At 68.5% G+C, this 54,992-nt stretch carries 56 protein-coding genes (2 of these 56 only partly in view); 26 read left to right on the plus strand and 30 right to left on the minus strand.

Annotation, left to right across the window (positions count from 1 at the left end):
- The 7 genes in view from G582_RS0106395 to G582_RS0106425 are tightly spaced (at most 44 nt apart) and all read left to right on the plus strand, a layout consistent with a single transcriptional unit that may run on beyond the window.
- On the plus strand, window positions 1-258 hold the 3' portion of the coding sequence (locus tag G582_RS0106395) for a sulfotransferase family protein (protein ID WP_156880321.1). The gene continues 1,095 nt to the left of window position 1, outside the view; only the last 258 of its 1,353 coding nucleotides appear in the window; the start codon falls outside the window, past its left edge; the stop codon is at window positions 256-258.
- Window positions 255-1,406 carry a glycosyltransferase family protein gene (locus G582_RS15740; RefSeq protein WP_051246858.1) on the plus strand — a complete coding sequence of 384 codons (1,152 nt, stop codon included), beginning with the start codon at window positions 255-257 and terminating at the stop codon, window positions 1,404-1,406. The genes G582_RS0106395 and G582_RS15740 overlap by 4 nt, the downstream gene beginning before the upstream one ends.
- Window position 1,407: 1 nt before the next feature.
- Window positions 1,408-2,280: a glycosyltransferase gene (locus tag G582_RS15745; protein ID WP_051246861.1), complete on the plus strand. Its 873-nt coding sequence runs from the start codon at window positions 1,408-1,410 to the stop codon at window positions 2,278-2,280.
- 5 nt (window positions 2,281-2,285) lie between these two features.
- The gene (locus G582_RS0106410) at window positions 2,286-2,849 is read left to right on the plus strand and encodes a hypothetical protein (protein WP_156880323.1); all 564 of its coding nucleotides are present in this window, start codon (window positions 2,286-2,288) and stop codon (window positions 2,847-2,849) included.
- Window positions 2,850-2,893: 44 nt separating this feature from the next.
- Window positions 2,894-4,288, plus strand: a complete 1,395-nt coding sequence (locus tag G582_RS0106415; protein ID WP_028839133.1) for a hypothetical protein — start codon at window positions 2,894-2,896, stop codon at window positions 4,286-4,288.
- A gap of 15 nt (window positions 4,289-4,303) precedes the next feature.
- Window positions 4,304-5,278, plus strand: a complete 975-nt coding sequence (locus tag G582_RS0106420; protein ID WP_028839134.1) for a glycosyltransferase family 2 protein — start codon at window positions 4,304-4,306, stop codon at window positions 5,276-5,278.
- A 30-nt stretch (window positions 5,279-5,308) separates the two neighbouring features.
- On the plus strand, window positions 5,309-5,686 hold the full coding sequence (locus G582_RS0106425; RefSeq protein WP_038053169.1) for a GtrA family protein: 378 nt from the start codon (window positions 5,309-5,311) through the stop codon (window positions 5,684-5,686).
- A 55-nt stretch (window positions 5,687-5,741) separates the two neighbouring features.
- Here the strand turns inward: G582_RS0106425 and G582_RS0106430 are convergent, their stop codons facing one another.
- Both G582_RS0106430 and G582_RS0106435 read right to left on the minus strand, forming a co-directional pair.
- Entirely contained in the window at window positions 5,742-6,683 is a 942-nt protein-coding gene (locus G582_RS0106430) for an electron transfer flavoprotein subunit alpha/FixB family protein (RefSeq protein WP_028839136.1), read from the minus strand.
- On the minus strand, window positions 6,683-7,429 hold the full coding sequence (locus G582_RS0106435) for an electron transfer flavoprotein subunit beta/FixA family protein (RefSeq protein ID WP_028839137.1): 747 nt from the start codon (window positions 7,427-7,429) through the stop codon (window positions 6,683-6,685). The genes G582_RS0106430 and G582_RS0106435 overlap by 1 nt, the downstream gene beginning before the upstream one ends.
- Before the next feature lie 168 nt (window positions 7,430-7,597).
- On the opposite strand from G582_RS0106435, the gene G582_RS0106440 reads away from it, so the two are divergent.
- Both G582_RS0106440 and G582_RS0106445 read left to right on the plus strand, forming a co-directional pair.
- Window positions 7,598-8,317, plus strand: coding sequence for a CoA transferase subunit A (locus G582_RS0106440; protein WP_211219309.1), 720 nt, complete (start codon window positions 7,598-7,600; stop codon window positions 8,315-8,317).
- Between the two features lies 1 nt (window position 8,318).
- Window positions 8,319-8,945 carry a CoA transferase subunit B gene (locus G582_RS0106445; RefSeq protein WP_028839139.1) on the plus strand — a complete coding sequence of 209 codons (627 nt, stop codon included), beginning with the start codon at window positions 8,319-8,321 and terminating at the stop codon, window positions 8,943-8,945.
- 298 nt (window positions 8,946-9,243) lie between these two features.
- Here the strand turns inward: G582_RS0106445 and G582_RS0106450 are convergent, their stop codons facing one another.
- The 5 genes from G582_RS0106450 to G582_RS0106470 all read right to left on the minus strand — a co-directional run bounded on the left by G582_RS0106450 (window position 9,244) and on the right by G582_RS0106470 (window position 14,549).
- Window positions 9,244-10,920, minus strand: coding sequence for an electron transfer flavoprotein-ubiquinone oxidoreductase (locus tag G582_RS0106450; RefSeq protein WP_028839140.1), 1,677 nt, complete (start codon window positions 10,918-10,920; stop codon window positions 9,244-9,246).
- Between the two features lie 84 nt (window positions 10,921-11,004).
- Entirely contained in the window at window positions 11,005-11,661 is a 657-nt protein-coding gene (locus tag G582_RS0106455) for an ABC-type transport auxiliary lipoprotein family protein (RefSeq protein ID WP_028839141.1), read from the minus strand.
- A complete protein-coding gene (locus tag G582_RS0106460; RefSeq protein WP_028839142.1) occupies window positions 11,658-12,584 on the minus strand; it encodes an MlaD family protein in 927 nt (308 codons plus the stop codon). Before G582_RS0106460 ends, G582_RS0106455 begins: the two co-directional genes overlap by 4 nt.
- Before the next feature lie 13 nt (window positions 12,585-12,597).
- Window positions 12,598-13,422, minus strand: a complete 825-nt coding sequence (locus G582_RS15750) for an ABC transporter ATP-binding protein (RefSeq protein ID WP_051246864.1) — start codon at window positions 13,420-13,422, stop codon at window positions 12,598-12,600.
- Window positions 13,423-13,424: 2 nt separating this feature from the next.
- A complete protein-coding gene (locus tag G582_RS0106470) occupies window positions 13,425-14,549 on the minus strand; it encodes an MlaE family ABC transporter permease (protein ID WP_051246867.1) in 1,125 nt (374 codons plus the stop codon).
- A 56-nt stretch (window positions 14,550-14,605) separates the two neighbouring features.
- Between G582_RS0106470 and G582_RS0106475 the strand changes: the two genes are divergently transcribed.
- Window positions 14,606-15,868 carry a threonine/serine exporter family protein gene (locus G582_RS0106475; protein ID WP_051246870.1) on the plus strand — a complete coding sequence of 421 codons (1,263 nt, stop codon included), beginning with the start codon at window positions 14,606-14,608 and terminating at the stop codon, window positions 15,866-15,868.
- A gap of 77 nt (window positions 15,869-15,945) precedes the next feature.
- On the opposite strand, the gene G582_RS0106480 is transcribed toward G582_RS0106475, so the two are convergent.
- The 4 genes from G582_RS0106480 to G582_RS0106495 all read right to left on the minus strand — a co-directional run bounded on the left by G582_RS0106480 (window position 15,946) and on the right by G582_RS0106495 (window position 18,888).
- Window positions 15,946-16,317: an H-NS histone family protein gene (locus G582_RS0106480; protein ID WP_028839145.1), complete on the minus strand. Its 372-nt coding sequence runs from the start codon at window positions 16,315-16,317 to the stop codon at window positions 15,946-15,948.
- 130 nt (window positions 16,318-16,447) lie between these two features.
- Window positions 16,448-18,175, minus strand: a complete 1,728-nt coding sequence (locus G582_RS0106485) for a proline--tRNA ligase (protein WP_028839146.1) — start codon at window positions 18,173-18,175, stop codon at window positions 16,448-16,450.
- A 66-nt stretch (window positions 18,176-18,241) separates the two neighbouring features.
- Window positions 18,242-18,508: a DUF4124 domain-containing protein gene (locus tag G582_RS0106490; protein ID WP_156880327.1), complete on the minus strand. Its 267-nt coding sequence runs from the start codon at window positions 18,506-18,508 to the stop codon at window positions 18,242-18,244.
- Window positions 18,505-18,888 carry a DUF4124 domain-containing protein gene (locus tag G582_RS0106495; RefSeq protein ID WP_051246873.1) on the minus strand — a complete coding sequence of 128 codons (384 nt, stop codon included), beginning with the start codon at window positions 18,886-18,888 and terminating at the stop codon, window positions 18,505-18,507. The genes G582_RS0106490 and G582_RS0106495 overlap by 4 nt, the downstream gene beginning before the upstream one ends.
- A 74-nt stretch (window positions 18,889-18,962) precedes the next feature.
- On the opposite strand from G582_RS0106495, the gene pssA reads away from it, so the two are divergent.
- From pssA to bfr, 6 genes are all read left to right on the plus strand, one after another.
- Complete coding sequence (gene pssA, locus G582_RS0106500; RefSeq protein WP_028839149.1) at window positions 18,963-19,736, plus strand: CDP-diacylglycerol--serine O-phosphatidyltransferase; 774 nt, start codon at window positions 18,963-18,965, stop codon at window positions 19,734-19,736.
- Between the two features lie 2 nt (window positions 19,737-19,738).
- Window positions 19,739-20,014, plus strand: coding sequence for a hypothetical protein (locus tag G582_RS15755; protein ID WP_038053173.1), 276 nt, complete (start codon window positions 19,739-19,741; stop codon window positions 20,012-20,014).
- The gene (rimI, locus tag G582_RS0106510) at window positions 20,011-20,493 is read left to right on the plus strand and encodes a ribosomal protein S18-alanine N-acetyltransferase (protein ID WP_038053175.1); all 483 of its coding nucleotides are present in this window, start codon (window positions 20,011-20,013) and stop codon (window positions 20,491-20,493) included. Before G582_RS15755 ends, rimI begins: the two co-directional genes overlap by 4 nt.
- 54 nt (window positions 20,494-20,547) lie before the next feature.
- Window positions 20,548-20,901: a 6-carboxytetrahydropterin synthase QueD gene (gene queD / locus G582_RS0106515; protein WP_028839151.1), complete on the plus strand. Its 354-nt coding sequence runs from the start codon at window positions 20,548-20,550 to the stop codon at window positions 20,899-20,901.
- Between the two features lie 87 nt (window positions 20,902-20,988).
- A complete protein-coding gene (locus G582_RS0106520) occupies window positions 20,989-21,198 on the plus strand; it encodes a (2Fe-2S)-binding protein (protein WP_028839152.1) in 210 nt (69 codons plus the stop codon).
- A gap of 105 nt (window positions 21,199-21,303) precedes the next feature.
- Complete coding sequence (gene bfr / locus G582_RS0106525) at window positions 21,304-21,777, plus strand: bacterioferritin (RefSeq protein WP_028839153.1); 474 nt, start codon at window positions 21,304-21,306, stop codon at window positions 21,775-21,777.
- A 47-nt stretch (window positions 21,778-21,824) separates the two neighbouring features.
- On the opposite strand, the gene G582_RS0106530 is transcribed toward bfr, so the two are convergent.
- From G582_RS0106530 to G582_RS0106545, 3 genes are all read right to left on the minus strand, one after another.
- Window positions 21,825-24,041, minus strand: coding sequence for an ATP-binding protein (locus tag G582_RS0106530; RefSeq protein ID WP_028839154.1), 2,217 nt, complete (start codon window positions 24,039-24,041; stop codon window positions 21,825-21,827).
- A gap of 44 nt (window positions 24,042-24,085) precedes the next feature.
- Window positions 24,086-25,780: an EAL domain-containing protein gene (locus tag G582_RS0106535; RefSeq protein ID WP_051246876.1), complete on the minus strand. Its 1,695-nt coding sequence runs from the start codon at window positions 25,778-25,780 to the stop codon at window positions 24,086-24,088.
- A 158-nt stretch (window positions 25,781-25,938) separates the two neighbouring features.
- Window positions 25,939-26,547 carry a DUF4126 domain-containing protein gene (locus tag G582_RS0106545; RefSeq protein WP_028839156.1) on the minus strand — a complete coding sequence of 203 codons (609 nt, stop codon included), beginning with the start codon at window positions 26,545-26,547 and terminating at the stop codon, window positions 25,939-25,941.
- Window positions 26,548-26,639: 92 nt separating this feature from the next.
- Here G582_RS0106545 and G582_RS0106550 point away from each other — a divergent pair, with 92 nt between their 5' ends.
- Genes G582_RS0106550 through G582_RS0106565 form a run of 4 tightly spaced genes read left to right on the plus strand, consistent with a single transcriptional unit; the run spans window position 26,640 to window position 29,621 of the window.
- Complete coding sequence (locus tag G582_RS0106550; RefSeq protein ID WP_028839157.1) at window positions 26,640-27,338, plus strand: DUF6776 family protein; 699 nt, start codon at window positions 26,640-26,642, stop codon at window positions 27,336-27,338.
- Between the two features lie 31 nt (window positions 27,339-27,369).
- Window positions 27,370-27,738, plus strand: a complete 369-nt coding sequence (gene erpA / locus G582_RS0106555) for an iron-sulfur cluster insertion protein ErpA (protein WP_028839158.1) — start codon at window positions 27,370-27,372, stop codon at window positions 27,736-27,738.
- 11 nt (window positions 27,739-27,749) lie between these two features.
- Complete coding sequence (gene nudC / locus G582_RS0106560; RefSeq protein ID WP_038053178.1) at window positions 27,750-28,673, plus strand: NAD(+) diphosphatase; 924 nt, start codon at window positions 27,750-27,752, stop codon at window positions 28,671-28,673.
- Window positions 28,674-28,718: 45 nt separating this feature from the next.
- On the plus strand, window positions 28,719-29,621 hold the full coding sequence (locus G582_RS0106565; RefSeq protein WP_028839160.1) for a hypothetical protein: 903 nt from the start codon (window positions 28,719-28,721) through the stop codon (window positions 29,619-29,621).
- Window positions 29,622-29,625: 4 nt separating this feature from the next.
- Here the strand turns inward: G582_RS0106565 and G582_RS0106570 are convergent, their stop codons facing one another.
- Both G582_RS0106570 and G582_RS0106575 read right to left on the minus strand, forming a co-directional pair.
- Entirely contained in the window at window positions 29,626-31,527 is a 1,902-nt protein-coding gene (locus G582_RS0106570; protein ID WP_038053180.1) for an MFS transporter, read from the minus strand.
- Between the two features lie 43 nt (window positions 31,528-31,570).
- Window positions 31,571-32,953 carry a M20/M25/M40 family metallo-hydrolase gene (locus G582_RS0106575; RefSeq protein WP_028839162.1) on the minus strand — a complete coding sequence of 461 codons (1,383 nt, stop codon included), beginning with the start codon at window positions 32,951-32,953 and terminating at the stop codon, window positions 31,571-31,573.
- Between the two features lie 139 nt (window positions 32,954-33,092).
- Here G582_RS0106575 and G582_RS0106580 point away from each other — a divergent pair, with 139 nt between their 5' ends.
- A complete protein-coding gene (locus G582_RS0106580; RefSeq protein WP_028839163.1) occupies window positions 33,093-35,972 on the plus strand; it encodes a DNA methyltransferase in 2,880 nt (959 codons plus the stop codon).
- On the plus strand, window positions 35,969-36,691 hold the full coding sequence (locus tag G582_RS0106585) for a hypothetical protein (RefSeq protein WP_028839164.1): 723 nt from the start codon (window positions 35,969-35,971) through the stop codon (window positions 36,689-36,691). The genes G582_RS0106580 and G582_RS0106585 overlap by 4 nt, the downstream gene beginning before the upstream one ends.
- 99 nt (window positions 36,692-36,790) lie before the next feature.
- Here the strand turns inward: G582_RS0106585 and G582_RS0106590 are convergent, their stop codons facing one another.
- The gene (locus G582_RS0106590) at window positions 36,791-38,122 is read right to left on the minus strand and encodes a Fic family protein (protein ID WP_028839165.1); all 1,332 of its coding nucleotides are present in this window, start codon (window positions 38,120-38,122) and stop codon (window positions 36,791-36,793) included.
- Window positions 38,123-38,244: 122 nt separating this feature from the next.
- Between G582_RS0106590 and G582_RS0106595 the strand changes: the two genes are divergently transcribed.
- Entirely contained in the window at window positions 38,245-39,105 is an 861-nt protein-coding gene (locus G582_RS0106595) for an NYN domain-containing protein (protein WP_028839166.1), read from the plus strand.
- Between the two features lie 124 nt (window positions 39,106-39,229).
- Here the strand turns inward: G582_RS0106595 and G582_RS0106600 are convergent, their stop codons facing one another.
- Window positions 39,230-40,000, minus strand: a complete 771-nt coding sequence (locus G582_RS0106600; RefSeq protein WP_156880329.1) for a hypothetical protein — start codon at window positions 39,998-40,000, stop codon at window positions 39,230-39,232.
- Window positions 40,001-40,188: 188 nt separating this feature from the next.
- Between G582_RS0106600 and G582_RS15760 the strand changes: the two genes are divergently transcribed.
- Window positions 40,189-41,307, plus strand: a complete 1,119-nt coding sequence (locus G582_RS15760; protein WP_051246881.1) for an NADH:flavin oxidoreductase/NADH oxidase — start codon at window positions 40,189-40,191, stop codon at window positions 41,305-41,307.
- A gap of 24 nt (window positions 41,308-41,331) precedes the next feature.
- Window positions 41,332-42,198, plus strand: a complete 867-nt coding sequence (gene ygiD, locus G582_RS0106610) for a 4,5-DOPA-extradiol-dioxygenase (RefSeq protein ID WP_028839168.1) — start codon at window positions 41,332-41,334, stop codon at window positions 42,196-42,198.
- A 9-nt stretch (window positions 42,199-42,207) separates the two neighbouring features.
- Here ygiD and G582_RS0106615 read toward each other — a convergent pair whose 3' ends face one another.
- Together G582_RS0106615 and G582_RS0106620 are read right to left on the minus strand one after the other, a co-directional pair.
- Window positions 42,208-44,694: an ABC transporter permease gene (locus G582_RS0106615; RefSeq protein WP_028839169.1), complete on the minus strand. Its 2,487-nt coding sequence runs from the start codon at window positions 44,692-44,694 to the stop codon at window positions 42,208-42,210.
- Window positions 44,691-45,443 (minus strand): ABC transporter ATP-binding protein, encoded by a 753-nt coding sequence (locus G582_RS0106620; protein ID WP_156880331.1) that lies wholly within the window; start codon window positions 45,441-45,443, stop codon window positions 44,691-44,693. Before G582_RS0106620 ends, G582_RS0106615 begins: the two co-directional genes overlap by 4 nt.
- A 7-nt stretch (window positions 45,444-45,450) precedes the next feature.
- On the opposite strand from G582_RS0106620, the gene G582_RS0106625 reads away from it, so the two are divergent.
- Window positions 45,451-46,017, plus strand: coding sequence for an arylesterase (locus tag G582_RS0106625; protein ID WP_248642705.1), 567 nt, complete (start codon window positions 45,451-45,453; stop codon window positions 46,015-46,017).
- 3 nt (window positions 46,018-46,020) lie between these two features.
- Here the strand turns inward: G582_RS0106625 and purD are convergent, their stop codons facing one another.
- From purD to G582_RS15775, 10 genes are all read right to left on the minus strand, one after another.
- Window positions 46,021-47,307 (minus strand): phosphoribosylamine--glycine ligase, encoded by a 1,287-nt coding sequence (purD, locus tag G582_RS0106630; protein WP_028839171.1) that lies wholly within the window; start codon window positions 47,305-47,307, stop codon window positions 46,021-46,023.
- 128 nt (window positions 47,308-47,435) lie between these two features.
- Entirely contained in the window at window positions 47,436-49,025 is a 1,590-nt protein-coding gene (gene purH / locus G582_RS0106635) for a bifunctional phosphoribosylaminoimidazolecarboxamide formyltransferase/IMP cyclohydrolase (RefSeq protein WP_028839172.1), read from the minus strand.
- 70 nt (window positions 49,026-49,095) lie between these two features.
- Window positions 49,096-49,359, minus strand: a complete 264-nt coding sequence (gene fis / locus G582_RS0106640; RefSeq protein WP_028839173.1) for a DNA-binding transcriptional regulator Fis — start codon at window positions 49,357-49,359, stop codon at window positions 49,096-49,098.
- Window positions 49,360-49,495: 136 nt separating this feature from the next.
- Complete coding sequence (locus G582_RS15765; RefSeq protein WP_083961036.1) at window positions 49,496-50,008, minus strand: DUF3426 domain-containing protein; 513 nt, start codon at window positions 50,006-50,008, stop codon at window positions 49,496-49,498.
- Window positions 50,005-50,934, minus strand: coding sequence for a 50S ribosomal protein L11 methyltransferase (prmA, locus tag G582_RS0106650; RefSeq protein ID WP_028839174.1), 930 nt, complete (start codon window positions 50,932-50,934; stop codon window positions 50,005-50,007). Before prmA ends, G582_RS15765 begins: the two co-directional genes overlap by 4 nt.
- A 63-nt stretch (window positions 50,935-50,997) precedes the next feature.
- Entirely contained in the window at window positions 50,998-52,308 is a 1,311-nt protein-coding gene (locus G582_RS15770) for a hypothetical protein (protein ID WP_051246886.1), read from the minus strand.
- 94 nt (window positions 52,309-52,402) lie between these two features.
- Entirely contained in the window at window positions 52,403-53,770 is a 1,368-nt protein-coding gene (gene accC, locus G582_RS0106660; protein WP_028839175.1) for an acetyl-CoA carboxylase biotin carboxylase subunit, read from the minus strand.
- 6 nt (window positions 53,771-53,776) lie between these two features.
- Window positions 53,777-54,259, minus strand: coding sequence for an acetyl-CoA carboxylase biotin carboxyl carrier protein (gene accB / locus G582_RS0106665; RefSeq protein WP_028839176.1), 483 nt, complete (start codon window positions 54,257-54,259; stop codon window positions 53,777-53,779).
- A gap of 78 nt (window positions 54,260-54,337) precedes the next feature.
- Entirely contained in the window at window positions 54,338-54,778 is a 441-nt protein-coding gene (aroQ, locus tag G582_RS0106670; RefSeq protein ID WP_028839177.1) for a type II 3-dehydroquinate dehydratase, read from the minus strand.
- 208 nt (window positions 54,779-54,986) lie between these two features.
- Window positions 54,987-54,992, minus strand: the 3' end of a protein-coding gene (locus G582_RS15775) for a TlpA family protein disulfide reductase (RefSeq protein ID WP_051246889.1). 648 nt of this gene lie beyond the right edge of the window; the window shows 6 of its 654 coding nt (coding positions 649-654); its start codon lies off the right edge, out of view; it ends in the stop codon at window positions 54,987-54,989.

Below are 54,992 nucleotides of genomic sequence, written 5' to 3' on the forward strand. Positions count from 1 at the left end.
ATCGAATGGTCGCAAGCAGCAGTGGTGGAGCGTGAGGCACTGCAGGCGGAGCTGGCCGGGACGCGCTCGGCGCTTACGGCGCAGATCGCCTGGTCTGAAGGAGCGGTGGTGGAGCGCACGGCGCTGAATCAAAGAATCCATGACCTACAATTGGCGCTTTTGCGCTACGAGGCGACCCTGATCGGCCGCCTGCAGCGTCGGTGGATGGCGTGGCGCGATGGACGCGCGCAACTGCGGAAGGACACAACAACCCCATGATTTACTTCACCTCGATCTGCGCGAACTACCTGCCGAAGGCGATGGCCCTGGCCGAATCGGTCAAGACGCACTGCCGCGACGCGACCTTCGTGTTGTGCCTGGTGGAACGCGAGATCCCCCAGGCCGCCAGCGGATTTCCGCATTTCGATCAGATCATCCTGGCGAAGGACGCCGGCTGGGAGGACTTCGACCAGTTCATCTTCCGCCATTCGATCGTGGAGGCGTCCACCGCGGTCAAGCCGCAGTTCCTTCGCCATCTGATCGAACGGTTTCCCGAGCGCGACAAGTTCGCCTATCTGGATCCAGACGTGCTGGTGTACAGCGCCTTCAATGAACTGGAGGATGTGCTGGACCGCGCGTCGGTGGTGGTCTGCCCGCACCTGTTGCGGCCGGGCAACATCGACATGGAGATCAGTTCGCTGGCCCATGGCACTTACAACCTCGGCTTCGTCGCGGTTGCCCGCAGCGACAACTCGAGACGCTTCCTCGATTGGTGGGCGGAACGCCTGTTCCTGTTCTGCTACGACGACAAGAGCCGTGGCATCTTCACGGACCAGAAGTGGATCGACCTGGCGCCAAGCTTCTTTGATGTCCACATCCTGAAGCACCACGGCTATGACTTCGCTACCTGGTCGCTGCTGGGAAGCGATCTGCGCAAGGCCGAAGCGGGTGGGTATGTGGTCAATGGCGATCCGCTCCGTTTCATCCACTTCTCGGGGCTGGATTCCGGGATGATCGAGCGAGCCATGGGCTGGTGGTTGACCGAGGAAAATCGCCCGGAGTTCGAGGCACTGTACCGCGACTATCTGCGCAAGCTGGATGCACATGGGCAGGCGACGCTGGGCAAGACGCCCTGGTCCTACTCGAACTATTCGAGCGGCACGTCTGTTTCCCGCGAGGCACGAGTCCGGTACCGCGACCCGGCGCTGTGGCAGGCGGTACCGCAGCCTTTCGCCAGCTGCGATGACGAGATCCTGCAGCAGGGGGGCGGGGCCGTGACCACCGCCGGCACCGCGGGCGAAGTTCCCACGCTGCGGATGTCGCCAAACCCGGGACTGCTGGACAAGTTCGCCTGGTCGACCCTGGAGATCGGGTTCGGGCCGACCCTGGCCAAGGCGCTCAGGAAGCTGGCTGGCGCGAGGCGCTGAAGTGGCGGTATCCGGGCATCTGGTCTCGATCGTCATCCCCTGCTTCAACGCGGGGGCGACGCTCGACGAAACCATGCGGTCTGCGCTGGCGCAGACCCATCCCGACATCGAGGTGGTGATCGTCGACGACGGATCGACCGATGCGGACACGCTGGAACTGCTGCGCCGTTGCCCGTGGCCCCGCACCCGCGTCCTGTACCAGGAGAATGCCGGGCCGGCGGCCGCGCGTAATCATGGCATCACTGCATCGAGCGGCCGCTACATCCTGCCGCTCGATGCCGATGACCTGATTGATCCCAGCTACGTCGCCAAGGCGGCCGCGGTGCTGGATAGCGCCGGGGAGGTCGGCATCGTCTACTGCAAAGCCAACAGGTTCGGCGCGGAAAACGGGCCCTGGCAGCTGCCGCCCTACACGCTGCGGGAGCTTGTGATCGACAACGTGATTTTCGTCACCAGCCTGTTCCGTCGCGAGGATTGGGAGCGTGTCGGCGGGTTCAGCGAGTCGTTGAGGCGGGGCGTCGAGGACTACGATTTCTGGGTGAAGATCGTCGCCTTGGGCCGGGAAGTCCGCCAGCTGGACGAATATCTGTTCCACTACCGCGTCGGCCATGTTTCCCGTACCACCGGGTTCAACGCCGACCGGGCCGCGGTCGTCGGCACGTATGCAGAGATTTTCCGGAACAACCTGGAATTCTTCGGTCGCAACGCCGAGATACTGTTCGAGCACCGGTTCGGCCTGCATGACGAGTTGGCCCGCTATCGCGCGCGCTATGGATGGCTGGAGCAGGTACTGGCCCGCAGGCCGTGGTTGTTGAGGTTGGCGAAGCGGTTGCATCGGCTGCTGCCGGGCGCTTCCGGTGGTCGTCGAGGCTGAGAAGGATGTCGATGCGCCATGCCCCGGTCTTGATCCGCAGACTACTCGCCATCGCCACGGTGGCAGGGCTGCTGTTGTCCACGAGTTGCCGCGAGCGTGCCGTTCCCGGCGGAAGTGGGCATTACTGGAATGGATCGGCTGCTGGTCGAGAGGTGGTTCGCGCGGAGAAGGTCGACGCGGCAGCGGCGCAGCGACTGGCATCGGCGCACTGGACCAGGCAGGCCTGCAGTCTGGACATGGTGGACCAGGGCCCGCCGGGTGTGGAAATCAGCCGGAAAGACGTGCACCGGTTGGACGGTTTCCTGCTCGGGCAGGATGGACTTGCCGCAGGCGGGTTCCATGTAGTGCTCAAGGGAGCGGACCAGTTCCGGGCGCCCGCCCGGACTGGCAAGGCCCGGCCGGATGTCGCTGCTTATTTCAGGCGCCCCGAACTGGCGGCCGCCGGATTCGAGATCGGCCTTTCGCTGGCGGCGGTGCCGCCAGGCGCCTATGAAGTCGTCTTCCTGATCGACCGCCCGCAGGGCGATTACTTCTGTGAGAGTGGCAAGCGCATTCGCGTGGTTGAATGAGGCGTGCCAGGAGGATGAAGGCCGATGATCCACAACCGCTAGCCATGGGCACCTACCGAACCTCCCTGTTGATCGTCGCTCCGATCGTGGCGACGATTCTGGTGGCAATCCATGCGCCTGGGCAGATGTCCGTGGACAGCGTGACGGCGCTCTACGAGAGCCTGGCTGGCCAAGCCGTCGGCTGGGGGCCGCCGTTCTTTGCTGCAGTGCTGGCCTGGCTTGGTGGCGGCAGCTTGGGGGCTGCGATATTCGTCGCGCTGAATACCCTGGCAACCTATGGCGCGTTCGTGGCGCTCCTGCTGGCTGGGGTGGAGCCCGGACGGTTCATGCGCTGGCGGGTGCTGGCTGCGCTGGTGCTGGCCGTCAATCCGCTCTTCATGTTCTATGTCGGGATTCTCTGGAAAGACGTCTTACTGGCCACCTGTGCGGCTTCGGCAATCGTCCTCCTGCTGCTGCTGCCGCGCTGGCGGGGCGTTCCATTCTGGCTGTCGGTGCTGTGCGCCACGATCTGCATCGCCGCGCTGCCGCTGATCCGGCAGCAGGGCGTCCTGTTGTCGGTTCCGTTGGCGCTGGCGAGCGCCTGGAGCGTGGCGAGCCGCTTTGCCCTCACTCGTCCCTTCCGTATGGCCATTGCGGCGGGCGTGCTTGTGCTCACGGGCATGGCCAGTGGCTTGTTGGCGAAGGCGGCGGCAAGCCGTGTGGCGCCCCTACCTGCCAGTCCGGTATCGGTAGGGATCGCTACGATCCAGGTCTACGACATCATCGGCATGGTCGCCTACGCCCGGCCGGACGATGCTGCTGCATGGACGGAGGCGGACAAGGTGGCCATTCGCCGCATGCAGGTGGGCTACAGTCCGGAGCGCATCGATACGCTCTGGCGCGACGAAGCCGTGCGTGGATACTCCGACAGCTTGACTGGCGGACGCCTGCAGGCCGTCTGGTGGGCGGGGATCAAGCATGATCCGATGGCGTACCTGACCCATAGGGGCCAGGCATTCGCTGCATTGATGGGCGTGGGTGGCGTGATCGGATGCGTTCCGGCCTACTGGGGGGTCGCCGGTGACAGCCGGCAACTCGCGGCCGTGGGCTTGACCGAGGAAATGGATCCGCGGGACCGCATGCTGGGCAGGCTGGCAGGATGGTTGGCGCCCTCGCCGGTATTCCGCCACTGGTGGTATGCGGGACTGTTGCTGGTCGCGGGCGTCTTCCTGTTCTGCAAGAACGAGGGGGGCGAGGCTTTCGCGGCCAGGGCCTCGGCGGTGGGTGCGGGCTCCTATCTGCTTTCATTCCTGCCGACGACGATTGCCTGCGACGTCCGCTACCTGTATCCGGTTGCGCTGATCGCGACGCTGCTCTGCATTCATACGCTGCTGCGTCCGCGCGGGTTGGTAGGGGCGGCACCATCGGCCCGGGCGTCCATGGGGGCCGATAATGACTGATCAGGGGAGGCGGGTATGACCGGAGCGCAGGCGCCTTGCAGGATCGGCGTGGTCATCCCCTGCTTCAAGGTGACCGGGCAGATCCTGGCCGTGCTGGCGGCGGTGCCTGGCATTGTCGAGCGCATCTACTGCGTGGACGATGCCTGCCCCGAGGGGAGCGGTGATTTCATCCGGACGAATTGTTTCGATCCCAGAGTGCAGGTAATTCGCCATGCCCGCAACGAGGGGGTGGGTGGCGCGGTGATGACCGGGTACCGGGAGGCGATCAGCGCGGGCATCGATATGATCGTCAAGATCGATGGTGATGGACAGATGGACCCGGCGCTGCTGCCGCGGTTCGTTGCCCCGATCGTGGCGGGCGATGCCGACTACACCAAGGGCAACCGCTTCTACGATCTTCGCTACATCGCCCGAATGCCTGCTATGCGGCTGGCCGGCAACGCGGTGCTGTCTTTCATGAACAAGTTCTCGACCGGCTACTGGGACATTTTCGATCCCACCAACGGATATACCGCGATCTCGGCGCGCGTGGCGTCGTTGCTGCCGATGGACAGGATCAGCAGGCGCTATTTCTTCGAGTCGGACATGTTGTTCCGGCTGGGCACGTTCAGGGCCGTGGTCCTGGATGTCCCGATGGACGCGCGTTACGGCGACGAGGTCAGCAATCTCCGGATAGGCAAGGTGTTGCCGGAGTTCCTTCGCAAGCATTCGACGAACTTTTTCAAGCGGATCTTCTACAACTATTTCCTGCGGGACGTTTCCATCGCATCGCTGGAGTTGCTGGTGGGAATCGGCCTCTGCGTGTTCGGCACAGTTTATGGGGGCTGGCATTGGTGGCAATCGCTGGCCACACAGCAGGTGGCGGCGACAGGAGTGATCATGCTCGCCGCGATGCCGGTGCTGATAGGCCTGCAACTGCTGCTTGCGTTCCTTGCCTATGACATCGCAGGGGTGCCGCGGAATACGCTCACGCCCGGGCTATGGGGCTGACGTGTGAGCAGGCCTTCCACGATATCCGGCTTGCCTCGCCAAGTACTTGCCTATTTCATCGTGGGGGGGATTGCACTGTGCGTGGACTGGGCTGCGTTCGTGTGGATGACCTGGTTGGAGCTTGGCACTGCGCCAGCCAACCTGGGGGCGCGATTGCTGGGCGCGTTGGCGGCCTACAGCCTCAACGGCCTGTTCACCTTCCGCGAGGAAGGAGCCAGTAAGCTCGGCTGGCAACGCATGCTGCGCTATGGAGTGCTCTGGTGCGGGATGACCGTTGCCAGCACCGCGGCGCTGGTGATGGTCAACCGCGTGCTTGGGGTGCAAGTGGCATGGTTGGCCAAACCGCTGGTCGAGCTGGTGCTGGCAGCTTGTTCTTTTCTGGCATGCAGGTACTGGGTCTACAAATGAAGAAGGAGCCGATAGGCTCCTTCTTCACCTCAATCATTCGATGGTCTGTCGCGAGTCAGCCCAGCGCCGCTTCCAGCTCCGGCAGGATCTGGAACAGATCCCCCACCAGGCCGATGTCCGCGATCTCGAAGATCGGCGCGTCGCCGTCCTTGTTGATGGCCACGATCGTGCCGGCGTCCTTGATGCCGGTGAGGTGCTGGATGGCGCCGCTGATGCCGACGGCGACGTACAGCTCCGGGGCGATGATCTTGCCGGTCTGGCCGACCTGCAGTTCGTTCGGCACGTAGCCGGCGTCGACCGCCGCGCGCGAGGCGCCCACCGCCGCGCCCAGCTTGTCGGCCAGCGCGTAGATGACCTTGAAGTTCTCCTCGCTGCCGACGCCGCGGCCGCCGGAGACCACGCGCTTGGCGCTCTGCAGGTCGGGGCGGTCGGACTTGCCGGCGGCCAGGCCCTTGAAGCGGGTGTGCGCGGGCAGAGCGGCATCGACGCTGGTGGCTTCGACCGCGGCGCTGCCGCCCTGCGCGGCTTCCGGCCAGGAGGCGGTGCGCACAGTGGCGACCACGACCTGGTCGGCCGGTGCCTCGACGGTGATGATGGCGTTGCCGGCGTAGATCGGGCGCTTGAAGGTGTGGCTGCCTTCCACCGCCATCAGGTCGGAGACCTGGTTCACGCCCAGCAGCGCGGCGACGCAGGGCATCAGGTCCTTGCCGAAGGTGGTGGACGGCCCGAACACGTGGCTGTAGCCCTGGGCCAGCGCCGCGACCTGCGGGGCCAGCACCTGCGCGATGGCATCGGCATTGGCGGGGTTGGCGACGGTCAGCACCTTGCGCACGCCGGCGATCTGCGCGGCCTGCGCGGCGACGGCGGCCGGGTCGGCGGCCAGCACCACGACGTCGATGGCGGCGGGCGAGAGCGCCTGCGCGGCGGACACGGTCTTGGCGGTGGCGGCGTTGAGCTTGCCGCCCAGGTGTTCGGCAACGATCAGGACGTTGGACATCACAGGAGCCCCTTCTGCTTGAGCGCGGCGACCAGCTCGGCCGCATCCTTCACCATCACCCCGCGGCTGCGCTTGGCCGGCGCTGCGTAGTGGGTGGTCTTGAGCGAGTCGTTGGCATCGACGCCGAGGTCGCTGAAAGCGATGGTTTCGAGCGGCTTGCTCTTGGCCTTCATGATGTCGGGCAGCTTGATGAAGCGCGGCTCGTTGAGGCGCAGGTCGGTGGTGACCACCGCCGGCAGGTCGACTTCCAGCGTTTCCAGGCCGGCATCGACCTCGCGGACCACGGTGGCCTTGCCATCGGCAACATCCAGCTTGGACGCGAAGGTGGCCTGCGGGCGGCCCCACAGCGTGGCCAGCATCTGACCGGTCTGGCTGGCGTCGTCGTCGATCGCCTGCTTGCCGAGGATGACCAGGTCCGGCTGTTCCTTCTCGATCAGCTTGAGCAGGGCGCGGGCCGCGGTCAGTGGCTGCACCGGGCCGTCGGCGACCACGTGGATGGCGCGGTTGGCGCCCATCGCCAGACCGTTGCGTAGGTGCGGCTGGGCGTCGGCGGGCGCAATCGTGGCGACCACCACTTCGCTGGCGATGCCCTTGTCGCGCAGGCGCAGGGCTTCTTCCAGCGCGATGTCGTCGAACGGGTTGGGCGACAGCTTGACGCCGTCGGTGACCACGCCGGAACCGTCCGGCTTGACCTGGATGCGGACGTTGTAGTCCACCACGCGCTTGTAGCCGACGAGGATCTTCATCGTGCGGATGTCCTTGCTGGAGCGAGAAAGGGGCCTTTCGAGCCGACCGCCTATTTTAGCGGACGCCCGGCCGCGCTGCCTGCGCGACCGGCGATTGCCCGAAAGTACGCTGGGTGTTCTCGCACGAATCGCTAGAATGGCTGCTCTACCCGCATTGGAGAACGGCCCGTGGCGTCCGCCAAGAGCAAGCTGTACGACAGTGCCGCCGCCGCCCTGGATGGGCTGGTGGCGGATGGCCAGACCCTCGCCGTCGGCGGCTTCGGCCTGTGCGGCATCCCCGAGGCGCTGATCGAGGCGCTGCGCGATTCCGGGGTGAAGAACCTGACCGCGATTTCCAACAACGCGGGCGTGGACGGGTTCGGCCTTGGCCAGCTGCTGGGCACGCGGCAGATCCGCAAGATGATTTCCTCCTACGTCGGCGAGAACAAGGAGTTCGAGCGCCAGTTCCTGGCCGGTGAGCTCGAGCTGGAGTTCAACCCGCAGGGCACGCTGGCCGAACGTCTGCGCGCGGGGGGCGCCGGCATCCCCGCGTTCTTCACCGCTACCGGTTACGGCACGGTGGTGGCCGAAGGCAAGGAGACCCGCGAGTTCGACGGCCGCATGTACGTGATGGAAACCGCGCTGAAGGCGGACGTGTCGCTGGTCAAGGCATGGAAGGCCGACAAGGCCGGCAACCTGGTCTTCCGCAAGACCGCGCGCAACTTCAACCCGGCCTGCGCGATGGCCGGCAAAGTCTGCGTGGCCGAGGTGGAGGAGCTGGTGGAGATCGGTGACATCGACCCCGACCACGTGCACCTGCCCGGCATCTACGTGCAGCGCATCGTCGTCAACCCGACGCCGGAGAAGCGCATCGAGCAGCGCACCATTCGCCAGCCGGAGGGCAACTGAGATGGCCTGGACCCGCGAACAGATGGCGCAGCGCGCCGCCCGCGAACTCACCGACGGCGCCTACGTCAACCTCGGCATCGGCTTGCCCACGCTGGTGGCCAACTACATCCCGGACGGGATGAACGTGTGGCTACAGAGCGAGAACGGCCTGCTCGGCATCGGCCCGTTCCCGACCGAAGCCGAACTCGACGCCGACCTGATCAATGCCGGCAAGCAGACCGTCACCACGCAGCCAGGCGCCAGCTTCTTCGGCAGCCACGACTCGTTCGCGATGATCCGCGGCGGCCACATCAACCTGGCGATCCTCGGCGCGATGGAAGTGACCGACAAGGGCGACCTGGCCAACTGGATGGTGCCCGGCAAGATGGTCAAGGGCATGGGCGGCGCGATGGACCTGGTGGCCGGGGTGCAGCGGGTGGTGGTGCTGATGGAGCACGTCACCAAGGCCGGCACCCCGAAGATCATCCCCGAATGCACCCTGCCGCTGACCGGCGTGGGCGTGGTCAACCGCATCATCACCGAGCTGGGCGTGTTCGACGTGACGTCGGATGGCTTGAAGTTGGTCGAACTGGCCGAAGGCGTCAGCCGCGAGGAAGCTGTCGAAAAGACGGGCGTGCCGCTGCGCTGAGGTATCGCGGGGGGCCGCCAACAGGCGAACCCCTTCCGCGAATGTCCTCCGGCAGCGGCGTTGCCGCTGCCTCCTCCTTGATTTCGCTACAGGAGTTCGCCTGCCGGCGTCCCCAGATCGACGAAACGGCGGGCCTGCCCCGGTCCTTGATCCTCATGCCACCGCAGCCCGGACGTTGCGAAGGCTCCGGCGGGCCGGGGCTTGCGGCGAAATCAAGGAGGAGGCAGCGACCGTCAGGGCGTTGCCGGGGGACATTCGCCGCGGGGCCCGGCCCGCCGGAGTCTGGCCCGTTCGACAATCACATGTTCTGGTAATTCGGCCCGCCGCCGCCCTGCGGCGCCACCCAGACGATGTTCTGGGTCGGGTCCTTGATGTCGCAGGTCTTGCAGTGCACGCAGTTGGCGGCGTTGATCTGCAGGCGCTCGTTGCCGGCCTCGCCGACGAATTCGTATACGCCGGCCGGGCAGTAGCGCGCCTCGGGACCGGCGTATTCCTTGAGGTTCACCGTCACCGGGATGGCCGGGTTCTTCAGGGTCAGGTGCGCCGGCTGGTTCTCGTCGTGGTGGGTACTGGACAGGAACACCGAGCTGAGGCGGTCGAAGGTCAGCACGCCATCGGGCTTCGGATATTCGATCTTCGGCTGGCTCGCCGCGGGCTGCAGGCAGGCGTAATCGGGCGTCTGGCGATGGATCGTCCACGGCGGGTTGCGGATGCCCAGTTTCGGCAACAGCCACTGTTCGATCCCGGTCATCAGGGTGGCGAAGCTGCGGCCCTTCTTGAACCACTGCTTGAAGTTCTTCGACTGCAGCAGCTCGGCGTGCAGCCAGCTCTTCTCGAAGGCGGCCGGGTAGGCGGTGAGTTCGTCGCGCTGGCGGCCCTCACCCAGCGCCGCGAACGCGGCCTCGGCGGCCAGCATGCCGGTCTTGAGGGCGGCGTGGCTGCCTTTGATGCGGCTGGCGTTGAGGAAGCCGGCTTCGCAGCCGACCAGCGCGCCGCCGGGGAAGATGGTCTTCGGCAGGCTGAGCAGGCCGCCGGCGGTCAGCGCGCGCGCGCCGTAGCCGATGCGCTTGCCGCCTTCCAGGTGCTTGCGGATCGACGGATGGGTCTTGAAGCGCTGGAACTCGCCGAACGGGCTCAGCCACGGATTCTTGTAATCCAGCCCGATCACGAACCCGACCGCGATCTTGCCGTCCTCGGCGTGGTACAGGAACGAGCCGCCATAGGTATCACTGTCCAGCGGCCAGCCGGCGGTGTGTACCACCAGGCCGGGCTGGTGCCGGGCCGGATCGGCCTGCCACAGCTCCTTGATGCCGATCGCATAGCTCTGCGGGTCCTTGCCTTCGTCCAGCTTGTATTTGGCGATCAGTTCGCGGCCGAGCTGGCCGCGCGCGCCTTCGGCGAAGATCGTGTACTTGGCGTGCAGTTCCATGCCCGGCTGGTACTGGTCGGTGGGCTGGCCGTCCTTGCCGATGCCCATGTCGCCGGTGGCCACGCCCTTGACCGCGCCGGCCTCGTCAAACAGCAGTTCGGCGGCGGCGAAGCCGGGGAAGATCTCCACGCCCAGTGCTTCCGCCTGCTGGGCCAGCCAGCGCGCCAGCGCGCCGAGGCTGACCACGTAGTTGCCGTGGTTGTGGAAGCACTCGGGCAGCAGCCAGTGCGGGGTGGCGCGGGCGGAGGTTTCATCCAGGAACAGGAATTCGTCGCGCGTCACCGCCTGCTTCAGCGGGGCGCCGCGCTCCTTCCAGTCGGGGAACAACTCGGTCAGCGCCTTCGGATCGACGATGGCCCCGGACAGGATGTGCGCGCCCGGCTCGGAGCCTTTTTCCAGCACGCAGACCGAGACCTCGCTGCCGGCCGCGCTGGCCAACTGCTTGAGCCGGATCGCGGTGGCGAGGCCAGCCGGGCCGGCGCCAACCACCACAATGTCGTATTCCATCGACTCGCGTTCGACGGCGTCCTGGGCGGCTGGATTCATGCGGCTCTCCTCTGGCAGACCGTCGATTGTCCGGGCTTTGTCTGGAGCCGGCAATCTAGGGCGCTGGAATGCCGTGTCCGCAGGTCAACGCGCGGGCGTAGAAGGATGCGGCTGGCCGGTGTGCGCCTGTCCGGTCTGCAGGCTCCAGCCGGCAACATCATGGCCCAACGCGGACAGCGCTTGCGCGAAGGCATCGGCGACCTCCGCTACTGCGACTCCCGCTGCGGGCTGCGACTGGCGGAAGTTGCGGCTGCCGGCCACGGTCTGGTCGCGCAAGTGCAGCAGCGTGGCGTTGACCTCAACCACCGCGGCGGGCGATGCATTCCCCGCATACTCGGCGCGGAACCTGCGGATCTCCAGCAACAGCCGGTAGTCGGAACTGACCCCGCTGCCCTGGCGGGCGACCAGCGGCAGCTTGCCGCTGTCCTCCAGCGTGCGCAACACCACGTCCTGCACCATCTCCGCCGGCGTGCGCGCCCACAGCGCGCCGCGATAGACCTGCAGTTCGCCCGGCACCGGGCTGACCACGATGCGCGGGCCGTCGTCCATCTGCGCCTCGCCGGGGTGAGCGACGGCCAGCGACCAGTCGGCGGCCGGCCACGAAGGCTCGACCCGCAGCGCGGGTTCCGGCGCATAGATCGTCGGGGTTTCGCGCGGCCCGCCGATCAGGCTGCTGCAGCCGGCCAGCAGCAGGCTGGCGGCGAGCAGGGCGGGGTGGAGGTATCGCTGCAGGGGGCTCATTTGGGGTCGAACTCCTTGGGTGCGTCGCGGCCCAGGATGTAGCGCGCGGGATTGCCTTCCATCCGACCGCTGAGCGCGCGCAGGTCGCGCATCAGCGCGCGCAGCTCCACGAGGGTCGGGCCCAGCTGGGCCAGGCCGTCGCTGGTGAAGCTCTGCAGCGCCGGGCGGTTCTCCGCGATCATGGCGTTGGCATTGCCGGCGGTCGCGTCCAGCTTCGTCACCACCGCGTCGAGCTTGTCCAGCAGCGCCGGCAGGCGTTGCACGAAGTCCTGGTCGATGCCCTGGATCGCGCCGTCGGCGTGGTCCAGCGTGGTCTTCAGGGTAGCGGTGGCGTCGCGCGCGTTGACGATCAACTCGCTGATCTCCTCGCGGCGTCCCGCAATGCTGCCGGTGGCCTGTTCGAGGTGTTCCAGCGTGGCGGCAATGCGCTGGATGTTCTCTTCGCTCAGCACCTGGTCCAGCCGCGCCACCAGCCGGTTGGCAGTGTCGGCGATGTTCTGCAGCGCCGACGGCTCGGTGCGGATGACCGGAAGCTGGCCCTCGGCCGGTGGCTGCAGCGCCGGCGCTTTCGGGCTGCCGCCGGTGAGCTGGATGAACGGCACGCCGGTGATGCCCTGCTGCGAGAGCTTGGCGCGGGTGTCGGTTTTCACCGGCGTGTTGGCTTTCACCTTCAGCCGCGCGATGACCCGGCGCGCATCGTTGTCGTCCAGGCTCAGGCTTTCCACCGTGCCCACCGCCAGGCCGTTGTACTGCACGCTGCCGCCTTCGGTCAGGCCGGTCACCGGCTCGGTGAACACCACCATGTATTCGCGCCAGTTGCGCGCGGCGGAGAAGTTGCTGGCCCACAGTGCGAACAGCAGCAGCAGCACCGTGGTGATCAGGGTGAAGGTGCCGATCAGCACATAGTTGGCGCGCGTCTCCATCAGCTGTGCTCCATCAGTCGTTTGCTCCCGCCGTTGCGCGCGCGGCGCGCGCACGCGGGCCGTTGAAATATTCCTGCACCCACGGATGGTCGAGCCGCTCCAGCTCGGCCACCGGCGCGGTTGCCAGCACCTTGCGGTCGGCCAGCACCGCCACCCGGTCACAGATAGCGTATAGCGTGTCGAGATCGTGGGTGATGAGGAACACGGTCAGGCCCAGCGCGCGGCGCAGGGTCAGGATCAGCGCGTCGAACGCCGCGGCGCCGATCGGGTCGAGGCCGGCGGTGGGTTCGTCGAGGAACAGCAGTGGCGGGTCCAGCGCCAGCGCGCGCGCCAGCGCGGCGCGCTTGCGCATGCCGCCGGACAGCTGCGAGGGCAGTTTGTCGATGGCGTCGGCCGGCAGCCCGGCCAGCTTGATCTTCAGCAGCGCCAGCTCGTAGCGCAGCGATTCGGGCAGCTCCGGGTAGTACTCCTTCAGCGGCACCTGCACGTTCTCGCCGACGGTCAGCGACGAGAACAGCGCGCCGTCCTGGAACAGCACCCCGGTGCTGCGCTGGATGTGCCGGCGCAGCACCGGGTCGGTCGAGGTCGCGTCCATCCCCAGCACTTCGATGCGGCCGGCATCGGCCCTGCGCAGCCCCAGCACCGCGCGCATCAGCACCGACTTGCCCGAGCCCGAACCGCCGACCACGCCGAGGATCTCGCCGCGCCGCACGTCCAGGTCGACGCCGTCGTGCACCACCTGTTCACCGAAGTGGTTGACGAGCCCGCGCACGCGCACCACCGGCGTCTCGCCGGCGGCGCTGCCGTTGCCGGCGCGGAGTGCGATGGGATCGGCCATGCTCAGTAATCCATCTGCATGAACCACAGCGCGGCGAAGGCGTCGATCACGATCACCAACGAGATCGCCTGCACCACGCTGGACGTGGTGCGTTCGCCCAGCGACTGCGCAGTGCCCTTCACCTGCAGCCCCTCCAGGCAGCCGATCAAGGCGATCACCAGCGCGAACAAGGGCGCCTTGGCCATGCCGACCACGAAATGCCGCAGCTCCAGGGTTTCGTGGGTGCGTGCGATGTAGGCGGCAACCGGAATGTCGAGGTTGGCCGCGCCCACCGCCATGCCGCCCAGCATGCCCGCCAGCATCGCGATGAAGGTCAGCAGCGGCAGCATCGCCAGCAGCGCCAGCACGCGCGGGATCACCAGCAGGTCGACCGGGTCGAGGCCGAGCACGCGGATCGCATCGACCTCCTCGCGGTTCACCATCATGCCGATTTGCGCGGTGAACGCGCTGGCAGTGCGGCCGGCCAGCAGGATCGCGGTAAGCAGAACTCCAAATTCGCGCAAGAAGGCGGCGTTGACCAACTCGACCACGAAGATGGTGGCGCCGAAGTCGACCAGCACCATCGCGCCAAGGAAGGCGATCACCGCGCCGACCATGAACGACAGCAGCGCCACCAGCGGCACCGCGTCGAGGCCAATCTGTTCCATGTGATGGACGGTGGCGGTCAGCCGCAGCCGCGCCGGCTGCTTCAACAGGCGCAGCAGCTTGGCCTGCACCTCGCCGAAGAAGCCAACCAGCAGCACCACCTCGCGGGTGTTCTCCACCACCGCGCGACCGAGGCGTTCCATTGCCGCATGCACGCCAAGTTCGCGCTTGCGCGCGGGACGGTCGTCGTGGACGTTCTCGATCGCATCCACCAGCGGCTGCTGGTCGGCGCGGAAGCGCATCGTCGAATAGTCCAGCCCGCGGCGATCGGCGAAGCGCAGCAACTGCAGCACGCCCAGCGTGTCCAACCGCTCGCAGCCGCGCGCATCCACGCCGCCCACGTGTTCCGGCGCGCCACCAAGCGCGGTCGCGATCGCCGTGGCATGGCGCAGCGTCCAGCGGCCGCGCAGGCGCAGGATGCCCGGATCGAGATCCGGGTCGATGCCGGCGGCAGGCGTTTCGCTGTCGTTGACCGGGTCCATGCCGAGCAAGCTTACGCAATGCCGTGTGGACGTGGGAATGCGCCATCGCCCATGCGATGCTTGTGCGCCTTCTTCGCCCGCCCGCCATGACCGAAGCGACCTACACCGAACGCATTGCCTTCGTGGTGGACCTGGCCCGGCACCTGCACGCCTACGGCACCACCTCGCAGCGCATGGAGGCGGCGATCGAGTCGGTGGCGCGCAAGCTGGCGCTGGAATGCCAGCCGTGGTGCAACCCGACCGGGATCATCCTGTCGTTCAGCGATCCGGCGCGGCCGGCCGGCGAGTCGGATACCACCCGCATCATCCGTCCGGGCCTGGGCGATACCAATCTGCGCAAGCTGTGCGAAGCCGACCGCATTGCCGAGGACGTGATCAACGGACGGATGGGCATCGGCGCAGGGCGTGCGGCCCTGCGCGAGCTGGACCGTCCCGGCGGCAGGCGCGGGCAGGTAATGGCGGCACTCGGCTTCGCGCTGGCCTCGGCCGCGGTGGCCGGGCTGCTGCGGCTGCCGTGGCTGGACATCGCCACCGCCTGCGTGATCGGCCTGCTGATCGGCGGCCTGGCGGTGGCCGCGCAGTCGCGGCCGAGCCTGCACGAAAGTTTCGAGGCGCTGGCCGGCCTGCTGGCTGGCACGGTGGCGATCCTGGTCAGCGGTTTCGTCGGGCCGCTGAACCTCAATACCGTGATCATCGCGGCGGTCATCGTGCTGCTGCCCGGCATGACCCTGGCGTTGTCCACCAACGAATTGACCAGCCGTCACCTGGTATCCGGCACCGCGCGCTTCGCCGGTGCACTGATGACCATCGTCAGCCTGACCATCGGCATCGCGATCGCGTTCGGGATGGCCGATGTGGTCGGCATCGAACCGCAGGTGCGGGCGCTGCGCTCGCAGCCGGAATGGGTGGTCTGGTGCGCGTTGGCGCTGGCTGCCTATGCGTTCGCGGTGCTGTTCCAGGCCGGCCGTCGTGATTACCCGCTGGTGATGGGTTCGGTGATCGCGGGCTATCTGATTTCGCGCTTTTCCGGCGAATGGCTGGGGCCGATTGCCGGCGTGTTCCTGGCCGCGCTGGCGGCAACCGCGGCGGGTAATGCCTATGCGCGCTGGTTCAACAGGCCCGGCGCGCTGATCCGCCTGCCGGGCATCATCATTCTGGTTCCCGGCAGCATTTCCCTGCGCGGGGTGATTTCGCTGGTGCAGTCGCAGGACATCGGTGCCGGCGAAACCGCGGCGATGGCCGCGCTCAATACCCTGATGGCGCTGCTGGCGGGGCTGGTATTCGGCAACCTGCTGATCTCGGCGCGGCGCAGCCTTTGAGCGCGGCTTGATTCGGCGCGATACGAAAACAAAAACGCCGGCATGATGCCGGCGTTTTCGATTCCGATGGCGCGCGCTTACTTGATCAGCAGATCTTCCAGCTTGCGGCCGTTGGCGATTTCCGCCGCCACCCAGCGCGGCTGGCGGCCACGGCCGGTCCAGGTGTCTTTCTCGTTGGCCGGGTTGCGATACTTCGGCGCCACCTTGCCGGTGCTGCGGCCCTTGGCGGCCTTGCGCGCCTTCTTGGCTGCCGGCGCGGCGGCGGCGCTGCCACCGGTCTTGCCGTACAGCTCTTCGAACGTCCAGCCGGAGGCCTTCAGCACCTTGGCGACGGCTGTCTTGGTCTGCGCGGCCGGCTTGCGCTTGGCCAGCACCTTGCGGCGGCTGTTGGCGCGCTTGATCAGCGCGGCGAGTTCCTGCGGGTTCAGCGTTTCGATATTCAGGCTCATGGGCTCTTCTTTTATTTGATGGCGGGATATTTGATGGGAGGATCATCCGGTCCGTGGATGGACGGATGATAACCACGGAGACCTTTGTCGCCAATATCCCCGCAATAACGGGTTTGCTCGGCTGGCTGCCTCAGCCGTTGGCGATCCGTGCCAGCAGGGCGGCCCGGTCCAGGTTTTCCGCCTCGGCCGCGCTGCGCGCGCGATATTCGAAAGTGCCGGCTTCCAGCCCGCGCCCGGACACCACTACCCGGTGCGGGATGCCGATCAGTTCGATATCCGCAAACATCGCGCCGGGGCGCAGTCCGCGGTCGTCCAGCGCGGTGTCGATGCCGGCGGCATTCAATTCCGCGTGCAGGGTTTCGGCGGCTTCTGCCACCGCCGGGTCGTTCTTCGGATTGATCACGCAGACCGCCACCTGCCACGGCGCCATCGCCTGCGGCCAGCGGATGCCGGCGTCGTCGTGGTTCTGCTCTATCGCCGCGGCGACGATGCGCGACACGCCGATGCCGTAGCAGCCCATCGCCGGATGCACCGCCTTGCCGTTGCCATCCAGAACCGTGCATTTCATCGCTTCGGAATATTTGCGGCCGAGCGCGAACACGTGGCCGACCTCGATCCCGCGCGCCATCCGCAGGCTGCCGTTGCCGTCCGGCGACGGGTCGCCTTCGACCACGTTGCGGATATCGGCGGTTTCCGGCTCCGGCAGATCCCGGCCCCAGTTGACGCCGGCGATATGGAAGCCGGGTTTGTTGGCGCCGACCACGAAATCGGCCAGCGCGGCCACGCTGCGGTCGGCGATGACGCGGATCGGCTTTTGCGCATGCAGCGGGCCAAGGAAGCCGGGTTCGCTGCCAAGGTATTCGAGGATTTCCGCTTCGGTGGCCAGCCGGTAATCGGCCAGCCCCGGCAGTTTCGCCAGCTTGATTTCATTGACCGAATGGTCGCCGCGCACCAGCGCCAGCACGAATTGCCCGCCCTTTTCGGGCAGGTTGCCGTCGCCATCGCCGGCCATGATCGCCACCGATTTCACCGTGCGCGCCAGCGAAATGCCCATCAGCGCGGACACGTCCTCGCAGGTTTTCTGGGCTGGCGTTTCGATGTCGCGCAGCGCTTCCGATGCCGCCGGGCGCGCACCCGGCGAAACCGCTTCGGCCAGCTCGACGTTGGCGGCGTAATCGGAGGTTTCCGAGAACGCCAGCGCGTCCTCGCCGGAATCGGCCAGCACGTGGAATTCGTGCGAGGCGCTGCCGCCGATCGCGCCGGTGTCCGCCGCCACCGCGCGGAACTTCAGCCCCAAGCGGGTGAAGATGCGCGTGTAGGTGTCGTACATGGTGCGGTACTGGGCATGCAGCGATTCATCGTCGGCGTGGAAGGAATAGGCGTCCTTCATGATGAATTCGCGCGCGCGCATCACCCCGAAACGCGGGCGGATTTCGTCGCGGAACTTGCTGGTGATCTGGTAGAAATTCACCGGCAGCTGCTTATAGCTGGCGATTTCCTGGCGGAAGAAATCGGTCACCGCCTCTTCGGCGGTGGGGGTGAAGCAGTATTCCTGTTCCTTGCGGTCGCGGATCTTCAGCAGCTGCGGGCCGAATTTCGCCCAGCGCCCGGTTTCCTCCCACAGCTCGCGCGGCTGCACCGAGGGCATCGCCATTTCTATCGCGCCGGCGCGGTTCATTTCCTCGCGCACAACGGCTTCCACCTTGCGCAGCACCCGCAGCCCCAGCGGCGACCAGGTGTACAGGCCGGCGGCAAGCTTGCGGATCATGCCGGCCTTGAGCATCAGCTTGTGGCTGACGATCTCGGCGTCGGCGGGCGTTTCTTTCTCGGTGCGGAGGTGGAATTGCGACAGGCGCATGGCATTCGGGCGTGGGGAAAACCCGCATTCTGCCACGCGCCGCCGACGCCCCCGCGGCGCGGAGCGCTATTTCGCGCCGTCCACCGCCATGCCGTCCTGCGGGTTGCGGTTGATCCGCTCGTAGCGGCGGCCTTTTGGCGGTTCTTCGGTGACCTGCAGGTTGCCGGCATCGTCGCGCCAGCGGTACAGCGCATTGGCGCGCTCGGCCTGGATCGTCGCCACCTCTGCGGCGGCCTGGCGCTCGCGCTCGCGGCGCGGCATCTCGGTGGTGAACCACCACCACGCGGCGGCCGCCAGTGCCACCGCGACCAGCAGCATGCCCAGCTGCCTCACGGCTTGGCCTGCATGCAGAACGCCTTGACCGCCGCCTGGTTGAGCTCCAGCTGGGCCTTGTGCTCGTTGGCGCTCATGTTGCGGTCGGGCTTGCCGTCGCCGTTGGTGTCGATGCCGATCGGCCCGCCGGCCTGCAGGCGGGTGACGTTGCCGCGGGCCTTGGTGCACTGTTCGCTTTCCGGCTGCTTGGCCGCGGTTTCCGCCGGTTTGCCGTCCTTGACCTCGATGTCGCGGGTCTGGTGGCCCTGCTTGGGCGCGACGTCGGTGTAGTGGGTCACGCCGTTGGCGTCCTTCCACTGATAGACGCGCTGCTGGGCCAATGCCGGTGCGGCGACCAGGGTCAGCGCCAGCGCGACGGCAAGAGTGCGGATGTTGGTCATGCGGGCGGCTCCGGGGGAATGTATGCCGATTGCAGCACCGCGCCGCCGCCGCCGCAAGCCCGTAAACTGACGGGATGGACGAAAACGGAACCCCCGCCCCGCGCCCGCGCGCCCGCGGCATCTACCTGCTGCCCAACCTGTTCACCACCGGCGGGTTGTTCGGCGGCTTCTTCGCCATCATCGCGGCCTCCCAGGGGCGCTTCGAGGCGGCCTGCATCGCCATCTTCGTGGCGGCCGTGCTGGACGGGCTGGATGGCCGGGTGGCCCGGCTCACCAACACCCAGAGCGAGTTCGGGGTGCAGTACGACTCGCTGGCCGACCTGATCAGCTTCGGCATGGCCCCGGCCATGCTGATGTACCACTGGGCATTGGTGTCGATGAAGCTGGACAGCCTGACCCTCGGCAAGATCGGCTGGCTGGCGGCGTTCCTGTACGCCGCCTGCGCGGCGCTGCGGCTGGCCCGCTTCAACAGCCAGGTCGGCACCGTGGACAAGCGCTGGTTCGTCGGTCTGGCCAGCCCGGCGGCGGCGGGACTGATGGCCAGCTTCGTCTGGGTCTGCCAGGAATTCGGCTGGTCGGGCGAGGAGCTGCGCTATGCGGCGCTGGCGCTGTCCGTGGCGGCAGGCCTGCTGATGGTCAGCCGGATCCGCTACAGCAGCTTCAAGGGCAGCGGCAGCGGGCCGAAGGCCGACCGGGTGCCGTTCTTCGTGCTGGTGGTGGCGCTGGCGATCCTGATTGCGCTGTGGGTTGCGCCGGCGGTGACGCTGCTGACCGCCAGCACGCTGTACGCGCTTTCGGGGCCGCTGATGTGGCTGCGCCGTCGTCACCCGTCGGGGCAGGACGCCTGAGCGTGAGCTGGGACGGCTTCCAGCGCGCGGTGCTGGCCGAGTTCGGCCACGTGCTGTATCGCCTGCCTGATGCGCCTTCCGCGCCTGTCGCCGGCGGCGGGATGGCGCTGGACGCGTCGATGCTGGCGCGGCTGGCGCGCGCGGCCGGGGTGTCGCCGGAAGCGTTGCTGGCCCGCGCCGACATCGCTGCACAGAGTGCCCGCCTGCGCGGCGACGCCGCCGCCAAGCGCGCGCTGTGGCCGCGCCTGCGCGCATTGCGGCGCGACGCTTCGGCATGAGCGCCATGCAGCAGGCCTACCAGGCGGAAACCGCGCCGGGCCTGCGGCCGATGCGCGAGGCCGACCTCGACGCGGTGATGCTGATCGAACAGCGCGCCTATCCGTACCCGTGGACCCGCGGCATCTTCCGCGACTGCCTGCACGCCGGTTATCCGATGTGGTTGCTGGAACGGCAGGGCGTGATCGTCGGCTACGGCGTACTCAGCATCGCCGCCGGCGAAGCGCACGTGCTCAACCTGTGCACCGCGCCCGGCAACGAAGGCCAGGGCCTGGGCGCGCGGATGCTGCAGACGCTGCTGAAGATCGCCCGTGGCAATGGCGCGCAGCGGGTGTTCCTGGAAGTGCGGCCGTCCAATCCGCGCGCGATCGCGCTGTACGAGCGCAGCGGCTTCAACGAGATTGGCCGGCGCCCGCGCTACTACCCGGCGCGCGACGGCCGCGAGGACGCCATCGTGATGGCGATGGAGCTGCTGGACTGAGCGCCCCCCAGCGCGGCCGCGGTGGCGCGGCCGGCGAATCAATAGAATGGCGGCATGGACATCTTCAAGAGCTTTACCCTCGAGGCCGCGCACCGGCTGCCCAATGTTCCCGAGGGGCACAAGTGCGCGCGCCTGCACGGACACTCGTTCCGGATCGAACTGCACGTCTCCGGCGAGCCCGACCCTCATACCGGCTGGGTGATGGATTTCGCCGAGCTGAAGGCGGCGTTCGCGCCGCTGTACGAACAGCTGGACCACCACTACCTCAACGACATCGAAGGTCTGGAAAACCCCACCAGCGAGCGGCTGGCGCAGTGGATCTGGGCGCGGATGAAGCCGCGGGTGCCGCTGCTGTCGGAAGTGGTGGTGCACGAGACCTGCACTTCCGGCTGCCGCTACCGGGGCTGAACGCCGCCGCCATCCGGGCGGCTTCTAATTGACAATCATTCGCAAATGATATTGAATCGCGCCATTGGTTCCAGCCGGTGGCACGCGATGTACGTCTGTATCTGCAACGGGGTGACGGATCGGCAGATCCGCGAAGCAGCCGATGCCGGCTGCGACAGCGTTTCCGAAATGACCATGCGCACCGGCGCCGGTGCCAGCTGCGGATCCTGCCTGGGCCTGGTGGCGGAGTTGATCGACGAGGCCCGCGCCCGCCGCGCGCTGCCGCTGCCGATGCCGATGCTGGCCCACGCGGCCTGAGTCCCGGCCGCGGCTGCGCATCCGCATCGCAAGCAGGACTCTTCGCGTTTCGCCCAGGGCGATGCGGCAGGCGGTACATTGGCGCTTTCCCCGCAGGAGGACGCCATGAAGGGCGACGCCAAGGTCATCGGCTATCTGAACAAGGCGCTCTACAACGAGCTGACAGCGATCAACCAGTATTTCCTGCACGCCAAGATGCTGAAGAACTGGGGCCTGAAGGCGCTGGCCGACCACGAGCACCACGAGTCCATCGACGAGATGAAGCATGCCGATGCGCTGTCCGAGCGCATCCTGTTCCTCGATGGCCTGCCCAACTTCCAGGCGCTGGGCAAGATCCGCATCGGCGAGACGCCGCTGGAGATCCTGCGCTGCGACCTGGCGCTGGAGCTGGAGGCGGTGCCGCTGCTGCGCGAGGCGATCGCCTATTGCGAAACCGTGGCCGACTACGTCAGCCGCAAGCTGTTCGCCGACATCCTGGATTCCGAGGAAGAGCACATCGACTGGATCGAGACCCAGCTTTCGCTGGTCGAGCGTCTGGGCGAGGCGAACTACCTGGCGCAGCAACTCGACCGCAGCTGAGCGCAGGCCCGGTCGCCGCGCTGGCGGCGAACCGGAGCCGCCGCCGCTCAGCGCGGCAGCGTGGCCTGCAGCGCTGCGCGCACCTGCGCGAACTCGCCGACGATCCGCGCCACCGCGCTGCCCGGGTTGGCCAAAGTGCCGTCGCGGGCGCCGTGTTCAAGGTCGCGCGCGGCTTCCGACAGGGTGGTGGCGCCGACGTTGGCGCTGGAAGACTTCAGCGTGTGCGCGGCCACCCGCAGCGCGATCGGATCATTGCTGGCGGCCGCCCGTTCCAGCTGGGCAATCAGCCGCGGCGCGTCTTCCAGGTAAACGGTGACGATGCGGTCCACTTCCGGGCCCAGCACCTCGCGCAGCTCGCCCAGCACGCTGCTGTCCAGCACCGGCGGTGAACGCTCGGCCATCTGCGCGGCCGGCGGCAGGCTTTCCGGTACCGCCAGGTTGGAGCTCTTCCAGCGCGTCACGCACTGCTCCAGCTCGGCGCGGGTGACCGGCTTGGCCAGGTAATCGTCCATGCCGGCGTCCAGGCACTTCTGGCGGTCGCCGGCCATTGCGTTGGCGGTCATCGCCACGATCGGCAGGCGCCGCTCGAGGCTGCGCTCCTGTTCGATCTCGCGCCAGCGGCGGGTGGCGGCATAGCCGTCCAGCACCGGCATCTGGCAGTCCATCAGCACCAGGTCGTAGTCGCCGTCGTCGAGCTTCTCCAGCGCGGCCTGGCCGTTGCCGGCCGCGTCGCAGTCCACGCCCAGCACCTGCAGCAGGCGTTGCGCCACCATCAGGTTGACCGGGTTGTCCTCCACCAGCAGCACGCGGGTCTTGCGCTCCGGCATCGTGCGCGGGGTACGCGGCGTCGGCTCTGGATGCGGGTCGTGGTGCGACCACGACACCCCGGAGGCGGATAGCGCGGCACGCAGGTCGACGTCCTCGACGTTGCGCGGAATGATCGTCGCCGACAGCGGCAGGTCGAGCGAGGTCACTTCATCGCCGCGCAGGTAGACCAGGCGGGCATCGCCGAACTGCGAGCGGCGCTCCATGTTGCGCGCCAGCGACAGCGCGGTGCTGCGGATGCTGGACAGGTCGGCCAACACCACCGAGTAGTTCCACGGCTCGCCCTGGGCGCGCGCCTGGCGCAGGCGCTCCAGCGCGTCGTGGGTGTTTTCCACCGTGGTCACGCGCAGCCCCCAGTTGGGCAGCAGCATGGTCAGGCGCATGCGCAGCCGCTGGTCGGTAGTGATCAGCAGCACCCGTCCGCCGTGCAGGTCTTCCTGCTGGGTGGGCATGTCGCCCTGCACCTTCAGCAGCGGGACTTCGAACCAGAAGGTCGAGCCCATGCCCGGCTGCGATTCCACACCGATCCTGCCGCCCATCAGCGCCACGATCCGCTGTGAGATCACCAGCCCCAGGCCGGTGCCGCCGTAGATGCGGGTGGTCGAGGCATCGGCCTGGCTGAACGGCTGGAACAGCCGCTCGCGGGTGGCCGCGTCGATGCCGATGCCGGTGTCCTGCACTTCGAAACGCAGCTGGTGCTGGGCCGGCGTTTCGCCGGTGCGGCGCACGTTGACGGTGACGCTGCCGCGCTCGGTGAACTTGATCGCGTTGCTGATCAGGTTGCTGAGGATCTGCCGCAGCCGCACCGGGTCGCCGCGCACCGGCAGCCGCACCGAGGGGTCGATGAACAGGGTCAGGTGCAGGCTCTTGGCTTCGGCCGGCCGCTCCATCAGGGTGATGACGCTGTGCAGCAGCTCGCGCAGGTTGAAGCCGGTGGTTTCCAGTTCCAGCCGGTCCGCTTCGAGCTTGGAGTAGTCCAGGATGTCGTCGACGATGCGCAGCAGCTGCTGCGCCGAGGCGGTGGCGGTCCTGAGGATTTCCTGCTGGTCCAGCGCCAGCCGCGAAGTGGAGAGCAGGTCCAGCATCGGGATGATGCCGTTGAGCGGGGTGCGGATCTCGTGGCTCATGGTGGCGAGGAACTCGCCCTTGGCCATCACCGCCGATTCGGCCGCCTGCTTGGCGCGGGTCAGCTCGGATTCGAGCTGGGTGTGGCGGTCGATCTCGCGCTGCAACGCGTTGATTTCTTCTTCGCTGTAGCGACCCTGCCGTTCCTGCTGCTGGATCTCCTGCTCGCGCCTGCGCACCGCGAAGGCGAGGGTGATGCTGGCGAACAGCGCCAGCAGGGCCAGTACCAGCGCGATCATCTGCCACGGGCCTTCCACGCCGAACTGCTCGACCAGCAGCGCCAACGATGCGCCGCCGGCCGCGCCCAGCGCCAGCCAACGGGTGGTCAACAGGCTGAGGCCACGGGCGTCGTCGCTGCTCACAAGGTCGCGCTCCTGAAATCGAAGTCCAGCGCCTGGTCCGGGCGCTGCACCAGGTTGCCCTGGATGAAATCGATGCCGCCCACCCACAGCGCCGCGGCGGCCTGCGGATCTTCCACCGCCTGGCCGATCACCTGCAGGCCGAGGCGGTGCGCGCGTTCGATCACCTCGCGCATCTCGTCATGCAGTTCCTGCGGCAGCGGCTGCTGGGCGAAATCGGCGGACAGGCGCAGATAGCCCAGCGGCAGTTCCTGCAGCAACTGGTTGGCGTCTTCGCCGCGGCGGAACTGGCTGAGGCAGAACTGCACGCCCGCCGGCACCAGCTGCTCGCAGAACTGGTGCAGCAGCACCACGTGCACCACCGCATCGTCCAGCCGCAGGTCGATGACCAGCGAGGACGGGTCGACGTTGTTGCGCTCCAGTGCCTGCAGCAGCCAGCCGACGTAGCTGTCCTGCGCCAGCGTGCCCGGCGACTGCGAGACGAACAGGCGCATCGGTCGGCTTTCCGCGCGCCGCTTCTGCAGCAGCACCAGCGCCTGCTCCATCACCCAGCGGTCCACCTGCGGCATCAGTCCGGCGGAGTGGGCCACCGAGAGGAACTCGCCCGCACGGCGCACGCTGCCGTCCGGTCCGTGCATGCGCACCAGCACCTGGAACTGGGCATCGTCGCCGCCGGCCACGGCGACCACCGGTTGGAACGCCAGATAAAGCGCCTCGCTGCCGGACGCCAGCGCGGCGCGCAGCTCATCGGCGATGTCGCTGGATACGGCAGTGTCCGGGGGTACGTAGGTGGCCAGGCCGATCGGCGAGCCCTGCGCCTCGCGCGCGGCTTCCTCGCAGGCCGCCAGCACCGCGCCGGCATCGGTGAAACCGTGCTCGAAGTTGGTATAGCCGATGGTGCAGCGCAGGCGGATGGTGTCGCCGTCGGTCTGGAAGTCGTGATAGCCGACGCCGTCGCGCAGGTTGCGCGCGTAGGCGTCGAGCGCGCCGCGGTCGCTGCCGGCCACCACCATCAGGAAGGCGTTGTCGCTCAGGCGCGCGGTGATGTGGTCCTGGGCCAGGCTGCCGAGGTAGCGGCCGGCGTCGTTGATGAGGTTTTCGAACGCCGCGTAGCCGTAGTGCTTGCGCAGCGCCGCGGCGTTGCCCATTTCCACCAGCAGGGCACCGCCCGGGGTGCGCTGGGCCAGCTGCGCGGCCAGCGCCTTCATCAGCGCCGGGCGGGTGTACAGGCCGGTCACCGGGTGGCGGTCGCTGTCCATCTTGGCCATGCGGCTGCCGGCCAGCGCGCGGGCGCGCTTGACCCGGCTCTGCACCGCCGCGATCAGATGGCGCGGGCGCACCGGCTTGAGGATGAAATCGTCGCCGCCGTGTTCCAGCACCTCGACCTGGCGCTCGGGGTCTTGATCCCCGGTCAGGAACACCACCGGGGTGTGCTCGAAGCGCGGGTGTTCGCGGATCTGCGCGGTCAGCGCGGTGCCGCTGGAACCGGGAATATGCAGGTCCATCAGCACCAGGTCGGGGTCGAAGCGCTCCATCGCCTCCATCATCCGTTCCGGCATCGCCACCACTTCCGCCTGCATGCCGGCGCCGCGCAGGATCGCCTCGGCGAAGATCGCCTGGCTGCGGTCGTCCTCGACGATCAGCACGCGAAACGGGGCCGCGGCTGCACCGGCCTCGCCGTGCGCGCTGCTCATGCCCGGGTCCCGGCGGCTGCGGCGCGATCTGGCAGCAGGGCGCGCGAACCCGGAAGTGCCGGCGCGGCGTCCGTGGCGAACAACTTCATGGATCTCCTCATGATCATGAAAGGGTGACGTGGAACACGTCTCAGTGTGACATCTGACGGAAAACGGTACTACGGCCGGCCGGAGCGCGGCGCGAACGCGGCGTCGCGCAGCCGCGCCATGCCGTGCAGCACCTTCCGGCACAGCCACCAGACCAGCAGGGCCAGCGCGATGCTCACCGACACGGCCAGGCCCAGCGCCAACCACGGATAGCTGAAGGCCAGCGCCAACGCGCCGATCACCAGCGCGTCTTCGGTCACCGAGGCGATCCAGTTGCTGAAGGGCTCCGGCGAGCCGTTCAACACCGCGCGCGTGCCCGACTTCAGCACGTGGCTGGCCAGCGCAACGCCGGCGCCGGTGGCCAGCATGCCGGCCCCGAGCTGGCCATCCGGCGACAGCGTGGCCGCCGCCAGGAACGCGCCGGCGGGAATCCGCAGCAAGGTCTGCAGCAGATCCCAGGTGGAATCCACGCCGGGGATCTTGTCGGCCAGGAACTCGGCGGCGGCTAGGGTGCCGGCGGTGCCGAGCACCCACGGCGACTGCGTAACTTCCAGTGCCGGCGGCAGGTCCAGCCAGCCGAACAGGCCGGCGATGCCGACCCCGAACACGGTCAGGTACGCGCGGATGCCGGCCAGCCAGGCCAGCAACACCCCGATCGCGAATACGTGGGCCGTCTCCATGCGTGCGGATATCCGGTGCAGGCTGCGATGCCGGCAGTCTATAACGTGGCGCCGGCTTGACGCAGGCGCGGCGTGGATGCGATATCACCGCGATGCCGACGCCCACGCCTTTGCAGCGCAGGTCCCGTGCCGGCCATCCGCGCACGGCGCTGGTGGCGCTGGTGGTGGCGGCGCTGCTGCTGGGCGGGTGGGGGGCGTGGCGCGCGTTCGCGCCGACCCCCGCCAACGCCGGCGAACAGCTGCGCCAGCAGGCCCGCCGGATCGAGGCGCTGGAACAGCGCAGCGCCACCCTGGCACGTTCCGACCAGATCAGCCGCCAGGCCAATGCCGACCTGCAGGCCACCCTGGCCGAGCGCGACGAGGAAATCGCCGGCCTGCGTGCGGACGTCGCCTTCTACGAGCGTTTCGTCGGCGCCACCGGGCAGCGCCGCGGGCTGTCGGTGCACGAGCTGAAGCTGGCGCCGCAGCGCGACCCGCAGCTATGGCATTTCGTCGCCACCCTGACCCAGAACCTCAACCGCGGCGCGGTCAGCAGCGGCCGCCTGCAGCTGGCGCTGGAAGCCACCGACGGCGGCAGCATGCGGCGGCTGGACTGGAGCGTGCTGCGCCAGCAGGCCGGCGCGCCCGGGATCGAGTATTCGTTCCGCTATTTCCAGCAGGTAGAGGGTGACATCGTGCTGCCGCGCGGAATCCGCCCGGTGCGGGTGGTGGTGCGGCTGCTGCCGGCTACGGGGCCGGCGGTGGAGCAGTCGTTCACCTGGAGCGCCGCCAGCGCGCCTGCCGGAGGTTGAATCGGCGGCCCTCGGCCCCCATGCTGGACGCATGGAATTCGCCGTACTCGACCAGACCGCGCCGGCCACGCCGTCGCCGCTGCGCTTCACCACCGCCGCCGCCGCCAAGGTGCGCGAGCTGGTGGCCGAAGAGGGCAATGCTTCGCTCAGCCTGCGCGCCTTCATCCAGGGCGGCGGTTGTTCCGGCTTCCAGTACGGCTTCGAGTTCGACGAGGGCCGCAACGAGGACGACATCGCCATCGTCACCGACGGCGCCACCCTGCTGGTCGATCCGCTCAGCCTGCAGTACCTCGCCGGGGCCGAAGTGGACTATAGCGAATCGCTGGCCGGCGCCCAGTTCGTGATCCGCAATCCCAACGCCAAGACCACCTGCGGCTGCGGCAGCAGCTTCACCGTGTGAGCGCCGCGGGGATGCGGCCCGCATCGCCGTTCGCATTCGTCGATGGCGCGCTGGATCGCGCCGACCATCTGCGTGACGACCCAGCTGCACTTGCCGCGGCCTGGTCGCGGGCGGGCGTGATTGCGCTGGACGAGGCCGGCCATGCGCTGGCCGATGCGGACGCGCGGCTGCTGGCGCTGGACGGCGCGGCGCTGGCCGATGGGCCCGGCGATGCGGTGTTCCTTGGCCAAAGCGACGGGCGGGCATGGTTTTCGGTGGCCGCCGCCGCGCGCGGCATCGACGCACCCGCCCGGATTGACCTGCGCCGCGCCGCCGCGCAGTGGCCGGCTTGGCAGGCCACCTTGTTCGCGCAGGCGCGCGCGGTGCAGCACTGGCACCAGCAGCATCGCTACTGCGCGGCCTGCGGCGGCGCGCTGCGCTTCGTGCGCGCCGGCTGGCTCGGGCGATGCGACGGCTGTGGCAGCGAGCACTACCCGCGTACCGACCAGGCGGTGATCGCCGCCATCACCGACGGCGAGCGCCTGCTGCTGGGCCGCCAGGCCGGCTGGCCGGCGCGGCGCTGGTCGGTGGTGGCCGGCTTCGTCGAACCCGGCGAGACGCTGGAGCAGACGGTAGCGCGCGAGGTGATGGAGGAAACCGGCGTGCGGGTGCGGGTGGACAGCGCGCGCTATCTGGCTTCGCAGCCGTGGCCGTTCCCCGGCTCGCTGATGCTGGGCTTCATCGCCGATGCCGAACCCGATCCGCCGCGCGCCGACGAGGAGCTGGAGGACGCGCGCTGGTTCAGCGCCGAGGAGGTGCGCGCCGGGCTGGAATGCGACTGGCGCGATGCCGACGGTGAAGGCGAAGGCATCGTGCTGTCCTCGCCGGTGTCCATCGCCCGCCACGTGATCCGCTGCTGGCTGGACCAACACGACGCGGCGCGCGCCGGGCGCTGACGCGACGCGCGCTCGGGCAGTCGCCGCACGCTCTACACTGCCGACATGACCGCCACCCTGCTTGCCGTCATCGTCGCGCTTGCCGTCGGCCACCTGGCGCCCGCGTTCGCCGCCGGGTTGCGCCGGTTCGGCTGGTTCCGCAGCTGGCTGCAGTGGCTGAACGCGCAGTTCCCGGCCGGAAGCTTCTGGCGCGGGCCTTACGGCATCGCGCTGGCGCTGCTGGTGCCGCTGCTGCCGATGGCGCTGCTGCAGTTCGGATTGCGCAGCCCGCTGTGGGGCCTGCCGGGGCTGCTGCTGGGCATCGCGGTGCTGTTCTGGTGCTGGGGCCCGCGTGATCTCGACGTGGATGTGCAGGCGATCCTGGATGCCCCGAACCCCGCCGGCCGCCGCGCCGCCGCCGCGCCGCTGTGGCCGGCCGGCGTATCGCCGCGGCTGGACGGCGGTTCGCTGGTCGAGGCGGTGTTCACCAACGCGCTGCGGCGCTGGTTCGCGGTGCTGTTCTGGTTCTGCCTGCTCGGCCCGTTCGGCGCGCTGCTTTACCGGCTGAGCGCGCAGGCCGCCACCCAGGATGCCGACGCGATGCCGCCCGACACGCTGGACGGCGCGCGCGTCTGGCTGGCGCTGCTGGAATGGCCGGCGGTGCAGCTGATGACGCTGGCGCTGGCGCTGGTGGCCAACTTCGACAGCGTGGCCGCTGCCTGGCGCGAGCCGGGCGCGTTCGGCCTGCAGGGCAGGCTGCTGGCCGGCGCGGCGCGCGCCAGCGTGCGCTGCGAGATCGCCGAGGAGGTGGCCGATTTCACCGACGCCGGCATTCCCGCTTCCACCGCGCTGGCAGAAGCCTTCGGCGAACTGCCGGAACTGCGCGATGCGATGAGCCTGGTCTGGCGCGTGCTGGTGCTGTGGCTGGCGGTGCTGGCGCTGGTGGTGATTGCGGGCTGGGCGGGATAGCGATTTACGCCGCGTCGCCGCGCAGCGCGCGCACCTGCGCTTCCAGCAGCTCCGCGGTGGCGCTGCCGCCGTCCACCGGGGCACCCGCCATCACTTCGATATGGGCGCGCAGCCGGCGCGGGATGCGCATGCGGTGCATGCCGCCGTCGCGCCGGCTCCACATGCTGCCCCACATGTTCTTCAGCGCCAGCGGCACCACCGGCACGCTCTGGCCGCGCGCCGCGGCGCGCTGCAGGATCTTCTCCACGCCGGACTTGAACGGCGCGATGTTACCGTCCTTGGTCAGCGCACCCTCGGGGAAGATGCAGACCAGCTCGCCCTCGGCCAGCGCCGCGTCCACCGCGTCGAACGCGCGCTGCATGATCTCCGGGTTTTCGCGCGCGCCGGCAATCGGGATCGCCTTGGCGGTGCGGAAGATCCAGCGCATCACCGGGATGTTGAAGATCCGGTAATACATCACGAAGCGCGCCGGCCGCGGGATGCAGGCGGACAGGATCAAGGCGTCCATGTAGCTGACGTGGTTGCACACCAGCAGCGCCGCGCCCTCGTCCGGCACCTGCTGTTCGATGCCATGCAGCTTCAGCCGGTACAGCGTGCGCACCATCACCCAGCTGAGGAAGCGCATCAGGAATTCGGGGACGATGCTGAAGATCCAGATCGCCACCAGCGTGTTGGCGATCGCCAGCGCCAGGAACACCTGCGGGATGTTCCAGCCGAAGTAGCGCTGCAGTGCCAGCCCGATCAGCGCGGCGGCGACGATGAACATCGCGTTCTGGATGTTCATCCCGGAGATCACCCGCGCCAGTTCGTTGCGCGGCGTGCGGCTCTGGATCAGCGCGAACAGCGGCACCACGAAGAAGCCGGTGAACAGGCCGATGCCGGTCAGGTCCAGCATGATCCGCCAGCTGCGGGGCGCCTCGATGAACTGCATCAGCGACAGCCCGTGCGCCAGCGCCTGGCCGGGCCGGGCGAAATACAGGTCGAGCAGGAAGGCGCTGACGCCGAACGCGCCCAGCGGCACCAGGCCGATTTCCACCGTGCGCCCGGAAAGTTTTTCGCACGACATCGAGCCCACGCCCACGCCCACCGAGAACAGCGCCAGCGCGAAGATGTAGAGGTTCTGCGTGCCGCCGAGGTTGGCCTGCGCATACACCGGCAGCTGCGCGGTCAGCACCGTGCCGACGAACCAGAACCAGCTCACCCCCAGCACCGCGTTGCGCACCGCCGGCTGGCGGCGGGTCAGCTGCCAGATGCGCCAGGACTCGCGCAGGATGTTCCAACTGATCTTCAGCGTGGGATCACCTGCATCGACCGTCGGAATCCGTCGCGCCACCAGGTTGCCGGCGATCGCCATCAGGATCACCGACACCGCCGCCACCTGCGGCCCGTGCGCGCCGGCCAGCTGGAAGATCAGGCCGCCGAAGATCATCCCGATCAGGATCGACAGCGAGGTGCCCATCTCCACCAGCCCGTTGCCGCCGGTGAGTTCCTCGGGCTTGAGCACCGACGGCAGGATCGAATACTTCACCGGCCCGAACAGGGTGGACTGCATGCCGGTGCCGAACAGCGCCAGCAGCAGGATCGGCATGCTCTGCAGCAGGAAGCCCACCGCCGCCAGCGACATCACCGCGATCTCCATCGTGGTGGTGATGACGATCAGCTTCTGCTTCTCCAGCTTCTCCGCGATTTGCCCGGCGGTGGCCGAGAACAGGAAGTAGGGCAGGATGAAGATCGCAGGGGCGAGGTTGGCGTACAGCCCCATCTGGCTGCTGCCCACCGCCATGTAGGCCAGCAGGCCGATGATCGCCTGCCGGTACACGTTGTCGTTGAACGCGCCCAGCGACTGGACGACGAAATACGGCAGGAAGCGGCGCTGCCGCAGCAGGTCGAATTGCGAATGGGCCATCGGCATCCCCCGGACGATTGCCGGAGAATAGCGGAAGCCCGTGTCAGTACCCGCCGAAGCTGCCCGCCGCGCCGGGGAACACTACCGGGCTTTCGCTGCCGTCCTTCGCCACCGCCGCCACGCCGAAGAAGTAGTTGTCGATCACCACGTTCTGCAGGGTGGCGGTTTCCACGTCGCCCACCCAGCGGCTGCGCGTCCACTGCGGGTCGGTGGTCAGGCGCCAGTACACGCGATAGCCGGCCAGGTTGGCGGCCTGCGCCGGAGAAGGGCGCTTCCACTTCAGGGTTGTGTCGGCGCTGACCGCGCCTTCGATGCGTACCTCTGCCGGTGGCGGCGGCGCGGCGGCCATACCGGCCAAGGCCACCACGTTCAATGCGGTGAGCTTGGCCGCATACGCGAAGTCCACGCCGTCGATGGTGTCGCCGTACACCCGGCGCTGCCCTTGCGGGTCCGTCTCGGTGCGCAGGTCCTGGTGCTGGCGGTCGTAGTGTTCGTGGGTTTCCATCACCCGCACCGCTGGATACCCCAGGTCGTTGAACGGCCGGTGGTGGCCGCCGCGGCCGAAGCGGTCCAGCCGGTTGACCATCATCACTTCGAGGTTGGGCACGTGCGCCGCCATCCGCGCGATGTAGCGGGCCAGGTTGCGGCTGGGCGAATCCAGCTCGCCGCCGGTGAAGCGGCGCGCGCGCGCTTCCTCCGCGGTTTCGGTGACGCGCGTGCCTTCGGAGAACACCCGCGCGGTGATGTTGTCGTCGATGCCGTCGATGCCGCGGGTGTTGCCGATCATGTCGTTGTTCAGTACCGCCTCCACTCGCCAGCCCTGGCGCCTGGCCTCCTCGGCCAGGAACTTGCCGCCGAACAGGCCCTGCTCCTCGCCGGCCAGCGCCGCGTACACGATGGAACCGGCGAAGCGCTGCCTGCTCAGCACCCGTGCCGCTTCCAGCGTGCCGGCCACGCCGCTGGCGTTGTCGTTGGCGCCTGGCGCATCGGAGGTGGCGTCCATCACGTCGCTGACCCGCGAATCGATGTCGCCGCTCATGATCACGTAGCGGTTCGGATCCACGTTGCCGCGCTGGATCGCGATCACGCTGACCACTTCCACCGGGCCGGGAATGCGCGGCTCGCCCTGCACCGTGCCGCTGACGTAGCGCACTTCCAGGCAGCCGCCGCAGGCCTTGGAGATGCGGGTGAATTCATCGAACACCCAGCGCCGCGCCGCGCCGATCCCGCGCGTGGCCGACACCGTGTCCGACAGCGTGTGGCGCGTGCCGAAGCCCACCAGCGTGCGCACGTCGCGCTCGATGTTGGCGGCCGACGGCGCGCGGCCCAGCGCATCCAGCAGCGGCATGTCGGCCGGCGGCGGCGCGTCCTGCGCGAGCGCGCTGGCGGTGGTCAGGCAGAACAGCAGCGGGAGCAGCTTGCGCATGGCGGGCCTGCGGAATGGCGATGCCGGCAGCGTAGCCTTTCGCCTGCCGGGGTGGATCGGTCATTTGTCACTCTTTCAACAACCCGCTGGTCCTCCCCTGCGGGCGGGGCTGGCTTATGCTGCCCGGCGGAGGGAACCAATGCCGCTGAGTCTCAATGAAATCCGCGAGCGCGCACGCGCGTTTGCCAGGGAATGGGCCGGGGAATCCAGCGAACGCGCCGAGGCGCAGAGTTTCTGGAACGACTTTTTCAACGTTTTCGGCGTCAACCGCCGGCGCGTGGCCGTGTTCGAGCAGAAGGCCGCGCGCTTCACAGGCAGCACCCACGGCCGCATCGACGTGTTCTGGCCGGGCGTGATGCTGGCCGAACACAAGAGCGAAGGCCGCGACCTCGACGCCGCGTTCCAGCAGGCCACCGACTACTTCGCCGGCATCAAGGACGCGGAGCTGCCGCGCTTCGTGCTGGTGTCCGACTTCCAGCGCTTCCGCCTGCACGATCTGGAAACCGGCGAGCGCGCCGACTTTGCGCTGGCCGAGCTGCATAAGCAGATCGGCCGCTTCGGCTTCATCAGCGGCTACCAGACCCGCAGCTACAAGGAAGAAGACCCCGTCAACGTGCAGGCCGCCGAGCGCATGGGCCGCCTGCACGATGCGCTGAAGGCCGCCGGTTACGATGGCCACGCGCTGGAGCTGCTGCTGGTGCGGCTGCTGTTCTGCCTGTTCGCCGACGACACCGGCATCTTCCCGCGGCAGAGCTTCCACGACCTCATCGCCCAGCGCACCAGCGAAGACGGTGCCGACCTGGGCATGTGGATCGGGCGCGCGTTCCAGGTACTCAACACCGCGCCGGAAAAGCGTCAGACCACGCTGGACGAGCAGCTGGCGGAACTGCCCTACGTCAACGGCAGGCTGTTCGAGGAGCTCCTGCCGCTGGCCGATTTCAACGCGCAGATGCGCGCGCTGCTGCTGGACGCAAGCCTGCTGGACTGGAGCCGCATCAGCCCGGCCATCTTCGGCTCCATGTTCCAGTCGGTGATGGACGCCAAGGCCCGCCGCAACCTGGGCGCGCACTACACCAGCGAGAAGAACATCCTGAAATTGATTGGCCCGCTGTTCCTGGACGGGCTGAAGGCGGAGCTGGACAAGGCCGGCAACGACGAGCGCAAACTGGCGCAGCTGCACCGCAAGCTGGCCACGCTGACCTTCCTGGACCCGGCCTGCGGCTGCGGCAACTTCCTGGTGATCGCCTACCGCGAGCTGCGCGCGCTGGAGCTGGAGGTGCTGACGCGCCAGTTCGCCACCCAGCAGTCGGTGCTGGCGCATGTGCAGGACCACGTGCTGGTGGACGTGGACCAGTTCCACGGCATCGAGATCGAGGAGTTCCCGGCGCAGATCGCGCAGGTGGCGATGTGGCTGATGGACCACCAGATGAACCTGCGCGTGTCGGAGCAGTTCGGCGAAAACGTGGTGCGCCTGCCGCTGAAGAAGTCCGCCACCATCGTGCATGGCAACGCGCTGCGGCTCGACTGGAACGCGGTGGTGCCGGCGGAGCGGCTGAGTTTCATTTTGGGGAATCCGCCGTTTATTGGCTCCAAGCTGATGACGGCCGGGCAGCGCGAAGACCTGCTGGCCATCGCGGGCGAGCTGAAGGGCGCGGGCGTGCTGGATTTCGTCAGTGCGTGGTATCTGAAAGCAGCGCGTTACATCGAAGGTCATCCGATCCGCGTCGCGTTCGTCTCCACTAACTCCATCTGCCAAGGCGAGCAGGTCGGCGTCCTGTGGGGCGAGATGCTGCGGCGCGGTTGCCGCATTTTCTTCGCACACCGCACGTTCCGCTGGAACAACGAGGCACGCGGCGTGGCCGCGGTGCATTGCGTGATCGTGGGATTTGCGCTGGGTGATGTGACACCCAAGCAGCTGTTCGAGTACGAAAGCATCGCGGGCGAGCCGCATCGGCTGTCTGTGGGCAACATCAATCCGTATCTGGTGGATGCGGCGGATGTGCTGCTGCCGAACCGCAGCAAGCCGATCTGCAACGTGCCGGAGATTGGCATCGGCAACAAGCCGATCGACGGCGGCAACTACCTGTTCACCACCGAAGAGCGCGATGCGTTCATCGCCAGTGAGCCGGCAGCGGCGGCGTGGTTTCGGCGCTGGCTGGGATCGGATGAGTTCATCAACGGCTGGGAACGCTGGTGCCTGTGGTTGGGCAACTGCCCGCCGGCAGTGTTGCGGGCGATGCCGGAGGCAATGAAGCGCGTAGAGGCTGTGCACAATGTCCGTAAAGCCAGCCCCAGCGCACCGACGCAGAAGCTGGCGGATACGCCGACGCGGTTCCATGTGGAGAACATTCCGGACGACAACTATCTGGTGATCCCTGAGGTATCGTCTGAGCGGAGAACGTTCATTCCAATCGGGTTCATGACGCCGGATACGTTGTGCAGCAATCTCGTAAAAATCGTCCCGAACGCGACGCTGTTCCACTTGGGTATCGTCACGTCCACCATGCACATGGCGTGGGCGCGTGCCGTTTGTGGTCGCCTCGAAAGCCGCTACCGCTACTCCGCCGGCATCGTCTACAACAACTTCCCCTGGCCCGATCTGCCCGATCCCGCTTCCGTAGGAGCGCACGGAACGGGCGCGACCAACGACGACATCCCGATCGCGCCCCTGCGGTGCGCTCCTACAAAAGACGGGGCTGACGACAACCGATATCGCGCCGCCATCGAAGCCGCCGCCCAGGCCGTCCTCGACGCCCGCGCGCAATTCCCCGACGCCACGCTGGCGGACCTCTACGACCCGCTGACCATGCCGCCCGCGCTGGTGAAAGCCCACGCCGCGCTGGACAAGGCCGTGGACGCCGCCTACATCGCCGCCGAGAAAGCCGCCGGCCGCAAGCCGCCCAAACTGGACACCGACGCCGACCGCGTGGCCTTCCTGTTCCAGCGCTACCAGGCACTGACCAGCCTGCTGCCCGCCGACAAGCCGAAGAAGCCACGCAAGGCAAAGGGAGCCGCATGAGCCAGCACGACACCCTCGTCACCGAGTACATCGAGCGCATGTCCGGCGCCATCCTGGAGGCGCGCTATCGTCCGCAGCTTGCCGAATTGATCCGCGGCCATTCCGGCATCTATGCGCTCTACAAGGACGACACCCTGTACTACGTCGGGCTGGCGGTGGACTTGCTGCGGCGGGTGGACCAGCACCAGAGCGATCATCATCGCGGTGCGTGGAACCGCTTCAGCGTGTACCTCACCGCACGCGATGAACATCTGAAGCCGCTGGAGTCGCTGCTATTGCGGGTCTACAGCCCGAGCGGGAACAAGCAGAGCGGTCGGCTGCCGGGGGCCAGCGACCGCAAGCGCGCGCTGGCGCAGGCCATGAAGCGGCGCGACGACAGCTTGCGGGCGGCCGCCCTCGGCAGGGCGTCCCGCACGCCGACCGCACCCAAGGCCACGTCGCCGCGTGCCGTCGGCACAACCCAGTCCAGCAACCGCGAGGCTGCATTCGCCGCATTGCCGCGGCCGCTAAGTTTGCAGGCCGACTACAAGCGCCAGGCCTACCGCGCCACGCTGCTCCGCGACGGTACCGTCAAGCTGGGTGGGGCGATCTACCCGTCGCTCAGCGCCGCTGCCGTGTCCATCGTCAACCGCAGCATGAACGGCTGGTGGTTCTGGAAATACCGCAACAGGGATGGCCACTGGGTGCGGTTGGTCGATCTGGGCACGGACGCGGGCTGATTATTTTTTGTGATCGCGCCGCTCACCAGGCCTGATCGTTTTCCTCGCGCGGATACACCTGATCTCGCCACGCCTTATCATCCGAGGCGTGGCTGGCTCTTATTTCAGCACTTCGCCCAAGTCGGGCCTCGCCAGAAACACGTGTGCCTTGCCCTGCTTGTGTCGACCCATGAGCCGGGCATCGACCAACCCCAACAGGTCGGAACGTGCTGTGTCGTAGGCGATGTCGTGCGTCCGCCGGTGAACCGCCACTGTGAAGGCCTTGCCTGGATGCTTCAGGGCGTTCAGCAGCAACGCCCGCTGGCGATGGTTCAGGGTTCTGCCCAGCTTGCTGCCGGGCTTGAGCAGGGCTTCGGCCTCGCGTTGTGCGCGTTGCTTGCGTGCGATGTATCCGTGCACGCCGTCGATGGCCTTCAGCAGGACGTCGAGCTGGTGGGAGATGAAGTAACTGGTATCACTATCGTCCGTTTCCGTATACAGGTAAGCGCGCGTGTACTGCGCGGGCGCCTTTTTCAGGATGCTGGAGATCGAGAAATACTCGGTCATCCAGAACCCGGAGCGCAGCATCGACCAATAGAACAACGCGCGGGCTGTGCGGCCATTCCCGTCAACGAACGGATGGTCGTAGCCGATCATGAAATGGATGATGATCGCCCTCACCACGGGATGGATGAAGTGTTCGTCGTCATCCGATTGGTTGGCGAAATCGCACAGGGCCTGCATTCGTGCCGGCAGCTCGTGGGCGGGCGGTGGAACGTGCAGGGTCGTGCCCGTTTCGTCTTCGACCACGATGTTTTCGTCGGCCCGCCGGAAGCGGCCGGCAGCATCCGGATCCTTCAGGGTGCCATCGGTCAGCATCCTGTGGATTTCGAAGACGGTGTTCCGGGTCAGCGGTGCGTCAAGCCAGCGTTTCAGCTCCTGCATCGTCTGGAAATTGTTGACGATCATCCGCTCGCCGTAATCACGGGGCGGCCTGCCGACGCGGAGCATTTCCTTCGCCACTTCCGTGGTGGTTGCAGCGCCCTCGAGTTGTGACGAGGTCATGGCCTCTTCCATGAGCGAGCGCACCAGGTAGCGGTCTTGCATGGTGGCGGAAGGCAAGGCACCTGTGCCCTGCAGCGCACCTGCCGCGTCACGGGCCACCAGGAATAACTTGCGCTGGATGCTGTCGCTCGGTGAGAGGCGGAAATTTTGCCCCGATTTGTCGTGAAGGGGCAGGGGCTTGCGCAGCGATTGCCGGGCAAGCTTGATGCCCAGCCACCATTGTTCAACGTTCAGGCCGGGCGGGGGCGTCAAATGTCGCAGGTGGTCCCAGTGGTCGTACGCGCCCCGCACTTCCGCGCCAATGCCCAGGCTCAAGATCCGCCCGACCTGCTCGGCGTGACGCAGGAGCAACGACTGCAGCGGCGGCGGCGAGACGGGCAACTTCATGGGCAATTACCAATTTGGTACCGAAACATATAGCAATTGGTAGAAAACTGGTAGTTCGTTGGAGAAGAGGAGGGGCGCCGTGGGGGTGATACTGGGCAGGCGCCACAGACAGGAGATACCCCATGAAACCCCGCGCCCATGTGGCCCACGACGACGGCCAGCACCGGCTGGCGGTGCTGATCGACGCCGACAACGCGCAGGCCTCGGTGATCGAGGGCCTGCTGGCGGAGGTGGCCAAGTTCGGGCTGGCCAGCGTCAAGCGCATCTACGGCGACTTCACCACCCAGCAGCAGGGACAGTGGAAGAAGGTGCTGCTGAAGCATTCGATCAGCCCGGTGCAGCAGTTCGCCTACACCAGCGGCAAGAACGCCACCGACAGCGCGCTGATCATCGACGCGATGGACCTGATGTACACCGGCCGCTTCGACGGCATGTGCCTGGTGTCCAGCGACAGCGACTTCACCCGCCTCGCCCAGCGCCTGCGCGAGGAGGGGCTGACCGTGTACGGGTTTGGCGAGCACAAGACGCCGGACCCGTTCGTGCAGGCCTGCGACAAGTTCATCTACACCGAAGTGCTGCGCGCCGAGGCGCCGGAGCCGGCAACACCCGCCGCGGCGCCGGCCAAGCCCGCGCGCAAGCCGCCGGCGAAGAAGCAGGCGGCGACCAAGGCGCCCGCGCCGGTGCCGGAAGTGGCGGTGCCGGTTGCACCGCCGGCATCGGTGCCGGCGAAGGCCGCGCCGCTGCCGCTGCCGCTGGGCCTGCTGCGGCAGGCGATCGAGGAAGCCTCCGACGAGGAAGGTTGGGCGCACCTGGGCGCGATGGGCGCCTACCTCAACAAGATCAAGCCGAACTTCGACCCGCGCCTGTACGGGCAGAAGAAGCTCAGCGACCTGCTGCGCAAGCAACCGCGCCACTTCAGCGTGGTGGAGCGGGAAACTTCAGCCGGGGTGAAGGCGCTGTTCGTGAAGGCGCTGGCGGGCTGAACTGACCGGCGCACAAAAAACACCGGGACAGCGCGCCAGCCGAATGCGCGCCGTCCCGGTGCCGGGGAGGAAAAGCGCGCGCCGCCGCGGGCAGGGAAAGGGACAGCAGCAGCGCGCAGGAAGCTTAGAAGCGGATCTGCAGGCGCAGGTTCACCGGGTACGAGGTGCGCTTGCCGGTGTCGTTGATCGACGCCAGGCCCAGGCCGGACAGCGCGCTGTCGTCGTCGGAAATATCGCCGTGGTAGCGGGCGCCCACTTCCAGGCCCAGCGAGGCTTTTTCGGACAGCGACCACAGCAGGCCGAGGTCGGCGCCGCCGCTGAGCTGCCAGCCACCGTCGAAGAACGGCACGTCATCGAGGGCGATGCCGGCATCGGGAATGGTGAAGGTGGCGTTGATGCCATCCACCTTGGTGCTGCCGATGCGCCCGGCCACGTACGGACGGACCTTGCCGGTGCCGAAGAAGTGGCGGTAGCCGCCTTCCAGCGACATCGCCTTGTAACCCTCGAAGCGGCCGTACACCGGCAGGGTGGTGTTGAGTGCCGGCACGAACGCACCGCCCACCTGCACCTCGCCCGCGCTGGTGCGGGTGGACAGCAGCTGCCCGAACAACTCGCCGCCGGCCATCGGCCAGGCCATTTCGATGCCGAAGTTGGTGGCCTTGCCGTAGATCTGGTCGTACGAGCGCGCACCGATGCGCAGCTCCGCCGACACGCCGGCCAGCGCCGGGTTCAGCGGGCCGAGGTCGGCGATCGGGGCGATGGCGCCCTTGTGCACGTCGCCGCTGACGGAGACGTCGCCGCCGCCGATCAGGGTGAAGCTGGGGCCGCTCTGGGCCAAGGCAGTGGCGGGCAGGCCGAGGGCAACAGCGAGGAGGGCAACAGGCAGGCGATTCATTCGGGGGGCTCCTGTGGGTGAAAGGCCAGCGGGTGGCCAGTGCGGGGTGATACGCGGGGGCCGCCGGACTGGATGCAGCCGCGCCGGCCCGCCGAGCGGCGGCAGCTGCAAGGCAGCGTTCCGCTGATGCGCTTGATGGGCCGTGCGTGCGGCGCGGATAGTGGCCGGCCATCTGCCTGAGGTCCGCCATGTCGCGACTGTTTGCTCCCGTCTCGTTCGGCCCGCTGACGCTGGCCAACCGCATCGTGGTTGCACCGATGTGCCAGTACGCCAGCAGCGACGGGCTGGCCAACGACTGGCACGTGCAGCACTGGGGCACGCTGGCGCAGTCGGGTGCGGGCCTGCTGCTGACCGAAGCCACCGCGGTGCTGCCCGAGGGTCGCATCAGCTGGGCCGACCTGGGCCTGTACGACGACGCCTGCGAGGCCGCGTTCGCGCAGGCGCTGGCGGGCGTGCGGCGCTGGTCGCAGATGCCGGTGGGCGTGCAGCTGGCGCATGCGGGGCGCAAGGCCTCCACCCATCGTCCGTGGCAGCACGGTGGCGCCGCCATCGCGCCGGATGCGCCGCACGGCTGGCAGACGGTGGCGCCCTCCGCGCTGCGCTATGCGGAAACCGACCCGCTGCCAGAGGCGCTGGACGCTGTCGGCGTCGCCCGGGTGGTGCAGGCGTTCGCGCGGGCGGCGCGCCGGGCGGCGCGGCTGGGGCTGGATGCCATCGAAATCCACGCCGCGCACGGTTACCTGCTGCATCAGTTCCTGTCGCCGCTCAGCAATCATCGCGACGATGCCTACGGCGGCTCGTTGGAAAACCGCATGCGGTTGGTGCTGGAGGTGTTCGACGCGATCCGCGCCGAGGTGCCGGCGACGATGGCGGTGGGCGTGCGCATTTCCGCCACCGACTGGGTGGACGGCGGCTGGGACCTGGCCCAGAGCATTGCGCTGGCGCGGGCGCTGGATGCGCGCGGTTGCCACTACCTGCATGTGTCCAGCGGCGGCCTGGATCCGTCCCAGCGCATCGTCGCCGGGCCGGGCTACCAGCTGCCGTTCGCGGAGGCGCTCCGCCGCGAGATCGCCATGCCGGTGATCGGCGTGGGCCTGATCACCACCGCGGAGCAGGCCGAAGCCGCGCTGGCGCAGGGCCGCGCCGACGCCATCGCACTGGGGCGGGCGCTACTCTACGATCCCCGTTGGCCGTGGCATGCGGCCGCCGCGCTGGGCGCGACCGTCGCCACCTCGCCGCGTTTCCTGCGCGCGCTGCCGCACGGCATGCCGCCGGCACTGGTGCCTGCCACCGGCACCGCCGACTGATTTCCAGGACCCGGAGGTCCCGCCATGCCCACGTCCCCACTGATGCCCGCCGCGTTCCTTGGCCACGGCAGCCCCATGAACGCGCTGGAGCGCAACCGCTTCAGCGAAGCCTGGCGCGCGTTCGGCGCGGCGGTGCCGCGGCCGCGCGCGATCCTGGCGATCTCCGCGCACTGGCATGTGGACGCGCTGGCGGTGACCGCGATGCCGAACCCGCGCACCATCCATGATTTCTACGGCTTCCCGCAGGCGCTGTTCGACGTGCAATATCCGGCGCCGGGGCTGCCGGCGCTGGCGGAGGAAATCGCCGACGTGGTGTCGCCGGACTACGTGGTCGGCGCCGACCGCGAAGCCTGGGGCATCGACCACGGCACCTGGTCGGTGCTGGTGCACGCCTTTCCCGAGGCCGACATTCCGGTGGTGCAGTTGTCGATCGATGCGCGCAAGCCGCTGGACTGGCACCTGGCGCTGGGCGCGAAGCTGGCGGCGCTGCGCGCGCATGGCGTGTTGATCGTGGGTAGCGGCAACGTGGTGCACAACCTGCGCGCGATCGACTGGAAGCAGCCGGACGCCGGCTTCGACTGGGCGCAGCGCTTCGACACCGATGCCAGGCAGCTGATGGCGGAGCGCCCGCACGACATCGCCACGCTGGCGTCGCATCCGGACTATCGGCTGGCGGTGCCCACCGACGAACATTTCCTGCCGCTGCTCTACCTCGCGGGCCTGTCCGCCGCGGCGGGCCGCCCCGCCGACGTGCTGGTGGACGGCTACAGCTACGGCTCGCTGTCGATGACCGCGTTCACCCTGGATGCGGACTGCCCGGAGCGTACCGGCGATGCCGGTGGCGCGGCGTCGCTGGACACCAGCGTGGCGCCGGAAAACGCCAACGTCTGACGGGGCGGCTCAGCCCGCCGCCGCGCCCAGCGTCTCGCGCACGGTAGCGTGGAGCTGCCGGCGCATGCTCAGCCAGCCGGCCAGCATCGCCGCGGCGGTGCCGGCCAGCGCGCCGATCGCCAGCGTGCCGGCGTTCCAGGTGGGCGGCAGGTCCAGCACGCGCTGCGCGAACAAGCTGCCGATGCCGGCCGCGGCGACTGCCGCAATCCCGCCGGAAATCGCCCCGATCGCGCCGAATTCCACCAGTTGCGCGGTGCGCAGCTGCGCGCTGCTGGCGCCCAGGGTGCGCAGCACCCCCAGTTCGACGATGCGCTCGCGGCGGGTCGCCGCCACCGCCGCCACGAACACCAGGCAGCCGGACAGGAAGGCGAACCAGAACACCACCTGGATCACCAGCGCGGCCTGGTCGCCGATGCGGCGGATCTCGCCGGTGACGGCGTCGATGTCGATCACGTTGGCGTTCGGGATCTCGTGCGACAGCGCCGTTGCCAGCGTCGCGTCGCCGGCGGGCACACGCACCGAGGTGATCCAGGTGGCGGGCAGGTCACGGGCCAGGTCGGGCGAGGCCAGCACGAAGAAGTTGGGGGTGAAGCTCTCCCAGCGCACGTCGCGCAGGCTGGTGATGCGGCCTTCGATGCGCTGGCCGGCAACGTCGAACGCCAGGGTGTCTCCCAGCCGCCAGCGCAGCTGTTGGGCGAACTTGGTTTCCACCGAGAATTCGTTGCGCGCGCTGGCCGGGTTCCAGAACTTTCCGGCGTTGAGCTTGTTGCCGGTGGGCAACGCGTCGGCGGTGGAGAGGTTGAATTCGCGGTCCATCAGCCGCTCGCCGCGGCCCTGCGGCGCAGGCCGGCCGCGCTCGCCGGCACTGGGCCCGACGTAGCGCGCGCGGATCATCGGCGACAGTCCCACCGAGGGATAGTCCAGCCGCGCGAGCACCGCGTTGAAGGTGGCGCGCTGGTCCGGCTGCACGTTGATGACGAAGCGGTTGGGCGCATCGCCACGCACGGTGGCCTGCCATTGTTCCCACACGTCGGTGCGCACCAGCAGGAGCAGCAGCAGCGCCATCAGGCTGGTGCCCAGCGCCACCACCTGGGCGATGGTCAGCCGGCGCCGCCGCGACAGGTTGAGCAGGGCGTAGCGGACGATCCCGCTGCCGGCGCGTCCGGCGCGCGCCACCAGCGCCGCCAGTGCCCAGCCGGCGAGGCCCAGCACGGCGGCGGTGACCAGCAGGCCGCCCAGCAGGATGGCGCCGGTGGTGGCGTTGCCGGCGGCCTGCCAGAACAGCGCCAGCAGCCCGCCCAGGGCCAGCCCGAACAGCAGCAGCGCCGGTGGCGAGGGCGTGCGCAGGTCCTGGCGCAGCACCGCCAGCGCGCTGACCCGACGCAGCGCCAGTAGCGGCGGCAGGGCGAAGGTGGCGAGGATCCACAGCCCCACCAGCGCGCCTTTGAGTAGCGGCCAGGCGGTTGCCGGCGGCAGCGCGGTGCCCAGCTCGCGCGCGATCCACACCCCCGCCAGCTGTTGCAGCAGGGCCGCCGCCAGCAGTGCCAGCGCGATGGCGACCGCGCCGAGGATCGCCAGCTGGCCGATGTAGAGCCCGACGATGGCGCGCTGGCCGGCGCCAAGCGCGCGCAGGGTGGCGGCAATCGCGCGATGGCGTTCGGCGTGCTGGCGCGCGGCCATGCCGATGGCCACCGCCGCCAGCGCTGCGGTCAGCAAGAGTGAGACCGACAGGAAGCGCTGCGCCCTTTCCAGCGCGTTGCGCAGCTGCGGGCTGAGGTCGTCGCCGGTTTCCACCCGCGCGCCGGGGCTGCGGTCGGCCTCGCGCGCTTTCACCCAAGGCGCGATGGCCGCCGGCGGGCCGGCCACCGCCACCCGCCACGAGGCCCGCGCGCCGGGGCCGAGCAGGCCGCCGGCCTCCACCTCGGCCAGCGGCAGGATTGCGCGCGGCCCCAGCTCCACGCCGCCAATCGGACGATCCGGTTCTTCCACCACGATGCCGGCCAGCCGCAGCGGCCGGCCGCCGACTTCGATCATCGCGCCCGGCCTGGCCTGCAGTCGCGCCGCGCCGCTTTCGCTCAGCCACAGCGTGCCGGCTGCCGGTCGCGGCAGCCGCTGCACGCCGCGTTCGGTGCGCACGCTGTACGGCCCCAGCAGCGGCGCATCGCCGGCCAGCGCCTTCAGCGTGCCCAGCTGCGGCGCGCCGCCGCGCAGGCCGACCATGCTGGCCAATTCCACCGTGCGATAGCTGCGCAGGCCCAGCCGCTGCGCGTCGCGCAGGGCGGCGTCCACCGCGCGGTTGTCGCTGCTGAAGGCGGCATCGCCACCGACCAGCCGGCGGCTCTGCGCGGTCAGTGCATCGGTGGTGCGTTGCGCAATACTGCCCACGCCCGCCAGCGCCAGCACCGCCACGAACAGCGCCGCCAGCAGCACCCCGAATTCGCCGTTGCGCCAGCCCGACCAGGCCTGCCGCGCGGCCATCCGCGCCAGCCGGCTCACGGCAGCAGCCGCCCGGCGTCCAGCCGCAGCAGGCGGTCGCAGCGTGCGGCCAGGCGCTCGTCATGGGTGACCACGACCACCGTGGTGGCACGCGCATCGTCCATGCCGAACAGCAGGTCCTCGATCGCCAGCCCCGTCTTGCGGTCCAGATTGCCGGTGGGCTCGTCGGCGAACAGGATCCGTGGCCGGGTGGCGAAGGCGCGGGCAATCGCCACCCGCTGCTGCTCGCCGCCGGACAGCTGGCGCGGCAGGTGGTGCAGGCGCTGGCCCAGGCCGACTTTTTCCAGCAGCGCGCGCGCCGCCGCGCCGCCGCTCTCGCCGCGCAGTTCCAGCGGCAGCGCCACGTTGTCCAGCGCGCTCATCGCCGGCATCAGCTGGAAGTTCTGGAACACGAAGCCGACCGCACGGGCGCGCAGCGCGGCGCGGGTGTCCTCGCTGGTGGTGTGGATCGGTTGGCCGTCCAGCCAGACCTCGCCGCGGCTGGGCAGGTCCAGCCCGGCCAGCAGCGACAGCAGGGTGGTCTTGCCGGAGCCGGACTCGCCGACGATGGCGACCCGCTCGCCGGCGGCGATGTCCAGGTTGATCGCATCGAGGATGGTCAGCGCGCCGTCCGGCAGCGCCACGGTCTTGCCGACGTCGCGCGCGCGCAGGCTGCCCGGTCCGGGCGTGCTAGCGTTTGCGGCAACCGGAACGGGAGTGGGCGCGATGGTGTCGGCGGTGCGGGCGTGGGTGCTGGGCGTGTGCGTCATGCTGGCGATGCTAGCCGCATCCGAGGCCGATGCACGTGAGCGGAAAGTACTGGTCATGGGCGACTCATTGTCGGCCGCCTACGGCCTGCGCCCGGAGCAGGGCTGGGTGGCGCTGGCCGATGCGAAGTCGGCGCGCTACGCCTTCCACAACGCCAGCATTTCCGGCGAAACCAGCGCCGGCGGGCGCAGCCGCATCGATGCCGAACTGGCCCGCGTGCAGCCGGACATCGTCGTCATCGAACTGGGTGCCAACGATGGCCTGCGCGGGCTGCCGCTGCGGCAGCTGGGCGCCAATCTGGGCTGGATGATCGGCGCCTCGCGCAAGGCCGGCGCGCAGGTGCTGCTGGTAGGACTGCAGCTGCCGCCCAACTTCGGCCGCTATGCGGTCGATTTCCAGCGCAGCTACCTGCTGATCAGCCAGCGCCTGGGCACCGGGCTGATCCCGCATTTCCTCGCCCCGCTGGGCACCGAGCGCAAATGGTTCCAGGGCGACAACCTGCACCCGGTTGCCGCCGCGCAGCCGCTGCTGGCGGACCAGGTGCTGGCTGCGCTGGACGAACTGCCGGCGCGCTGAACCTCAGCCCTGCTCGCGCGCGATCGCGCGCCAGCCGATGTCGCTGCGGTGGAACTCGTGCACCCAGCGGATCGCATCGACGCCTGCATAGGCATTGCGCTGCGCTTCCGACACGCTCGCGCCCAGCGCGGTCACGCACAGCACCCGGCCCCCGGCGCTGAGCACGCGGCCGTCGGCGTCCAGCGCGGTGCCGGCGTGGAAGACCTTGGCGCTGGCGGGCACGCCATCCAGCCCTGAAATCACCTCGCCGCTGACCGGCGTGTCCGGGTACGGCTTCGAGGCCATCACCACGCCCAGCGACGGGCGCGGATCCCATTGCGCTTCGATGCCATCGAGCTTGCCGTCGATGGCGGCCTCCACCAGTTCGACCAGGTCCGACTGCAGGCGCAGCATCACCGGCTGGGTTTCGGGGTCGCCGAAGCGGACGTTGAACTCGATGACCTTGGGCGCGCCGCTGGCGTCGATCATCAGCCCGGCATACAGGAAGCCGGTGAACGGAATGCCGTCCCGGATCATGCCCTGCACGGTGGGATGCACCACCTCGCGCATCACCCGCGCGTGCACCTCGGGCGTGACCACCGGCGCCGGCGAATACGCGCCCATGCCGCCGGTGTTGGGGCCGGTGTCGCCGTCGCCCACGCGCTTGTGGTCTTGCGAGGTCGCCATCGGCAGCGCGGTATGGCCGTCCACCATCGAGATGAAACTGGCTTCCTCGCCATCGAGGAATTCCTCGATGACGACGCGTGCGCCGGCATCGCCAAAAGCGTTGCCGCTGAGCATGTCGCGGACCGCGGCTTCGGCCTCGTCGAGGGTCATCGCCACGATCACGCCCTTGCCGGCGGCCAGGCCATCGGCCTTGATGACGATGGGCGCGCCCTTGGCACGCACGTAGGCCAGCGCGGCATCGACCTCGGCGTGCACTTCGTAGAACGCGGTGGGGATGCCGTGGCGGGCGAGGAAGTCCTTGGCGAAAGCCTTGCTGCCCTCCAGCTGCGCGGCGGCGGCGGTGGGCCCGAAAATGCGCAGGGATGCGGCGCGGAAGCGATCCACCACGCCCGCGACCAGCGGCACTTCCGGCCCGACCACGGTCAGCGCCACGGCTTCGTCCTGCGCCAGTGCAAGCAGGCCGTCGATGTCGGTCACCTTGGCCGCGACGTTGCGGCACTTCGCCTCGCGCGCGGTGCCGGCGTTGCCCGGCGCGACGATGACTTCACTGACACGCGGTGATTGCGCCAGCTTCCACGCCAGCGCGTGCTCGCGACCGCCGGAACCGATGACGAGGAGTTTCATGTGCGGATCTCCGTGAAGGGACTCCCGCCCCTGCGTGCAGGGGAGGGTTGGGGTGGGGTGTGTTCTTTACACGCTAGAGCGCAACCCCCTCCCGGCCTCCCACTGCACGCGGGGGGAGGAGACAAGCATCAATGCCGGAAATGCCTGACGCCGGTGAACACCATCGCGATCCCGTGCTCGTCCGCCGCCGCGATCACTTCCGCGTCGCGCATCGAGCCGCCCGGCTGGATCACTGCCTTGATGCCGGCTTCGCCGGCGGCGTCGATGCCGTCGCGGAACGGGAAGAAGGCATCGCTGGCCATCACCGACCCGGGCACGACCAGGCCTGCGTCGGTCGCCTTGATGCCGGCGATGCGCGCGGAATACACGCGGCTCATCTGGCCGGCGCCGACGCCAATCGTGCGGTTGTCCTTCGCGTAGACGATCGCGTTGGACTTGACGAACTTCGCCACCTTCCACGCGAACAGCAGATCATTGAACTGCGCGTCGGTCGGCGGCAGTTGCGACACCACCTTCAGCTCGTCGCGGTTGACCACACGATCGTCGGCGGTCTGCATCAGCAGGCCGGAGTTGACCCGCTTGGTGTCGATGAAGTGCTTGGATGGCGGCGCCAGCGGGATGCGCAGCACGCGCACGTTGGCCTTCCTCGATGCGTAGGCCAGCGCCTCGTCGTCGTAGTCGGGCGCGATCAGCACTTCGACGAACTGGCGGTCGAGGATGGTGCGGCAGGTCGCGCCATCGAGCTTCGTGTTGAAGGCGAGGATGCCGCCGAAGGCGCTGGTGGGGTCGGTGGCATAGGCGGCCTCGTAGGCATCAAAGCAGCCGTTGCCGATCGCCACGCCGCAGGGGTTGGCGTGCTTGACGATCACGCAGGCCGGCGCGTCGAACTGGCGCACGCATTCCCACGCCGCATCGCTGTCGGCGATGTTGTTGTAGCTGAGCTCCTTGCCCTGCAGCTGGGTGAAGGTGGCCAGCGACCCGGGGGCCGGCCACAGGTCGCGGTAGAACGCGGCCTGCTGGTGCGGGTTCTCGCCGTAGCGCAGGTCCATCACCTTGACGAAGTTGCCGTTGGCCTGCGCCGGGAACTGCATCGGTGCACCGTCCTCGCCGAGCGACGACAGGTAGCTGCTGATGCAGGCGTCGTAGATGGCGACGTCGTTGAATGCCGTCACCGCCAGCTGCCAGCGGGTCTTCGCCGAGAGGGCGCCGGCGTTGGCGGCGAGTTCTTCGACCAGGCCGGCGTACTGCGCCGGCGCGGTGGCCACGGCGACGCGGGCGAAATTCTTGGCCGCGCTGCGCAGCATCGCCGGCCCGCCGATGTCGATGTTCTCGATGATGTCTTCGAAGCGGCTGTCCGGATTGGCCGACACCCGCGCGAACGGGTACAGGTTCAGCACCAGCAGGTCGATGGCGCCGATGCCGTGCTGCGCCATCACCGCATCGTCCACCCCGGCGCGCCCCAGCAGGCCGCCGTGCACCTTCGGGTGCAGGGTCTTGACGCGGCCGTCCATCATTTCCGGAAAGCCGGTCACCTCGCTGACGTCCTTCACCGCCAGGCCGGCCTCGCGCAGCGCCCTGGCGGTGCCACCGGTGGACAGCAGTTCGACGCCGTGGGCGGAAAGCGCCGTGGCGAATTCGATCAGGCCGGTCTTGTCGGAAACGGAGAGCAGGGCGCGGCGGACGGTCACCGGCGCGCCGGAAAGGAAGTCGGCGGACATGCGTGGAAGGGGGCGGTGGGGAAGCGTCGATTATACGGTGCCGGCCCGCTGCGCCCGGCCTGCGCCGGCCTCAGCCCATGCCGTAGTCGCGCAGCTTCTTGCGCAGGGTGGCGCGGTGGATGCCCAGCATCGCCGCGGCGCGGCTCTGGTTGCCGTCGCAGTGGCGCAGCACTTCGGCGAACAGGGGAATCTCCAGCTCGCGCAAGGCGATGCTGTACAGGTCGTCGGTGTCGCTGCCGTCAAGGTCGCGCAGGTAGCGGCGCACGGCGTCGGCGACATGCTCACGCAACGGCGCGCGCGGCGCGGCGTCCTGACGGTGTTCGGAAGGCGTCAACTGAGATCCCTTGGGCAGGCCGCCGGCATCGAGCGCGTGGGGCGGCGCAGCGAGTCTAGCGCGGCGATTGCGGCGGTGTCAGTGCCCGCGCGCATTCATCGCAGCATTGTTGACCGCCTTCTCGCTTCGCGCGGACTTACTCGAAGCGGAAGTCGAAACCGACCACGCCCGGTGCCGGTTCGACGATGTCGAAGGCAATCTGGCTGGCCTGGCCCGGCGCGATCCGCGCGCTGCGTGCGGTACCGGTGGGCAGGTAGTCGGCCGGCTGGAAGCGGCGCGTGCCGAGGGTGCGGCCGTTGAGGTCGGACAGGGTCAGGCGCAGCGCCGGCCATGGCTGTGGCCAGTGCGCATCGTTGCGGAAGCTGGCCTGCACGCGCAGCACGCCCGGACGCTCGGGTGGGGCGATCACGTCGCGCGAGAGCAGGGCGAACGCGGCGGGCTCGTGCCATGCCGGCAGCGTGCAGCCCAGCGCGCCGCAGGTCGCCTCCAGCAGCGGCCGCAGCTGCGTGCTGGCGGCCAGGCGCTCGCGCTGCAACCACCCCAGCTGCGCCAGCAGCACCAGCGCCAGGGCTGCTGCCGCCAGCCACTCGCCACGCTGGCGATTGGCCGTGGCGGAACCGGCGAGGACGAAGCTGGGTGCGCGACTCATCCCTGCACCGGGCTGGCGTTGCGCACGCCGTCGATGCGCACCCAGTCTTCCTCGCGCGCCACCTGCAGGGCATCGAACCACGGCGCGAAGCGCACCAGCAGTTCGCCCTCCTGCCCGGCGAGGATGCCGGACATGGCGATGCGGCCGCCGGCAGCGGTGCGCGTGGCCAGCGCCTCGGCAAGTGCGTCCAGCGCCGAGGCGAGGATGTTGGCCACCACCACCGGATAGGTGGCGACCGGCTCTTCCGCAGGCAGGTGCACGTCGATGGCGACGCCGTTGCGCTGCGCGTTGTCGTGGGTGGCGGTGATCGCCTGCGGGTCGTTGTCCACGCCGACCGCGCGCGCCGCGCCCAGCTTCAGCGCCGCCAGTGCGAGGATGCCGCTGCCGCAGCCGAAGTCGAGCACGGCCTTGCCCTGCAGTTCGTCGGCGGCGGCGAGGCTGTCCAGCCAGCGCAGGCACAGCGCGGTGGTGGGATGGGTGCCGGAGCCGAACGCCAGACCCGGATCGAGGCGGACGATGGCGGCGTCCGGCGCCTGCGCGTCCTCGGGCAGCGGATGGTCCCAGGGCACGATCCAGCAGCGTTCGCCGAATCGCATCGGTTGGAACATGTCCAGCCAGGCGCGTTCCCAGTCCTGGTCCTCGACCTTCTCGAAGCGTGCGCGGCTCCAGTCCAGCCCCGGATCGAACGCGTCCAGCGCGGCCAGCAACACCAGCGCGTCGGTTTCCTCCGGGAACAGTGCGGTCAGGGTCATCTCGTCCCACAGCGGGATCTCGCCGACGCCGGGCTCGAAGATCGCCTGTTCGTCGGCGGCGTCCAGATGCGCGTCCTGCAGGGTGACCGCCAGCGCCCCCACGTCGTCCAGCGCGCGCTCGATGCGCGGCTGCTGGGCTTCGGTGCTGGGAAGGGTCAGTTGCAGATAGGGCATGGCGAGGATGGCGCGTGGCGGTCGCGCCATTCTCGCAGGTTCATCGTGGGCTGCGCGGGCGCCTCAACCACCCAGCAGGCCTTTCAGCAGGCCCTTCATGTTGGGGCGCTTCTGTGGCGGCGCCTTGCCGCCGTCGCCTTCGTCCTGCTCCTGCGGCATGCCCATCTCGCCGAAGTCCAGGCCCAGCATCGCGGTGGCGGTGGACTTGGCGCGCAGGCGCACGCTCCATTCTGGGTTCCACGGCTGCTTCGGATCGGCCGGCTTGGGCGGGTAGGTGATCCAGTGCTCGGGCCCATAGGCGGTCATCATCAGCATCGCCGGCACCATCCCGGTTTCGCCGCCGGCGGCGCTGGCGAAGATGCCCTTTGGCACCACGCAGCTGGTGGCCGAGGCCGGCAGCAGGATCTTCTTCTTCAGCCATTTGTCGATGCTGCCACCGGTCAGGTAGGCGTGCAGTTCGCTGCCGGCGCCGGGCACGTCGGCACTGCTCCACACGGTCAAGGTGTAGGACCGTTCGCTGGCCATTTCCATGCGCATGCCGGTAATGAAGTAGGCGCGTGCGCGCGCCACCGACGGCCAGTCCAGCGCGACCGCGTCGGCTGGCTCGCCCTGCGCGCGCAGCCCCAGCTTCGGCATGAAGTCGGCGGCTTCGTCCACGTTGAACGACATCGACGCCGGGATGCCGCTGCCGGTGACCTGATGGCCGCCGGCCAGCCTTGCACCTGCCGGCACCTGCCGGCCATGCTGCGGATTCGGCCAGTAGACGAAGCCGGGCTTGAGGTCGATGTCGCGGTCCGGGACGTACAGGCCCTTCGAGAAGCTGCCGCTGGACTCCACGCTGACCCCGGTCATGCCCGCGGCGCCCTTCTTCGGATTGATCAGGCCGCCCTTGACCTTGATGCTGGCCAGCTTTGGCTGGCCAGCCCGCACCGCCGCGCCGCAGCCCCAGTATTCGCGGATCTGCAGCTCGACGTCGGGCACCGTGCCGATTTCGGATGTGGTTTTGCCATGGCCGTTCGGCTGGAAAGGCAGCAGGGTCAGCGACCTGCCCAGGTTCAGCCCGGCTGGCACCAGCTCCTGCGCCTCCACGCCGGGCTTCAGCGCGTTGTGCAGGGCGATATCCAGGTACTGGCCGGTCATGCCGGCGGCGCGGGTGGAAGGGTAGGCAGGTTTGAACGCCTCGCCGCCGCCCATGCGCTTGGCCATGAAGCCGCCAAGTCCGCCCATCATCGCGCCCATGTCCGGCATCCCCGCCATGTTGTGGGTGGCGATGTCGATGTAAAGATTGGTGGGCGGCGTCTTGCCCTGCTGGCTCGCGGCGGGCAACGCCAGCAGCGTGGTGGCGAGGGCGATCAACGGGGCGGTGCGGCGCATGGTGGACTCCGGAAGCAGCGGTGGCTTCCGGTTACAGCGGAAAAAGCCGGCGCAAGCGGACATCGGCCGCCCTACGCCGGCGCCGTGCGCCCGCTCAGAGCAGCGAGAGCGCCTTTTCCTTGCGCTCGGCCAGGCGCTTTTCGAGGTAATGGATGTTCTGGCCGCCCTGGGTGAAACCGCCGTCGGCGAGGATGCGCTGCTGCAGCGGGATGTTGGTCTTGATCCCGTCCACCACCATTTCGCTCAGCGCCACCCGCATGCGGGCGATCGCCTGCGCGCGGTCGGCGCCGTGGACGATCAGCTTGCCGATCATCGAGTCGTAGTTCGGCGGGACGCGGTAGCCCTCGTAGATGTGCGAATCCACCCGCACGCCGGGGCCGCCCGGGGCATGGAAGTGCTGGATCAGGCCGGGGCAGGGAAAGAAGTTGTCCGGGTCCTCGGCGTTGATGCGGCACTCGATGGCGTGGCCGTTCAGCACCACGTCGCTCTGCTTGATCGACAGCCGGTGGCCCGCGGCGATCAGCAGCTGCTCGCGCACCAGGTCGATGCCGGTGACCAGCTCGGTCACCGGGTGCTCCACCTGGATGCGGGTGTTCATCTCGATGAAGTAGAAGCGGCCGTTCTCGTACAGGAACTCGAAGGTGCCGGCGCCGCGGTAGCCGATGCGCAGGCAGGCTTCCACGCAGACCTTGCCGATTTCCGCGCGCTGCGCGTCGGTGATGCCGGGTGCGGGCGCTTCCTCCACCACTTTCTGGTGGCGGCGCTGCATCGAACAGTCGCGTTCGCCCAGGTGGATGGCGCTGCCCTGGCCGTCGGCGAGCACCTGGATCTCCACGTGGCGCGGGTTCTCCAGGAACTTCTCCATGTAGACCATGTCGTTGCCGAACGCGGCCTTGGCTTCCTGCTTGGTGGTGGCGATGGCGTTCACCAGCGCGGCCTCGGTGTGGACCACGCGCATGCCGCGCCCGCCGCCGCCGCCGGCCGCCTTGACGATGACCGGATAGCCGATCTCCGCCGCGATCTTGACGTTGGTGGCCGCATCGTCGCCCAGCGGGCCGCCGCTGCCCGGCACGCAGGGCACGCCCGCCGCCTTCATCGCGCGGATCGCCTCGACCTTGTCGCCCATCAGGCGGATGGTGTCGGCCTTCGGGCCGATGAACACGAAGCCGCTCTGCTCCACCCGCTCGGCGAAGTCGGCGTTTTCGGACAGGAAGCCGTAGCCCGGGTGGATGGCCTGGGCGTCGGTGACCTCGGCCGCGGCGATGATCGCCGGCATGTTGAGGTAGCTCTCCGCCGAAGGCGCCGGGCCGATGCAGACGGACTCGTCCGCCATCGCCACGTGCTTGAGGTTGCGGTCGACGGTGGAATGCACCGCGACGGTGCGGATGCCCAGCGCGTGGCAGGCGCGCAGGATGCGCAGCGCGATTTCGCCGCGGTTGGCGATGACGACTTTCTCGAGCATGGCTGCTTACCCGATGACGAACAGCGGCTGGTCGAATTCGACCGGCTGGCCGCTTTCGCACTTGATCGCCAGCACGGTGCCGGAGACCTCGGCCTCGATCGGGTTGAACATCTTCATCGCCTCGATGATGCCCAGCGTGTCGCCGGCCTTGACCGCCTGGCCAATCGACACGAATGCCGGCTTGTCCGGCGAGGGGCTGGCGTAGAACGTGCCCACCATCGGCGCGCGCATCACGTGGCCGGCCGGCAGTTCCGGGTCGGCGGGCTTGGGGCTGCCGCCGGTGGCGGCCTGCACCGGCGAGTTCATCGGCATCGCCGGGGCGGCGGCTGCCATCATCTGGTGCATGACCGGCGCCGGCGCGGCGGCGGCCAACCCGCCCTTCGGCATCCGCGCCAGGCGCACGGACTCCTCGCCTTCCTTGATCTCGATTTCGGCGAGGTTCGATTCTTCCAGCAGGTCGATCAGCTTCTTGATCTTGCGCAGATCCATGACGGGTCCTCTTGCTTGGGTCCGGCGGCGTTGATGCGCGGCGCGGGGGTGGAATGGGGAAAGACGGTGCGCCCCGGATCAGTGGGCCAGCCGTTGCAGCGCGGCGTCCAGGGCATAGCGGTACGAGTCCGCGCCGAAGCCGCAGACCACGCCCACCGCCTTGTCGCTGAAATAGCTGTGCTGGCGGAACGGCTCGCGGGCGTGCGGGTTGGACAGGTGGATCTCGATGAAGGGGATGGCCACCGCGGCCAGCGCATCGCGCAGCGCGATCGAGGTGTGGGTGAAGGCGGCGGGGTTGATCAGGATGAACGCGGTGCCATCCAGGCGGGCGGCCTGCACCCGGTCCACCAGCGCATGCTCGGCATTGGACTGGAAGCTGTGCAGCACATGTCCGGCCGCCTGCGCGCGCGCCGCCAGGTCGGCATCGATGTCGGCCAGCGTGGTGTGCCCGTACACCTCCGGCTCGCGGCTGCCGAGCAGGTTGAGGTTGGGGCCGTGCAGGAGCAGCAGGGTTGCCATCGGTTGGGTCGGATGCCCCGGAAAACAGGCGCGCAGTGTCCCGCGAAAGGTGGATGCTGTCCAGTTCGGCGAACTTTTGCCGGATAACGGGGTTTTAATCGGATGTTGGAGCGGCGGCTCTAAATGGTGGCGAGCTGCTTCGCCGCAAGGGCCGTGTTCCTGGCGGCGGACGACGGGCTCCGCGGACACATTGCCACGGAACCCGTAGTCAACG

Source organism: Thermomonas fusca DSM 15424 (assembly GCF_000423885.1).
Lineage (GTDB): Bacteria > Pseudomonadota > Gammaproteobacteria > Xanthomonadales > Xanthomonadaceae > Thermomonas > Thermomonas fusca.

What these genes read in the sequence shown, in the direction of transcription:
- G582_RS0106580 (WP_028839163.1), top strand. Translation starts at nt 33,093, where the DNA reads ATGCCGCTGAGTCTCAATGAAATCCGCGAGCGCGCACGCGCGTTTGCC.
- G582_RS0106420 (WP_028839134.1), top strand. Translation starts at nt 4,304, where the DNA reads ATGACCGGAGCGCAGGCGCCTTGCAGGATCGGCGTGGTCATCCCCTGC.
- G582_RS0106495 (WP_051246873.1), bottom strand. Translation starts at nt 18,888, where the DNA reads ATGACCAACATCCGCACTCTTGCCGTCGCGCTGGCGCTGACCCTGGTC.
- ygiD (WP_028839168.1), top strand. Translation starts at nt 41,332, where the DNA reads ATGCCCACGTCCCCACTGATGCCCGCCGCGTTCCTTGGCCACGGCAGC.
- prmA (WP_028839174.1), bottom strand. Translation starts at nt 50,934, where the DNA reads ATGCCCTATCTGCAACTGACCCTTCCCAGCACCGAAGCCCAGCAGCCG.
- G582_RS0106480 (WP_028839145.1), bottom strand. Translation starts at nt 16,317, where the DNA reads ATGAGCCTGAATATCGAAACGCTGAACCCGCAGGAACTCGCCGCGCTG.
- G582_RS0106445 (WP_028839139.1), top strand. Translation starts at nt 8,319, where the DNA reads ATGGCCTGGACCCGCGAACAGATGGCGCAGCGCGCCGCCCGCGAACTC.
- G582_RS0106620 (WP_156880331.1), bottom strand. Translation starts at nt 45,443, where the DNA reads ATGACGCACACGCCCAGCACCCACGCCCGCACCGCCGACACCATCGCG.
- G582_RS0106435 (WP_028839137.1), bottom strand. Translation starts at nt 7,429, where the DNA reads ATGAAGATCCTCGTCGGCTACAAGCGCGTGGTGGACTACAACGTCCGC.
- G582_RS15770 (WP_051246886.1), bottom strand. Translation starts at nt 52,308, where the DNA reads ATGCGCCGCACCGCCCCGTTGATCGCCCTCGCCACCACGCTGCTGGCG.
- G582_RS0106455 (WP_028839141.1), bottom strand. Translation starts at nt 11,661, where the DNA reads ATGAGCCCCCTGCAGCGATACCTCCACCCCGCCCTGCTCGCCGCCAGC.
- pssA (WP_028839149.1), top strand. Translation starts at nt 18,963, where the DNA reads ATGGACGAAAACGGAACCCCCGCCCCGCGCCCGCGCGCCCGCGGCATC.
- G582_RS15760 (WP_051246881.1), top strand. Translation starts at nt 40,189, where the DNA reads ATGTCGCGACTGTTTGCTCCCGTCTCGTTCGGCCCGCTGACGCTGGCC.
- G582_RS0106570 (WP_038053180.1), bottom strand. Translation starts at nt 31,527, where the DNA reads ATGGCCCATTCGCAATTCGACCTGCTGCGGCAGCGCCGCTTCCTGCCG.
- G582_RS0106415 (WP_028839133.1), top strand. Translation starts at nt 2,894, where the DNA reads ATGGGCACCTACCGAACCTCCCTGTTGATCGTCGCTCCGATCGTGGCG.
- G582_RS0106410 (WP_156880323.1), top strand. Translation starts at nt 2,286, where the DNA reads ATGTCGATGCGCCATGCCCCGGTCTTGATCCGCAGACTACTCGCCATC.
- purH (WP_028839172.1), bottom strand. Translation starts at nt 49,025, where the DNA reads ATGTCCGCCGACTTCCTTTCCGGCGCGCCGGTGACCGTCCGCCGCGCC.
- G582_RS0106470 (WP_051246867.1), bottom strand. Translation starts at nt 14,549, where the DNA reads ATGGACCCGGTCAACGACAGCGAAACGCCTGCCGCCGGCATCGACCCG.
- G582_RS0106585 (WP_028839164.1), top strand. Translation starts at nt 35,969, where the DNA reads ATGAGCCAGCACGACACCCTCGTCACCGAGTACATCGAGCGCATGTCC.
- G582_RS0106545 (WP_028839156.1), bottom strand. Translation starts at nt 26,547, where the DNA reads ATGGAGACGGCCCACGTATTCGCGATCGGGGTGTTGCTGGCCTGGCTG.
- G582_RS0106595 (WP_028839166.1), top strand. Translation starts at nt 38,245, where the DNA reads ATGAAACCCCGCGCCCATGTGGCCCACGACGACGGCCAGCACCGGCTG.
- G582_RS0106575 (WP_028839162.1), bottom strand. Translation starts at nt 32,953, where the DNA reads ATGCGCAAGCTGCTCCCGCTGCTGTTCTGCCTGACCACCGCCAGCGCG.
- G582_RS0106535 (WP_051246876.1), bottom strand. Translation starts at nt 25,780, where the DNA reads ATGAGCAGCGCGCACGGCGAGGCCGGTGCAGCCGCGGCCCCGTTTCGC.
- purD (WP_028839171.1), bottom strand. Translation starts at nt 47,307, where the DNA reads ATGAAACTCCTCGTCATCGGTTCCGGCGGTCGCGAGCACGCGCTGGCG.
- G582_RS15765 (WP_083961036.1), bottom strand. Translation starts at nt 50,008, where the DNA reads ATGAGTCGCGCACCCAGCTTCGTCCTCGCCGGTTCCGCCACGGCCAAT.
- G582_RS0106590 (WP_028839165.1), bottom strand. Translation starts at nt 38,122, where the DNA reads ATGAAGTTGCCCGTCTCGCCGCCGCCGCTGCAGTCGTTGCTCCTGCGT.
- G582_RS15750 (WP_051246864.1), bottom strand. Translation starts at nt 13,422, where the DNA reads ATGGCCGATCCCATCGCACTCCGCGCCGGCAACGGCAGCGCCGCCGGC.
- G582_RS0106430 (WP_028839136.1), bottom strand. Translation starts at nt 6,683, where the DNA reads ATGTCCAACGTCCTGATCGTTGCCGAACACCTGGGCGGCAAGCTCAAC.
- accB (WP_028839176.1), bottom strand. Translation starts at nt 54,259, where the DNA reads ATGGATCTGCGCAAGATCAAGAAGCTGATCGACCTGCTGGAAGAATCG.
- G582_RS0106460 (WP_028839142.1), bottom strand. Translation starts at nt 12,584, where the DNA reads ATGGAGACGCGCGCCAACTATGTGCTGATCGGCACCTTCACCCTGATC.
- G582_RS0106475 (WP_051246870.1), top strand. Translation starts at nt 14,606, where the DNA reads ATGCTTGTGCGCCTTCTTCGCCCGCCCGCCATGACCGAAGCGACCTAC.
- rimI (WP_038053175.1), top strand. Translation starts at nt 20,011, where the DNA reads ATGAGCGCCATGCAGCAGGCCTACCAGGCGGAAACCGCGCCGGGCCTG.
- accC (WP_028839175.1), bottom strand. Translation starts at nt 53,770, where the DNA reads ATGCTCGAGAAAGTCGTCATCGCCAACCGCGGCGAAATCGCGCTGCGC.
- G582_RS0106450 (WP_028839140.1), bottom strand. Translation starts at nt 10,920, where the DNA reads ATGAATCCAGCCGCCCAGGACGCCGTCGAACGCGAGTCGATGGAATAC.
- G582_RS0106520 (WP_028839152.1), top strand. Translation starts at nt 20,989, where the DNA reads ATGTACGTCTGTATCTGCAACGGGGTGACGGATCGGCAGATCCGCGAA.
- G582_RS0106565 (WP_028839160.1), top strand. Translation starts at nt 28,719, where the DNA reads ATGACCGCCACCCTGCTTGCCGTCATCGTCGCGCTTGCCGTCGGCCAC.
- G582_RS0106625 (WP_248642705.1), top strand. Translation starts at nt 45,451, where the DNA reads ATGCTAGCCGCATCCGAGGCCGATGCACGTGAGCGGAAAGTACTGGTC.
- erpA (WP_028839158.1), top strand. Translation starts at nt 27,370, where the DNA reads ATGGAATTCGCCGTACTCGACCAGACCGCGCCGGCCACGCCGTCGCCG.
- G582_RS0106600 (WP_156880329.1), bottom strand. Translation starts at nt 40,000, where the DNA reads ATGAATCGCCTGCCTGTTGCCCTCCTCGCTGTTGCCCTCGGCCTGCCC.
- bfr (WP_028839153.1), top strand. Translation starts at nt 21,304, where the DNA reads ATGAAGGGCGACGCCAAGGTCATCGGCTATCTGAACAAGGCGCTCTAC.
- nudC (WP_038053178.1), top strand. Translation starts at nt 27,750, where the DNA reads ATGCGGCCCGCATCGCCGTTCGCATTCGTCGATGGCGCGCTGGATCGC.
- G582_RS0106485 (WP_028839146.1), bottom strand. Translation starts at nt 18,175, where the DNA reads ATGCGCCTGTCGCAATTCCACCTCCGCACCGAGAAAGAAACGCCCGCC.
- G582_RS0106550 (WP_028839157.1), top strand. Translation starts at nt 26,640, where the DNA reads ATGCCGACGCCCACGCCTTTGCAGCGCAGGTCCCGTGCCGGCCATCCG.
- queD (WP_028839151.1), top strand. Translation starts at nt 20,548, where the DNA reads ATGGACATCTTCAAGAGCTTTACCCTCGAGGCCGCGCACCGGCTGCCC.
- aroQ (WP_028839177.1), bottom strand. Translation starts at nt 54,778, where the DNA reads ATGGCAACCCTGCTGCTCCTGCACGGCCCCAACCTCAACCTGCTCGGC.
- G582_RS15740 (WP_051246858.1), top strand. Translation starts at nt 255, where the DNA reads ATGATTTACTTCACCTCGATCTGCGCGAACTACCTGCCGAAGGCGATG.